Below are 57,190 nucleotides of genomic sequence, written 5' to 3'. Positions count from 1 at the left end.
ACCCGACTGATTCCAATAGCTGACATAGCCCACGGCGCGCGCCCGCTCGGCGAGGGCGCGCGGGATCGAGGCCTCTTCTGCACATTCCTTGATCAGATTGTCGTGCAAGCCGATGCCGGCGGGCTGTCCGCCCGCCACCGTATTGTCGAGCTGCCCCGGGAAGGTCGGCTTGGAATAGGAGCGTCGCGGCACCCAGACATGCAAACCGTCGCGCCGGCGCACATAGCCGGTAAGATGCGGGCCGAAGGCGCGAACGCCGAACCACGGCGCGGCGGCGCGTTCAATCTCCATCAGCGGCGGGCGGCCCCACTGCCAGGTGACGGGATAGGGCTCTTCGCGCCACAACCCCGTGAAATATCCGCGCCCGCGCAGCTCGAGAAGAAAGGCGCGGACGGCAGCAGTCCGCTTCGCGGCTGTGTCCAGCGCGGCCTCGAGATGCCATCCCCCTTCGCGATGCGCGAACAGATCGGGCCGCCGCGCCAGCTCGGGCGCGAAGTCGCGATGGATGAAGCCGGCACGCTCGCTGCCGATGAACCACGGTCCGAACTCGGCGAGACGGGCGTTGTTGCAGCGTTCGATGTGATCGAGGAAGGACATTGGACGCACGAGATAGCCCGGCGATGCTGTGCCTGTCATCCCGCCGGATGACTTGGCGCCGGCACTCTGCGACAGTCGCGGCAATGACCGAAGAAGAGCTGCAAAAGAGTCTCGACGATTTTCTCCCCGCATCGGAACGTCACGACGTGTACGTCGAGGAGTGCGACGGCCAGGATGTTCGCCTGCGCTTTTCGCTCGCGCCGGGCGATCGATGGACGAGCGTCGCCCTGCTGTCGCTGGTAGACACGTCGCTGCGCGCGGCGGCAGGCCTCGATCACGTGCTGTCCCATCTCACCGTTACGGTGCTGCGGCCGGCGCAGGATGCCGATGTGATCTCGCTGTCGCGCGTGATCCGGCGCGACGGCGCCGTCGTCCACGCCGAAACCTGGTTGTTCAGCCACGCCGTGGTCGAACCCATGATCCATGCGACCGCGAGCTTCGAAACCCCGTAGACAGCAGGGCATTTGCATATGGCAAGAAAACCCCGTCATCGCGACCGAAGCCGAGCGTAGCGAGGCATAGGGACCTCTCTTGCTGCGGCATCAACAAGAAAGGTCCTCGCTGTGCTCGGGATGACAGCTGTCCTGGAGCACTGGTTTCATGACAGGTCCCAAAGTGCCGCGCTCCGGCAAGAAGCGGCCTACGCCGCCTCTTTCCAGGCGCCGTCGACCACCGTCACGATGTCGCGCATGATCTGGGTCAGGTCGAAATCCTTGGGCGTGTAGACGCGGGTGACGCCGGCCCCGATCAGCGCCTCGGCGTCGGCCGGCGGGATGATGCCGCCGACCACGACCGGCACGTCGCCGATGCCGGCGCTGCGCATTCCCTCCAGCACCTCGCCGACCAGCGAGACGTGACCGCCCGAGAGGATCGACAGGCCGACGACGTGCACGCTTTCCTCGAGGGCAGCGTTGACGATTCGGTCGGGCGTCAGCCGGATGCCTTCGTAGACCACCTCGATGCCGCAGTCGCGGGCGCGTACGGCGATCTGCTCGGCGCCGTTGGAATGGCCGTCGAGGCCGGGCTTGCCGACCAGCATCTTGATGCGCCGGCCGAGGCGGCGGGAGACGGCTTCGACCTCGCGGCGCACCGTGTCCAGACGGCCGTCGCTCACGCCGGCGGCGCGGCCGACTCCGGTCGGCGCGCGATACTCGCCGAACACCGTGCGCAGCGTGTCGGTCCATTCGCCGGTGGTGATGCCGGCCTTGGCGCAGGCGATCGAGGCCGGCATGACGTTGCGGTCCTCGCGCGCGGCGGCCGCGAGCTCGGCCAGCGCCTTGGTCACGGCGGCGCCGTCGCGCGCGCCGCGCCACGCCTTCAGCCGCTCGACCTGCTCGCGCTCGACCGAAGCGTCGACCGTGAGGATCGCGCCTTCGCCGCTGGCCGACAGGGGAGAGGGCTCGGCCTCTGTGTAGGCATTGACGCCGACCACCGTCTGCTCGCCCACCTCGATGGCGGCGAGCCGCCGCAGGTTGGATTCGACCAGGCGCTGCTTCATGTAGGCGGCCTCGATGGCTTCGACCGCGCCGCCCATGTCGGCGATGCGCGCCATCTCGGCGCTCGCCTCGGCCTTGAGCTCGTCGACCTTGCGGGCGATCTCGCTGCTGCCGTCGAAGATGTCGCCATACTCCAGAAGGTCGGTTTCGAAGGCGACGATCTGCTGCAGCCTGAGCGACCATTGCTGGTCCCACGGCCGCGGCAGGCCGAGCGCCTCGTTCCACGCCGGCAGTTGAACCGAGCGGGCACGGGCGTTCTTGCTCATCACCACGGCCAGCATCTCAAGCAGGATGCGGTAGACGTTGTTCTCCGGCTGCTGCTCGGTGAGGCCGAGCGAGTTGACCTGCACGCCGTAGCGGAACAGCCGTTGCTTGGCGTCGGCGACGCCGTAGCGGGTGCGTGTCAGCTCGTCCCACAGCTCGGCGAACGCCCGCATCTTGCACATCTCGGTGACGAAGCGGATGCCGGCATTGACGAAGAACGAGATGCGGCCGACGACCTGCGGGAAGTCCGCCTCCGGCACCTGGCCGCGCGCCCGCACGGCGTCGAGCACGGCGATGGCGTTGGCGAGCGAGAAGGCGAGCTCCTGCACCGGCGTGGCACCGGCCTCCTGCAGATGATAGCTGCAGACGTTCATCGGGTTCCACTTGGGAACCTCGCGATAGGTGAAGCCGATCGTGTCGGCGGTGAGCCTCAGCGACGGTTCGGGCGGAAAGATATAAGTGCCGCGCGAAAGATATTCCTTGATGATGTCGTTCTGCGTCGTGCCCTGAAGCTTGACCCGCTCGACGCCCTGCGCTTCGGCGGTGGCGATGTAGAGCGACAGCAGCCACGCCGCCGGCGCGTTGATCGTCATCGACGTGTTCATGCGGTCGAGCGGGATTCCGTCGAACAGCGTGCGCATGTCGCCGAGATGGCTGATCGGTACGCCGACCTTGCCGACCTCGCCCTTGGCCAGCGGATGATCGGAGTCGTAGCCGGTCTGGGTCGGCAGATCGAAGGCGACCGACAGGCCGGTCTGGCCGCGCCCCAGGTTGGTGCGATAGAGCTCGTTCGACTTGGCGGCTGTCGAATGCCCGGCGTAGGTGCGGATGAGCCAGGGGCGATCGCGCTGGGATTTGGGAGAGGACTGGGCGGACATGGTGGCGGGCATGGGGTCGGGTGCGTAAACTTCCCTACATCAATCGATGCTGCATTGCAGCATCATTCATTTTGCAATGCAAATGGGTAGAATTCGCCGCCCGTGAACCATCCATCCCCTCCCTGGCACCAGCAGCCGGTCGCTGCGGCTGCGGCCCTGGCGCCGGCGGCGCCCGACCTGACCCCCAGCCGTCCCGTCTATGACGGCCGGCTGGGCGAGCTTTACGCTATCTACCTGCGCCACATCGTGCTGATGCTGCTGACGCTCGGTTGGTCGCGCTTCTGGGGCCGCACGCGCCTGCGTCGCTACCTGTGGAGCCATCTCGCCGTCCTGGGCGATCGCTTCGAGTATCGTGGGCACGGCCGCGAGCTCCTGATCGGCTTCCTGCTGGCGCTGCTCCTGATCGCCGCCTGGGCCGGGTTGATGTGGCTGGTGTGGATCCATGTGTTCCACGAGAGGCCGGTCGCGACATTCGGCGCTTTTGACATCTTCTCGCTGTCGGTCGCGCTGATCGGCTTTCCGCTGGCCTTTGTCGGCCACTATGCCGGCCTGCGCTACCGGCTGTCGCGAACGCGCTGGCGCGGCGTCCGCTGCTGGCTGGTCGGCTCGGCCTGGCGATACGGCGCATCGGCGACGTTCCTCACTTTCCTCAATGCCTGCACCGGCCAGCTGCTGACGCCGGTCGTCTCGGTCAATCTCGCCCGTCCGCGCATCGCCAACGTTCGTTTCGGCACCCTGCCGTTCACCTTCGCCGGCAGCGCCGGCGACATCTACGGCCGCTTCATCGGCTACTACTTCCTCAACATCTTCGCCTGGGCAGTTGCCCTGGTCATCGTGTTCGCCGCCATCGGCGGCACGGTGAGCGAGCTCGGCGTTTCCACCGACGACATCGGCGATCTGCTGGCTCATCCCGACGCGCGGACCGTCCTGATCATTCTCGCGATTGCGATCGGCGCCTATATCCTGTTCGGGCTCCTGATCCTGCCCCTGCGCTGCTGGTGGCAGGCCTATCTGTTCCGATACCTGGTTTCGCACTGCCGCGCCGGCAACGTCCTGTTTGCCACGGCGATCTCGACCCGGCAGATGTGGGGCTTCATGGTGCTGAACTACATGATCGTCCTGGTCACGCTGGGGCTGGGATGGCCGTGGGTCATGCACCGCACGCTGCGCCTGATCGCCAGGGAGCTGTGGATCTATGGCGCACCGGACGGTGCCGCCATCACCCAGCCGACCGATCGAGGTCCGGGCTACGGCGAAGGCCTGCTCGACATGTTCGACGTGGCTGGCGTGTGATGAGTGCGCCGCGCGCCCGCTTCTACGACGGCGTCACCGCCCAGGTGCATCTCGCCGACATTCGCGCCACGGCGAGCGAGCTGGTGATCTACCGGGCCGTCGACTCGGTCGTCCTGGCGCGCTGGCCGATCGCCGATGTCTTCGTGCTGGGCGACATCGAGCACGAAAGGGTGCCGGCGGCCGTCTGCAAGGGCAGCGACGCGCGCCTCGTTGCCGACGATCTCGAATTGCGCCGCCAGCTTGCCCAGCTGATCCCGCACCTGACCGGGCTGGTAGCGCCGCCGGCGCCGGCGGGCGGACGCATCGCGGCTTTCAGCACCGCGCTGGTGGCGCTGCTCGGCGTGTTCTGGTTCGCCGTCGATTACGGCAGCGAGTTCGCCGCCCCGCTGCTGCCCTCCAGCCTGCAGGCCAAGCTGGGCGAAAGCGTCTACGACGAGATCACGGCCGACAAGGAAGAATGCCACGGCAAGGCGGGATTGGCCGCGATCAACGGACTGGCCAATCGGCTCGCCCGGGCGGCGGGCTACGATCAGCCGATCACGGTGCATGTCATCGCCGGCGGGCCGGTCAACGCCTTCACCTTGCCCGGCGGGATCCTGGTGTTCTTTTCCGACCTGATCGACCAGGCCAAGGACAGTTCGCAGGTCGCCGGCGTGCTGGCGCATGAGATCGGCCACGCCGTGCACTATCATCCGACCAAGGGTCTGGTTCGCCAGTTCGGCATCGACCTGATGCTGAAGCTGGTGAGCGGCGGCTATTCCGACGTGGTCGGCACGCTGGGGACGGGTGGCAGCGTGCTGCTCGCCTTGCGCAACGGGCGTGCGTTCGAGCGCGAGGCCGACGCCACCGGCGTCTCGCTGCTCGAGAAGCTCGAGATCCGCGCTGACGGCATTGCGAGCTTCTTCGAGCAGATGATGGAAAAGGAGTCGACGGACATGGCGGCTGCGGCCGGCATCTGGTCGAGCCATCCGCCGACTGCCGAGCGCATCGCCGCGACCAAGCGCCTGCCGGTCGGCCGCCCGGCCTTCACCGAGGCCGAATGGCGGGCGCTGCGAAACGTCTGCAAGTGATGCCCACCCGAGATCGTGTCGATGAACGTGCTTGTGCTAAACTCTGGATTGTATTGTAGTGGGCCGTTTCGTCCCTGAGGGGCCAAGTGAGCGGGGGACACATGATCTTCGTGACAGTGATCGAGCCGCGTGGGCGCCTGATCTACGTCGATAGCGACTACGGCGAGGCCTACGGGCCAACCCCGACCCTGGTCACCCTCGATGCCGGGACGCACTGCATCCAGACGACCACCGGTTCGAGCGGCAAAGGGCTTGTCGACTTCGAGAATGAGATCTTCGACGTACCGGATTTCGATAGCGCTACGATCAACCTCGTGCCGGTCGTTCCGGCCAAGCCCAAGGGCAGTTGCGGAACGTGAGCGTCATGGGACGCTGGTTGCCGTCTCTTGCGCTGGCGTGGTTGACGCTTGGCGCAATCGGCTGTTCCTACCCCGTTCGCAACGAAGCCATCATGGCAGTCGACCAGCCCCGGTACGAGTGGAAGACGTTGCAGCAGAGCGACCTGCCGGACACGCTTGTCATCTTCACGGCTTCCGGTGGCGGCACGCGGGCCGCGGCGCTTGCCATGTCGGTGCTTTCGGCCATGGACAAGGTGAAGGTGCCGGCTCTCCCCTTGGACAAGACCCTCGTCGACAACATCGACATCATATCGTCGGTGTCCGGTGGCAGCGTGACCGCGGCCTATTTCGCGCTCAAGGGAAAGCACGGATTGCCTCGACTGGAGAGCGACTTCGTGCGCCGGGACGGCATATCCGCGCTGCTCGGCGCGGGCCTCAACCCCGTTGGGCTGGCGGCTCTGGCCACGCCGTCCAAGGAGAGGATCGATCTCCTGGTTGATTATCTCGATCGCCAGCTTTTTGCCGGCGAGACTTTCCAGGCGCTCATCGAGCGCAGGAAGCGGCCACTGCTGATCCTCAACGCCGCCGATATGGTCGAAAGCACGCCGTTTCCCTTCACCCAATACACGATGGATCTGTTGTGCAGCGATCTTGCCAGAATGCGGCTTTCGACGGCGGTCGCAGCTTCGGCGGCATTCCCGGTCGCTTTGTCGCCGGTGACGCTCAAGAACTATTCGAAGTGCGACGCCGTGCCGACGCCGGGTTGGATCCGCGAGTCACTCAAGACGCGATGGGACATCAACCCGCCACGCGTCGTATGGGGACGGACGGCGGAGGCCTATGCCTCCGGCAGCAAGAAATATATCCATCTGCTGGACGGTGGCATCGCCGACAATCTGGGCGTCAGCGAGCCGTATCGCCTGCTCACGACTACCGAGGTGCAGCCGAGATTCATGCAGCCGATCGCCGACGGCCATATCAAGAAGATCATCTTTGTCATGGTCAATGCCCGGTCATTTTCACCGTCCAAGCTCGACGACAGTCAGGCTACACCGGGCATGATCGACATGCTGCTGGCCTCCGTCGGCTCGGCAATCGACCGGGCGACCTTCGGCACGGCCGAGCGCATCCGCACCCTGCTTACGGCGCAGTTCCGCGCGGCGGCCGAGGCCGCCGAAGCTGCAGCGGCCAAACCTCCTCAGGCAGGTGAAGCGCCCGACGTTGTACGTCTGCGACGCGAGCTGCTTCTGCAGCAGGCAAGGAATTTCAGGGCCATCGCCGCGAATGCCGCCTTCATCGCCGTCGACTTCGATGCCATCGAGGACGAGCGCTGCCGCAAGGAATTCCACAACATCGCGACGACCTGGACCCTGCCGCAAGAGCAGATCGATGCCCTGAAGGCGATGGGCGAGGCGCTGTTTGCATACAATCGGGATTTTGGGAAGGCAATGCAGGCGCTGGGCGCACAGCCACCGCCCGGTACCTTCGCGACGGTCGACCGTGCCTGCGCGATGCTGGGCAGGCAACGGGGGTGAGAGGCCTCACCGTGGGCGCGCCCTGTTCATGCAGCTATGATGCCTTGAAGCGCTGACCACCCTTGCGGAAATCCTTGAGGATCTCCGGCCGGAAGGCGAGGCCGTGGCCCGGCCGCTCGGGCGGGCTCATGGTGCCGTCCTTGGCCGGCAGGATCGGCTCGATCCACAGATCGTCGTTCCAGTCCATGTATTCGAGGTAGTTGGCGTTGGGGATCGACGCCAGCACATGGACCATCGTCTCGTGGAACAGGTGCGGCGCGATGCGGATACCCCACGGTTCTGCCGCGGCAGCGATCTTGCGCAGCTCGGTGAAGCCGCCGCGCATCGGGTCGGGCTGCAGGATCGGCACGCATGGCGTCTCGAAGAACGGCCGGAGGTCGTTCCTGGTGAAATGGCTCTCGCCGCCCACGATCCTGGTCTTGAGGGCCGCGGCGATGCGGCGGTAACCGGCGAAATCCTCGGCGACCACCGGTTCCTCGAGCCAGTAGGGATCGAGGTCGTCGATGCGATGGCCGGCCTGGATGGCGGTGTCGGCGTCCCAGCCCATGTTGACGTCGATCATGATCTCGATGCCGTCGCCCATCTGTTCGCGCATGGCGCGCACATTCTGCACGTCCTCGCGCCACGGCCGGATGTGGGCGACCTGCATCTTGATCGCCTTCAGCCCCTGTGCGGTGAACTCCTTGGCGCGGGCGATCATGCCGTCGCGACCGAGCCCGCGGAAACAGCCCGAGCCGTAGGCCGGCACCGCTGTGCGCGCCGCGCCCCACAGGCGGAACAGCGGCAGGCCGGCGCGCTTGCCGACAATGTCCCACAGCGCCATGTCGACGGCGCTCTGGGCGAATACCGTCACGCCCATGCGACCCAGCCAGAAATTGCTGCGATAGAGCACCTGCCAGATCGCCTCGACCTCGGTGGCGTCGCGGCCGATCACGTGCGGGGCGATCAGCTCCTTCATGCAGGCATCGAGCGTGTCGAGGCCGCCGCGCAGCGGCATCAGGTAGCTCATGCCGACCAGCCCGCCCTGGGTCTCGATCTCCAGCACATAGAGGTCGCGCAGCGGCGGTCATGAACGGTATCTCCCGGAGCGTCGGCCCACTATGATGCGGCCCGCATGAGCCAGTCCAACCGCATCTATCTCTTCGACACCACCCTGCGAGACGGCGCCCAGACCCAGGGCGTGGATTTCACCGTGGCCGACAAGACCGCGATCGCCCGCGAGCTCGACCTGCTCGGCATTGACTACATCGAGGGCGGATGGCCGGGCGCCAATCCGACCGACGACCGCTTCTTCGCCGAGCCGCCGGCGTTCCAGAACGCCAGGTTTGTGGCTTTCGGCATGACGCGTCGCGCCGGACGTAGCGCCGCCAACGATCCCGGGCTGGCCGCCATCCTGCAGACCAAGGCGCGCAACGTCTGCATGGTCGGCAAGACCTGGGACTTCCATGTCGACGTGGCGCTCGAGGTCGACCGCGCCGAGTACCTCGAGATGATTTCGGATTCGCTCGCCTACGCGAAGGGCCGCATGGAAGAAGTGATGTTCGACGCCGAGCATTTTTTCGACGGCTACAAGGCCAACCCCGACTACGCCATGGCCTGCCTCGCCGCGGCGGAAAGGGCTGGCGCGCGCTGGCTGGTGCTGTGCGACACCAACGGCGGCACGCTGCCGCACGAGGTCGAGCGCATCGTCGGCGAGGTGACGAAGAAGATTCCCGGCGAGCGCATCGGCATTNGGTCATGAACGGTATCTCCCGGAGCGTCGGCCCACTATGATGCGGCCCGCATGAGCCAGTCCAACCGCATCTATCTCTTCGACACCACCCTGCGAGACGGCGCCCAGACCCAGGGCGTGGATTTCACCGTGGCCGACAAGGCCGCGATCGCGCGCGAGCTCGACCTTCTCGGCATTGACTACATCGAGGGCGGCTGGCCGGGCGCCAATCCACCGACGACCGCTTCTTCGCCGAGCCGGTGTTCCAGAACGCGAAGTTCGTGGTGTTCGGCATGATGCGCGCTGGGCGCAGCGCCAACGATCCCGGCTGGCCGCTGTCCTGCAGACCAAGGCGCGCAACGTCTGCATGGTCGGAAAGATCGACTTCCATGTCGACGTGGCGGCCGAGGTCGACCGCGCCGAATATCCCGAGATGACCACCGTTCGCCTATGCGAAGGGCCGCATGGAAGAAGTGATGTTCGACGCCGAGCATTTCTTCGACGGCTACAAGGCCAATCCCGACTACGCGATGGCCTGCCCTCGCCGCGGCGGGGAAAGTGGCTGGCGCGCGCTGGCTGGTGCTGTGCGACACCAACGGCGGCACGCTGCCGCACGAGGTCGAGCGCATCGTCGGCGAGGTGACGAAGAAGATTCCCGGCGAGCGCATCGGCATCCACACCCACAACGACACCGAGAACGCGGTCGCCAATACGCTGGCGGCGGTGCGGGCCGGCGCCCGCCAGGTGCAGGGCACGATCAACGGGCTTGGCGAACGCTGCGGCAACGCCAACATGATCGCCCTGATCCCGAACCTCGTGCTCAAGATGGGCTTCGACACCGGCCTGAAGCCCGATGCCATGCAGCGGCTCACCCACTTGTCGCGCCTGCTCGACGATCGGCTGAACGTCGTGCCCAACCGCAGCGCTGCCTATGTCGGCACCCGCGCCTTCGCCCACAAGGGCGGCCTGCACGTCTCGGCGGTCGAGAAGGACCCGCGGACCTACGAGCATGTCGACCCGGAGGTCGTCGGCAATCAGCGCATCATCGTGGTCAGCGACCAGGCCGGCCGCTCCAACATCATGGCCCGCTTTCGCCAGATCGGCCTCGAGGTCGATCCCAAGGACCCGGGCGTCGCCCGCCTGCTCGAGATCGTCAAGGAACGCGAGTCCGAGGGCTACGCCTACGATGGCGCCGATGCCTCCTTCGAGTTGCTGGCGCGCCACGAGCTGCACACCGTGCCGGATTATTTTGCCTTGCAGAGTTTCCGCGTGCTGGCCGAACGGCGGGTCAATGCCCGTGGCCAGCTGATCGCGCTCTCGGAAGCGACCGTGAAGCTCGACGTCGCCGGCCGGCGGGCGATGGAGGTCGGCGAGGGCAACGGCCCGGTCAACGCGCTCGATGCTGCGCTGCGAAAGGCGCTGATCCCGGTCTATCCCGAGCTCGAGGACATGCGGCTGGTCGACTTCAAGGTGCGCATCCTGGATTCGGCCGGCGGATCGGCCGCCACCACGCGCGTCATGATCGAAAGCTCCGACGGCAACAGCCGATGGTCGACCATCGGTGTATCGCCGAACATCGTCGATGCCTCGTACAACGCCCTGTACGACGCCATCACCTACAAGCTGTTCCGTGACGGCGCCACGCCGGCCGTGCCGGCGTAGGGAGCAAGCCGGCGCAGCCGGCCTCATGAGGACCGCGGGCGTCCCGCCCGCTCGAGTCTTCTTCCCCAGCTCGCTGCTGGAGGTGTCGGCAGCCTCGCCGACGGAGGGGTCGCGAGCCCAGTCCCGCTGCTCATGACCCCTCCGTCGCGTATGACGCGACACCTCCCCAGCGAAGCCTAGTTTCAGCACAGATGTTGCGCCGCACGAAGACGGGGGAGGTTGGGAGTGTGTGTTGAGGAGCACGCTTCTCCTATAATTTTGGAATCCAATACAACTGTCGAGAGCAACAATAGAATCTTCGAATCGCCCGGCGAATCACTTCGAAACCCCGTTGCAGCGAGCAGAGCCAATGTGATCTCTGACGATCCTCTTCAACCCAAAGAGGATCACCATGATCGGCGAGATCGGTTATTTCGGCGACGCCCGGCTGGCCCGCAATGGCGCCCTGCTGCTCGAGCGCATGCACCAACGACAGACTGTTCAGTATACGCAAGCTCACCGAGGGTCGGGCCGAACAGGTCAGGTTCTGCGCTTTCGTCGAACAAGGAGGTCACGGTGGAGGAAATGATCTCGCATCGCCCTCCCTGGCCGGCGTCGCTGCGGTCGGCTGCCACGTGCTGGCAATCCAGGACACCAGCGAGGTCAACTACCAGCACAACGCCGCCGCAAGCACTCGCTCGGCACGGTCGGCAATGGCACCGACGTCGGGCTGTTCATCCATCCGGTGCTCGCTGTCGACGCCGACAACGGCGAATGCCTGGGCCTGGTCGACGCACAGATCTGGCGCCGCACCACCGGCAAGGCCGCCAACTACAAAGAACTGCCGATCGAGTGCAAGGAGTCCAATCGATGGCTCAAGGGAGCCGACCGCGCCAAGGCCGTCCTGGCCGACGCCGCCCTGATCACCGTCGTCGATGACCGCGAGGCCGACATCTACGAGAAATGGGATCGCCTGCCCGACCAACACACCCACCTGCTGACCCGCGCCTGTCGCAATCGTAGCCTGGGCGACGGCCGCAAATTGTTCGAAACCTTGGCCAGCTTCGACGAGGTCCACCGCTTCGAGCTCGATCTGACCGCCCGACCAGGCAAGAAGCGCATCGCCCGAAAGGCCACGATCGCCGTCCGCTTCGGACCGCTCACCATTCGACGCCCTAAATCGTGCTCCGATCGCCAAGCCTCGCCCGAGATCGACCTGTTCGCCATCGAAGCCCGCGAGATCGACCCGCCGCCCGGCCAGACACCCATCATCTGGCGCCTCTTGACCACCCATCGCCTCGACAGCCTCGAAAAGGCCGTCACCGTGATCGGCTGGTACCGCAGGCGGTGGGACATCGAGCAGCTCTTTCGAACCCTCAAGCAACAGGGCCTGCGCCTCGAACAGAGCGTCCTCGAGGACGGCAACGCTCTCGAAAAGCTCGCCGCCATCGCTCTCATCACCGCTGCCATCACCATGCAGCTCGTCGCCGCTCGCTCCGCCGCCCAACAAGCCGCCCCGGCAAGCCGCGTCTTCTCATCTCAGCAGCTCATCGTCATCGCCGCCTTGCTCAGCACCAGACAAGGGCGCACCGCAAAACAGCGAAATCCCTTTCCTCCCAACAGTCTCGCTGCCGCTGCCTGGATCATCGCTCGACTCGGCGGATGGACCGGATACCAAAGTGACAAATCAAATGGCCCCATCACTATGCGCGACGGACTCGAACGCTTCTACGCTATCGCTGATGGTTACCATCTCGCAGCGCAACATCTGTGCTCAAGTTAGCCAGCGAAGCTGGGGAGGGACTCGAGCGGGCGGGACGCCCGCATTTCTCATGAGCGCTCTCGGCCTAGCAGCCATGTTGCGCCCGCCGGTTGACCGGCCGGGGCGCGGGGCAGACCATATGTAGGTGAGAGACGGAGAACAGCTGGACGCCCGCGTCCCGACGCAAGGGTCCGTGGTTGCGCCGGCGCCGGTTCCGGTCGTGCCGCGTCGGTCGCGGCTGGGCGGGCGTGCTGCGGCGCGCCTCGTCATGTGGTCGCTGCCACTGCTGGTGATCGTCGTGACCGCCCTGGTCTGGCTTGCCTCCGGCCGCTACGTCAGCACCGACAATGCCTACGTCAAGGGGGACCGCGCGCAGATCGCCACCGAGCTCTCCGGCATCATCGTCGAGGTGCCGGTGCAGGAGAACCAGCACGTCTCGCGCGGACAGCTGCTGTTCCGCCTCGATGATCAGTCCTATCGCCATGCGCTGACCAGGATCGAGGCCGAGATCGAGACGACGCGCGCCGACATTCGTGGCCTGCGCGCCCAATGGCGCACCAAGCGCGAGGAGATCAAGGCGGCCCTGAGCCAGATGACCTACGCCCAGGCCGAGTTCGACCGTCAGTCCGACCTCGCCGAAAAGAAGATCGCCTCGACCCAGAAGCTCGAGGAGACGCGTATGGGCCTGGAGGTGGCCCGCCAGCGGATATCGGCGGCGCAGGAGGATCTGCAGCGGATCGAAGCGGCGCTGGCCGGCGATCCCAAGATCCGCACCGACGATCATCCGCGGGTCAAGCAGATGATGGCCGCGCGGGAGGAAGCGCTGCTGCAGCTGCGGCGCACGACAGTCGAATCGCCGCTCGACGGCATCGTCTCCAAGCGGCCGGTGCCGGGCAGCTACGCCACCGCCGGCGTGCCGATCATGGTCGTGGTTGCCGACACCGATCTCTGGGTCGAGGCCAATTTCAAGGAAACCGAGCTCACCCTGGTGCGGCAGGGGCAGCCGGCGGTGATCAGGGTAGACACCTATCCCGACGCCGAGTGTACCGGCGCCGTCTCGAGCATCGCTCAGGCGACCGGCGCGGAGTTCGCCGTGTTGCCGCCGCAGAATGCCTCGGGCAACTGGGTCAAGGTCGTGCAGCGCATACCGGTGCGCGTCTCCGTGACCTGCCGCGAGGGCGATCCGCCGCTGCGCGTCGGCATGAGCACGACCGTCGAGATCGACACCGGCCACAGCCGCTCGTTCGGCAGCCTGATGGCAGGCCTCGCCAAGACCTTCGGCCTGTCGACTGCCTCGGCCTCCGCCAAGCCATGACGGTCGATCCGTCGGTCAGGCGCCGGCGCGACCTGATCACGCTGGTGGTCATGATGGCCACCATCATGCATGCGCTCGACGGCACCATCGCCAACGTGGCGCTGCCGTCGATCCAGGGCTCGCTGTCGGCCACCCAGGAGCAGGTCTCGTGGGTCGTCACCTCCTATATCGTGGCGTCGGCCATCCTGACGCCGTTCGCCGGCTTCTGCGCCACCCGCTTCGGGCTGCGCAGCACGCTGTCGACCTGCGTCGTCGGCTTCACCATCGTGTCGATGCTGTGCGGCGCCGCGCAAAGCCTCGACCAGCTCGTGCTGTTCCGCGCCCTGCAGGGCGGCTTCGGCGCCGCCCTGGTGCCGGTCTCCCAGGCCATCATGATGGACACCTACCCGCGCGAGGAGCAGGGCAAGGCGATGGCGATGTGGGGCGTCGGCACCATGATCGGCCCGATCGTCGGCCCCTCGCTCGGCGGCTGGCTGACCGACGAGTTCACCTGGCGCTGGGTGTTCTACGTCAACCTGCCGGTCGGGCTGTTGTGCGCCTTCGGCATCCTGATGCTGGTGCGCGACACCGCGCATGACCGGCGGCGGCCGTTCGACCTGCTGGGCTTCGCCTTCCTGGCCATCGCCATCGGCAGCTTCCAGCTCATGCTCGATCGCGGCCAGCAGCTCGACTGGTTCGATTCGATCGAGATTATCGGCGAGGGCCTGGTCGCCGGGGTGTCGTTCACGATGTTCCTCATCCACATGCTGACCGACCGGCAGCCGTTCCTGTCGCGCGACCTGTTCCGCGACCGCAACCTCACGGTTGGTCTGCTCCTGACCGCCATTACCGGCCTGGTGCTGATCGTGACGGCGACCCTTATGCCGCCGTTCCTGCAGCAGCTCAAAGGCTATCCTGTGTTCACCACCGGCATCGTGCTGGCGCCGCGCGGCGCCGGCATGATGATCTCGATGATGCTGGTGTCGCGCCTGATCGGCCGCTTCGACGCCCGCGTCATGATCGCCGTGGGCTTCGCCATGTGCGCGGTGTCGCTGTGGGAGATGACGACCTTCACGCTCGAGGTCAGCGAGAGCCAGATCATCTGGAACGGCGTCCTGCTGGGCTTTGCGCTCGGGCTTGTCTTCCCGCCGCTGACCACGCTCACTTTCGCCACCCTGCCGCCGCGCCTGCGTACCGAGGGCGCGGCGATCAATGCGCTGATGCGCAACATGGGGGCCTCGGTCGGCATCGCCGTGCTGGTGTCGCTGCTCGCGCGCAACACCCAGGAGAACCGCGCCGAGCTGGTCGGCCAGCTCACGCCCTACAGCGCTGGCTGGCCGTTCGGCCGGGTCATGCCGGGCGCCGATTCGCAAATGCTCGCGGTATGGGACGCCGAGATCAACCGCCAGGCGGCGATGATCGGCTACCTCAACGACTTCCGGGCGATGACGCTCTGCACCCTCCTGGTGATCCCGCTGCTGTTCTTCATGCGCAAGCAGGTGCTGGCAAGGTAGGAATGCCGGCACTGGCAAAGACTGCACGCCGCATCGATGTGCTTGCACGCCATCCGCGTTTCGGCTCGCCTCGCGTATCCGTCGTGTGTGCGCGCCCGCGGCCGTGAGGGCAATTCGACCGCGGGTGTGCCTCCATCAGCTTGACCGTCCAGAGGCACGCCGATCATAGTCGACACAACCTCGGCAAGAGGGCGTCTACATCAACGGGAGGAGACAGCATGCCTCGCACTTCATTTGCGGCGCTGGTCGGTGCCGCCATCCTGGCCGGCATTGCGGCGCTGAGCGCTCCCAGCCCGGCGCAGGCGCAAGTGGTCGGCGTGAGCTGGTCCAACTTCCAGGAGGAGCGCTGGAAGACCGACGAGGCCGCGATCAAGGCGGCGATCGCCGCGGCTGGCGGCACGTACATCTCGGCCGACGCGCAGAGCTCGGCCACCAAGCAGCTGGCCGACATCGAAAGCCTGCTGGCGCGCGGCGCCAAGGCGCTGATCGTGCTGGCGCAGGACGCCAATGCCATCCGGCCGGCCATCGAGAAGGCGCTCAACGAGGGCGTCCCGGTGATCGGCTACGACCGCCTGATCGAGATGAAGGACGTGCTCTACATCACCTTCGACAACAAGGAGGTCGGGCGCATCCAGGCACGCGAGGTCTTCAAGGTGAAGCCGGAGGGCAACTACGTCTTCATCAAGGGCTCGTCGTCCGATCCCAACGCCGACTTCCTTTACTCTGGGCAGATCGACGTCCTGGGCGACGCGATCAAGGCCGGCAAGATCAGGAAGGTCGGCGAGGCCTACACCGACGGCTGGCTGCCGGCCAACGCGCAACGCAACATGGAGCAGTTCCTTACCGCCAACAGCAACAAGGTCGACGCGGTCGTGGCGTCGAACGACGGCACGGCGGGCGGCGCCGTTGCGGCGCTGACGGCGCAGGGCTTGGCCGGCTCGGTGCCGGTGTCGGGCCAGGACGGCGACCAGGCGGCGCTGAACCGCGTCGCGCTCGGCACCCAGACGGTGAGCGTATGGAAGGACGCGCGCCTGCTCGGCCGGACGGCCGGGGAGCAGGCGATGACGCTGGCCAAGGGCACCAAGCTCGCGGCGCTGCAGGGCACCAAGAGCTGGGCCGACGGTCCGCGCAAGATGCCGATGACCTCGATCCTGCTGACGCCGGTGCCGATCACCAAGGACAACCTCGACGTCGTCATCCAGGCCAACTGGGTGCCGAAGGATGTGGTCTGCCGTGGCGTGAAGGCCGGCACGGTCAAGTCCTGCAATTGAATCGACTCATTGCCGGGACCGCGTCACTCCAGTGGCGCGTGTGGGATGTGTGATCGAGAGGAAGAGCGCCACTGGAGTGGCGCGGTCCCGGCAATGAAGCGAGTCCGGTGACCTCGCCGCTCTCCGGTGTGTCGCAAGGGGCTGCGGCGCCCGTGCGCAGAGACCTCGCGAGCCTGTTCCGAGCTACCGAGATCGATGCTCGCCTGGTCGGCATGGTGGGCGCTCTGGCGTTGATCTGGATCGGCGTCGACCTGATGTCCGGCGGCGCCTTCCTGACGCCGCGCAACCTGTGGAACCTCTCGGTGCAGACCGCCTCGGTCGCCGTCATGGCGTCCGGCATGGTGCTGGTGATCGTGGCGCGCCACATCGATCTGTCGGTCGGCTCGATCCTCGGTGTCGTCGGCATGATCATGGGTGTGACGCAGGCCGAGGTCCTGCCGCGCTATCTCGGCTACGAAAGCTCGCTCATCTGGATCGCTGCCCTTGCCGTCGGGCTGGTCGCCGGCGCAGCGATCGGGCTGCTGCAGGGCCTGATCGTCGCCTATCTGGGGGTACCGGCCTTCATCGTGACCTTGGGCGGCCTGCTGGTATGGCGCGGCGCCGCCTGGTGGATCACGTCCGGCCGCACGGTGGCGCCCATGGACGATGCCTTCCGCCGCATGGGCGGCGGTATCGAGGGAGCGATCGGATCGACCTGGACGTGGGCGGTCGCGCTGCTCGCCTTCGTCGCCATCGTCTGGCGCACGCTGCACGCCCGCCGGCGGCGCCGGAAGGTCGGGTTCGCGCTGCGGCCGGTGTGGGCGGAAGTGACCGTCGCCGGCCTCGCCTGCCTGGCGGTGCTGGCCGTCGTGCTGGTCGCCAACAGCTACAACCTGCCACCCCGCGTCGCCGAGCGGCTGGCCGCGGCGCGCAGCGTCGCCGTGCCGCCGGAGGGCCTGTCGATCGCGCACGGGCTGGCCGTGCCGGTGCTGATCGCCGTGGCGGTCGCCATCGTCGTCACTTTCCTCGCCCAGCGCACGCGCTTTGGCCGCTACGTGTTCGCGCTCGGTGGCAACCCCGAGGCGGCCGAGCTTTCGGGCGTCGACACCCGGCGGGTCACCGTCCTGGTCTTCGTGCTGATGGGAACGCTGTGCGCCGTTGCAGCCGCCATCTCGACGGCGCGCCTCAATGCCGCCACCAACGCGCAGGGCACGCTCGACGAGCTCTATGTCATCGCCGCCACGGTGATCGGCGGCACGTCCCTGGGCGGCGGGCTCGGCACCGTCGCCGGCGCAGTGCTGGGCGCGCTGATCATGCAGAGCCTGCAGTCGGGGATGGTGCTGATGGGGCTCGACACGCCCTTGCAGAATATCGTCGTCGGCGTGGTGCTGGTCGTGGCGGTGTGGCTCGACCGGCTCTATCGCGCCCGCGCCCTCAAGGGGAGTGTGGCGTGAGCGACGCAAGGCGCTATCCTGGGCCTCCGCTGGTCGAGCTGCGCGGCATGCGCATCAGCTTCGGCGGCGTGCAGGCGGTCGACGATGTGTCGCTCGACCTGAAGGGCGGCGAGGTCGTGGGCCTGCTTGGCCACAACGGCGCCGGCAAGTCGACCCTGATCAAGATGCTGTCGGGCGCCTATCGACCGGATTCGGGCGAGATCCGCATCGATGGCCGACCGGTGACGATCAACAGTCCGCGCGACGCGCGGAGTCACGGCATCGAGACGATCTATCAAACTCTGGCGCTGGCCGAGAACCTCGATGCCGCAGCCAACCTCTTCCTCGGCCGCGAGCTGCGCACGGCCTGGGGTACGCTCGACGACGTCGCCATGGAGGCCGAGACCCGCATCGTGATGGCGCGCCTCAATCCGCACTTCGCCAAGTTCAAGGAGCCGGTGCGGGCGCTCTCGGGGGGGCAGCGCCAGGCGGTCGCCATCGCCCGCGCGATCCACTTCAATGCCCGCGTGCTGATCATGGACGAGCCGACGGCGGCGCTCGGCCCGCAGGAAACCCGGCAGGTCGCCGATCTCATCCTCCAGCTCAAGAAGGAAGGCATCGGCATCTTCCTGATCAGCCACGACATCCACGACGTGTTCGATCTCGCCGATCGCGTGGCGGTGGTGAAGAACGGCCGGCTGGTCGGCACGGCGCCGACCCGCGCGGTGACCAAGGACGAGGTGCTCGGCATGATCATCCTCGGCACCTGTCCGGCCGGGGCCACGCCCGGACCGGGCGCGACAGCCGCCAGCAGCGCATGAGTGGCAGTGCTGCGACCTGTTCGGACCGCCTAAGGCTTCTCGAGAGCCGTCCTATATAGAGATTGTCGATTCAAGAGGACGTCACGCGCTACGCCGCGCTGCGCGCGGCTCCGGTCGGGATGACGGGATTTTTTCCGTATGCGAACGCCCTGCCCGCAGATGCGCCGACCGCAGAGCTCGCGGAGGCCCGTCTCAAGGCGCCCGTCGTCATGGAAGCTTCAGCCCAGGAGCGTCCGCCTCGGCGTCTTCGTAAGGGACAATCTGCGTGAGCTTCGGCTACAAGGGCCGCGGCATGGGACGACCCTCGAAAGGCCGCGCCACCGTCTCGGACACGCCGTTCGTCATCCTGGTGCGCCCTCAGCTCGGTGAGAATATCGGCATGGCGGCGCGCGCCATGCTGAATTGCGGCCTGTCGCGCCTGCGCCTGGTCGCGCCGCGTGACGGCTGGCCCAACGAGAAGGCGCAGCGCGCCGCATCGGGTGCCGACATCGTTCTGGAGGAAACGGTGGTGTTCGACAGCGTGGCCGAGGCGGTCGCCGACCTGGAGCACGTCGTCGGAACCAGTGCGCGCAATCGCGAGCTCAGCCAGCGCATCATTACGGCGCGCCGTGCCGGCGAGGAGATGCACGGCTGGATCGATCGCGGCGAGACGGTCGGCATCCTGTTCGGGCCGGAGCGCACCGGCCTCACCAACGATGATATGGTGCTGGCCGATACCGCACTCTCGATCCCGCTCAATCCGCAATTCTCCTCGCTCAACATCGCGCAGGCCGTCCTGCTGGTCGCCTACGAATGGGCAATGGCGGCCGACTCGACGCAGGCCGAGCGCCTGTCGGATTACGCGGTCCGTCCGGCAACCAAGGAAGAGATGCAGAACCTGTTCGACCACCTCGAGCGCGCCCTCGACCAGTCGGGCTTCCTGCGCAACAAGGCGGCCAAGCCGGCGATGGTGCAGAACCTGCGCGCCTTCCTGCAACGGGCGGCCATGACCGAGCAGGAGGTGCGGACCTTCCACGGCATCATAAAGTATCTCGGCAAAGGCAAGCACAGCGAGGAGTGAGCATGTCCACCACCGCCAAGATCTCCTGGGTCGACGGTGCCCTGTTCGTCGCCGAAGGCGGCAGCGGCCATACCCTCACGATGGATGGCGCGCCCGGCGATGGCGGACGCAATCTTGCCTCGCGGCCGATGGAGGTCGTCCTGATGGGGATGGGCGGCTGCACCGCCATCGATGTCGTGTCGATGCTGAAGAAGCAGCGCCAGGACATCGAAGGGGTCGAAGTCTCGCTGGTCGCCGAGCGGGCCGACCAGCCGCCCAAGGTCTTCACCTCGGTCAAGGTCGTGTACACCGTGCGCGGCCGCAAGCTCAGCCGGGCGCTGATCGAGCGTGCGGTGAGCCTGTCGGAGGACAAGTACTGCTCGGCCACCGCCATGATCCGGAAATCGGCCTCCGTCAGTCACGAGGTCGTGCTGGTCGAGGTCTAAGTCTCTGATCGAACAGCAGGAATCGCTGCTTGACAGACCCGCTTTCGAAAGTATCTTCCGGCCTCTTCCGGAGAACGTGGTCGTGATGCCCTGTCGGGCGCCGCGTCCCGCCCCGATCCTGCGCTGCAGGCAGCGCGCCATCGGACCCAGGCCTATCCGGACAACGGCGTCGCCAAAGGCGATGCACAACGAAGGAGCTGTCGCGTGAGCAAGCGCGAGAATTCGAAGTACAAGATCGACCGCCGTCTCAGGGTCAACCTGTGGGGCCGGCCGAAGAGCCCGATCAACAAGCGCGAGTACGGACCCGGCCAGCACGGCCAGGGCCGCCAGAAGCCGACCGACTATCGGCTGCAGCTGATGGCCAAGCAGAGGCTCAAGGGCTATTACGGCTCGGTCTCGGAGCGCCAGCTGCGCCGCTACTATCTCGAGGCGGTGCGCCGCAAGGGCGATACCGGCGAAAATCTGGTCGAGCTGCTGGAGCGCCGGCTGGACGCCGTCATCTACCGCATGAAGTTCGCCATCACCGTGTTCGCCAGCCGCCAGCTGGTGAGCCATGGTCACGTGAAAGTGAACGGCCGTCGCGTCAACATCGCGTCCTATCTCGTGAAGGACAATGACGTGATCGAGCTGACGGCCAAGGCCAAGGAGATGGCGCTGGTGCTGGAAGCCACCCAGACGGCCGAGCGCGACGTGCCCGAGTACGTGACGGTCGACCACAAGGACATGAAGGGCACTTACGTGCGCGGCCCCAAGCTCTCCGATGTGCCTTATCCGGTGCAGATGGAGCCCTCGCTGGTGGTCGAGTACTACAGCCGCTGAGGCGAGGTCCTAGTAGCGAATGTGACGAAAACCCGCCCATTGTGGCGGGTTTTTTGCTTTGGAGTTGGGGATTGGGGCTGCTTACGACTGTCCGGGCAGGCGTTGACGGCCTATATTGACCTCAGGGGTTGGGGTTCTGGAGAGTCTGGGATGCGGATGGTCCGTCTCGCTTTCATGGGGGCGCTTGCCGTAGCAGTTTGCGGAGCGGGCTACTATTACCGCGACGAGGTCGCGCAGCGGCTCGGGCTCGGGGCTGCCGCGAGCTCGGCCGAGAAGGGGGGCGCCAGTCCGGCCGCGGCGGCTCAGCCGCAGGGCCGGCGCGGTCGCGCAAATCCCGGCGGCCCGGTTCCGGTCGTCGTCACCAAAGTCGACAAGAAGGCGATGCCGATCGTCATCGAAGCGGTCGGCACGGTGCAGGCGATTGCCTCGATCGCGATCAAGGCGCGCCTCGACAGCCAGATCATGAAGGTCAATGTCGAGGAGGGCGCGCTGGTCAAGGAAGGCGACCTGCTGTTCGAACTCGATTCACGCACGCTGAAAGCGCAGCTCGGCCAGATCGAGGCGCAGATCCGCAAAGACCAGGCGCAGGTGATGCAGGCCAAGCGCGACCTGCAGCGTTACGAGGATCTGCTGGCCAAGAATGCCGGCACCGTGGTCAGCCGTGACACCGCCTTCACTGCCCTGAAGGCCGCCGAGGCGCAGCTCGAGGCTGACGAGGCGGCGAGGGCGAGCGTGCAGACCTCGCTCACCTATACCGAGATTCGTGCCCCGGTGTCGGGCCGCATCGGCTCGATCTCGAGCAAGGCTGGAACCGTCGTGCGCATCGGCGACAACACCGCGACCGCCGCCCTCGCCACCATCAATCAGATCAATCCGATCTATGTCGCCTTCGCCATGCCGCAGGTATACCTGCCGGACATTCGCGCGGCGATGGCGAAGGGCGACGTCAAGGTCATCGCCATCGTCGACGACAATCGCAGGCAGTCCGGCATCATCGCCTTCGTCGAGAATGCGGTCGATCCCAACACCGGTACGGTGACCGCCAAGGCGCGCATCGACAATGCCAACGAGGGCCTGTGGCCCGGCCAGTTCGTCAAGGTCGAGGTCGTTCTCGGGGTCGAGCCCGACGCCATCGCCGTGCCAGCACCGGCCATCCAGCTCGGGCCGCAGGGGCCCTACCTGTTCGTGGTCAAGGACGGCGTGGCCGAGCTTCGGCAGGTGGTGGTCAAGCGCACGCAGAACGGCGAATCGGTGATCGGCAAGGGTCTTGCCGACGGCGAGCAGGCTGTCGTCGACGGCCACCTCCGGCTGGTCAACGGCGCCAACGTGGCAGTACGGCCGGCGACGCCGGCGCCCGCCACGGCGGCGCCTGCGCAGGCGCCTCCGCCACGGCCCGCGACACTGCCGCAGCCGCGCGGCTAGCCGAGGGGGCACGGTATGCTTTCGGCTCTGTGCATCCGCCGCCCGGTGATGACCATCCTGCTGATGGCCATGATCGTCATCGCCGGCGTCTTCGGCTACAAGCAGCTTCCCGTCGCCGCGGTTCCGCGCGTCGACTTTCCGACCATCCAGGTCACGGCGCAGCTTCCCGGCGCCAGCCCGGAGACGATGGCCGCCTCGGTCGCTTCCATTCTCGAACGCCAGTTCTCGACCATCGCCGGCGTCACGACGATGACCTCGACGTCGTCGCTCGGCAACACCTCGATCGTGCTGCAGTTCGATCTCAACCGGTCGATCGACGGCGCCGCGCTCGACGTGCAGTCGGCGATCTCCTCGGCGATGCGCCGGTTGCCGGCCGAGCTGCCGACGCCGCCCAGCTTCCGCAAGGTCAATCCGGCTGATTTCCCAGTGCTGTTCTTGGCCTTGAAATCGTCGCAGGTGCGGCTGTCGGACGTCGACGCCTTCTCCAACCGGGCGATTCTGCCGCGCATCTCGACTCTGCCGGGCGTTGCCCAGGTGCTGATCTTCGGGTCGCAGAAATATGCTGTGCGCGTGCGCGCCAATCTCGACCAGCTCGCGGTGCGCGGCCTGACCCTGCAGGAGCTGCAGAATTCCATCGTCGCCGCCAATTCCAGCAAGCCGGTGGGCGCCATCGCCGACCAGCGGCAAAGCTCGATCCTCGACGCCACCGGGCCGATCACCAAGGCGGCCGATTATATGCCGGTGATCGTGACCTGGCAGAACGGCGCGCCCGTCCGCATCTCCGACGTGGCGACGGCGATCGACAGCGTCGAGAACGACAAGGTGGCGAGCTGGCTCGACGGCACGCGCGCCATCGTGCTCGCCGTCTATCGCCAGCCCGATGCCAACACCGTCGAGGTCGTCGACCGGGTGAGGGCGATGCTGCCGGCCATCCAGGCCGAGCTGCCGACCGGCGTCGAGGTCCAGGTCCTGGCCGACCGCTCGGTGCCGATCCGCCACGCCATCGAGGATGTCGAGTTCACGCTGGTCCTGGCGGCGATCCTGGTCATCATCGCCATCTACTTCTTCCTGCGCAGCTTCCGCGCCACGCTGATCCCGGCGATCGCCCTGCCGATCTCGGTCATCGGCACCTTCGCCGGCATGTATGCCTGCGGCCATTCGATTGACAACATCTCGCTGCTGGCGCTGACGCTCGCGGTCGGCTTCGTCGTCGACGACGCCATCGTCATGCTGGAGAACATCGTGCGCCACATCGAGGCGGGCGAGAAGCCGCTGGACGCCGCCTTCAAGGGCTCCAAGGAGGTCGGCTTCACCATCATCTCGATGACCCTGTCGCTGGTCGCGGTGTTCATCCCCGTGCTGTTCATGGGCGGCGTGGTCGGCCGCATGTTCAACGAGTTCGGCCTGGTCATCACCTTCGCCATCCTGATCTCCGGCATCGTCTCGCTCACCCTGACACCGATGCTGTGCTCGCGGCTCCTGAAGCCGATCGATCATCATGAGAAGCACAACTTCCTGCTGCGGTCCTTCGAATGGACCTTCGACAGGGTGAGCGACGGCTATGCCTGGGCGCTCAAGCACACCGTGGCGATGCCTCGCCTGGTGCTGCTGTTCACCCTCGGCACCTTCGTTCTGACGGCGGTGCTGTTCCAGACCATCCCCAAGGGCTTCTTCCCGTCGGAGGATATCGGTCAGATCACCGGCGCGACGGTCGGTCCCGACGACGCGTCGTTCGATGCCATGGTGGCGCGCCAGTCGGCGCTGGCCGAGATCATCAAACGCGATCCCGACGTGCTGTCCGTGGTCTCGACGGTGGGCGGCGGCAATGCCGCGGCGACCGTCAATTCGGGCCGTGTCTTCATCATGTTGCGCGACAAGCCGGAGCGCACAGACAGCGCCCTGCAGGTGATCGCCCGCCTGCGCCGCGCCACTGCCACCGTGCCTGGCATCAACGTCTTTTTCCAGCCTGTGCAGTCGATCAACATCGGCACCACCCAGACGCGCGCCCAGTACCAGTTCGGCATGCGCTCCAGCGACCTCGCCGCCTTGCGTGACTATGCGCCCAGGATGGAGGAGCGCATGCGCCGCATCCCGACCATCATGGACGTCAACTCCGACCTCCAGGTGCGCGCCCGCTCGACCGTGATCGACGTCGATCGCGACACGGCTTCGCGGCTTGGCCTGTCGGTCGATCAGATCCGCCTGCTGCTTTACTCGGCTTTCGGCTCGCGCCAGGTGTCGACGATCTACGCGTCGGACGACACCTACCAGGTGATCCTCGAGGCCGATCCCAAATATGCCGACACCAACGAGGTGCTGCGCCGCATCATGGTGCGTACGCCGACCGGTGCGCTGGTGCCGCTCGACACGGTCGCCAAGCGCAACGACAAGCCGACGTCGCTCACGGTCAACCACATCGCCCAGCTTCCCTCGGTGATCGTGTCCTTCAACTTGGCACCGGGCGTGGCGCTCGGCGAGGCGGTGCGCGACATCCAGGCGGCGGCGGCCGAGGTCGGCCTTCCGGCCTTCATCGCCACCAGTTTCGAGGGCAGCGCCCAGGTCTTCCAGCAGGCCGTTGCCAACCAGGGGCTGTTGCTGTTCGCCGCGGTGCTGGTGATCTACATCATCCTGGGCATCCTCTACGAAAGCTTCATCCATCCGCTGACCATCCTCTCCGGGCTGCCCTCGGCCGGCATCGGCGCGCTCGCCACCCTGATGCTGTTCGGCATGGATCTCAGCGTCATCGCCCTGATCGGCGTCGTCATGCTGATCGGCATTGTCAAGAAGAACGCCATCATGATGGTCGACTTCGCTATCGAGCGGCGCGGCCAGGGGGCGTCGGCCGAGCAGGCGATCATCGAGGCGGCGCGGCTGCGGTTCCGGCCGATCATGATGACCACGGCCTGCGCGCTGCTGGGCGCCCTGCCGATCGCCGTCGGCGCCGGCGCCGGCGCCGAGCTGCGTCAGCCTCTGGGCATCTCGGTGGTCGGCGGCCTTATGGTGTCGCAGCTTCTGACGCTCTTCATCACCCCGGTGGTCTATGTCTGGTTCGACAAGCTGACAGGCCTGAAGCTGGGCTGGAGCAAGCGCGTGCGCGCGGGCACGCCGGCCGAATAGCGGACACAGCGCATGGACGATCCTGTCAGCGCTTTCGTGCCTGGCTCGCGCGTGCGCATCGAGGGCCGCGCCGGAGGGCCGCTTGCCGGCCTTACCTTCGCCGCCAAGGATCTATTCGATGTCGCCGGCGTGCCGACCGGCGGCGGCAATCATGATTGGCCGACCGGCCGTCCGGTGCCGGCGCGTCACGCCTGGGCGGTGCAGACCCTGCTCGATGCCGGCGCCACGCTGATCGGCAAGACCATCACCGATGAGGTCTCGCTCGGCATCCTGGGCGAAAATGCCTTCGACGGCACGCCAGTCAACACGCGCGCGCCCAACCGGGTGCCGGGCGGTTCGTCGTCGGGCTCGGCGGCCGCCGTCGCGGCCGGGATTTGCGACACCGCTCTCGGCACCGACACCGGCGGGTCGGTGCGCGTACCGGCGAGCTTCTGCGGCCTGTACGGCATCCGCCCGACCCATGGCCGCATCGACGTCACCGGCATGCTGCCCCAGGCGCCGACCTCCGACACCACGGGCTGGTTCGCCCGCGATGCCGCGACCTTCACGCGCGTGTCCGCGGTGATCCTCGGCGAGGCGATACCCGCCGCGCTGCCCGGCCGGCTGGTCGTCGCGGTGGACACTTTCGGCTTCGCCGACACCGGCGTCGCCGCCGCTCTGCAGCCCATGGTGAAGAAGCTCGCGAGGCTGATCGGCTCGAGCTGCGAAGAGGTGATGGCGCCGCAAGGCCTGTCGGTATGGGCGCGCGCGCAGCGCACCCTGCAGCCCGTCGAAGCCCTCGCGACCTTCAGGAACTGGCTCGACGAGCGCAATCCGCGCATGGCCTTCTCGGTCGCCCGCGGCCTGGTGATGGCCGCGGCAACTCCTGAAAGCGAGCGCGGCTGGGCCAACCTGATGCGCCAGGAGGCGAGAGGCCGCATGGCCCACCTGCTGCCGCCCGGCACCATCCTCTGCCTGCCGACGACGCCGTTCCCGGCGCCGCTGCGCGGCCAGAAACTGTCGGTCCTTGACCCGCTGCGCGATCGCATCACCTGCCTCTGTGCCCAGGGCGGGCTCGCCGGGCATCCCCAGGTCAGCCTGCCCGGCGCCACCGTCGACGGCCTGCCGATCGGCCTCTCGATCATCGGCCCGCGCGGCAGCGACGCCACCTTGGTTGCGGTAGCGCAGGCGATGGCGGGGTGAGCCGCCCGCTTCTTCCATTTAGGGCCTGTGACGAAATAATCGAATCGATTCGGGTTGTATAAAGCAGTAATAGAATCCGGATTTCGAGCATGATCAGGTGAGAAACGCTATATATTGATGAAGTGGTCGACTGGGACGCCATTCGTATGCGCTATGAGGCAGTCGCGCCTCACTTGGATGAGCGAGGGCTTCGTTTGTTCGCCGCCAGCGAGGCTCGCGCTGCGGGCCGCGGCGGCATCGCGATGGTGTCGCATCTCACAGGCATAGCCCATCTTTCTCAACTGGACCTCGGAATCATCGATTTCGAGGGTGATGAGAAGCAAAAAAGTGAGCGATTTCAATGACCGCGCGTTGGCAATCATGTGTAGTGGAGACCTAGTCTCTTTCGTGTACTAATTGTGTGGGGTAGTATCCCTACCCATCATGTTCTTACGCGCCAACCGACGCTTCAAAGATGGCAAAGAGCATCGCTATTGGAGCATCGTCGAGAACAAGCGCTGCGCCGGCGGCAAGGTGGTGCAGCGGCCGGTGCTGTACCTCGGCGAGATCAACGACTGTCAGCGTGAAGCCTGGTGTCGGGTGGTCGATGCGTTCGACGAAGACGCTCGGCGGCACACGCAGCTGGCGCTGTTCCCGGCCGATCGCGGTGTCCCCGAGCACGCCCGTGGTCATGGTGTGCAGGTCCGCCTCGATGCGATGGAGCTTCATAGGCCGCGGCAATGGGGTGCGTGCTGGTTGGCCTGCCATCTCTACGAGGAGCTCGAGCTGGATCGCTTCTGGGCCGATCGCCTGGAAGACTCGCGCGAGGGCACGAGCTGGTGTGACATCGTGCAGACGTTGGTGTGCTATCGGCTGATCGATCCTGGCAGCGAGTGGCGGCTGCATCGACAGTGGTTCAGCCAGAGCGCGATGGGCGATCTGCTGGGCGCCGACTATTCGCTGGTCGAGAAGAATGCGCTGTATCGTTGTCTGGACAAGCTGCTCGAGCATAAGCAGGGCCTGTTCAGCCATCTGCGGCAACGCTGGCAGGACTTGTTCGGGGCGCAGTTCGAGGTCCTGCTGTACGACCTGACGAGCACCTATTTCGAGTCGGCGCCGCCGCACAACGAGACCGACAAGCGGCGCTACGGCTACAGCCGCGACAAGCGCGGTGATTGCGTGCAGGTGGTGATCGCGCTGGTGGTCACGCCGGAAGGCTTCCCGCTGGCCTACGAGGTGCTGGCCGGCAACACTGCCGACAGCACGACGCTGCGCGACTTTCTGGCCAAGATCGAGGCGCAGCACGGCAAGGCGCAGCGCATCTGGGTGATGGATCGCGGCATCCCCAGCGAGGCCGTCCTGGCCGAGATGCGGCAAGCCGATCCGCCGGTCCACTACCTGGTCGGCACACCGAAGGGCCGGCTCAGCAAGCTCGAGAAAGCCCTGCTCGACAAGCCGTGGCAGAGCGTGCGCCAGGGCGTCGACGTCAAGCTGCTGGCCGACGAGCCGGAACTCTACGTGCTCGCCCGCAGTGAGCAGCGCGTGCACAAGGAGCGCGCCATGCGCCGGCGCAAGCTCAAAGGGCTGTGGGCTCGCCTCACGGAACTGTCGGCGATGAAGAAGATCAAGCGCCAGGACTTGCTCATGAAGCTCGGCGGCGCGCGCGCCAAGGCACCCGCCGCCTGGCGCCTGATCGATGTCGAGGTGGCACCGCGTGGCGCCTCATTCAGCTACGCCCTCAACCGCAGCAAGCTGCGGCGCGTCCGACAGCGTGAAGGCCGATATCTTCTGCGCAGCAATCTCGGCGATCGCCAACCGGCCGAGCTCTGGCAGTTCTACATCCAGCTCACCGAGATCGAGGCCGCCTTCAAGAACCTCAAGCACGATCTCCAGCTGCGGCCCATCTTCCATCAGCTCGAACAGCGCATCGAGGCACACATCTTCGTTGCCTTCATCGCTTACTGCCTGCACGTCACCCTGCGCGCCCGCCTGCGCACTCTCGCCGGCGGCCTCACCCCGCGCGCCGTCCTCGACAAGTTCACCGACATCAAGATGCTCGACGTTCACTTCCCTACCACCGACGGACGCACCCTCGTCATCACCCGGCACACCGAGCCAAACGCCGATCAAAAGATCCTGCTCCACCAGCTCAAGCTCGAGCTCCCACCTCAGCCGCCGCCCAAGATCTCTGCCCCTCCCACTTCCGCGGCCTAACCTGGGACCCCACTCTGTAGTGGAGACCTTCAAGCTCCACCCTTTGATTCTAAAGGGTTTTTCCCTCAACAATGGCTCCAGTTGAGAAAGATGGGATAGCGCGCAGCACGATCGGGCGCGGCCTGAAGGAGCTCGACGAGGAAGCGGCCGAATGGCCATACGGCCGCGTCCGCCGCAGCGGCGGTGGTCGCAAGGCGGCGACCCTCAAGCAGCCCGGCTTGCGCAAGGCCTTGCTCGATCTGGTTGCCTCGGCCACCCGAGGCGATCCGCAGGCCGACCTGCTGTGGGTGAGTCGCAGTCAGCGCCATCTCGCCGCCGCGTTGGCCGATCAGGGCTACCGGGTCAGCGCCAATCTGGTCGGCCGCCTGCTCAAGGACCTCGGCTTCAGCCTGCAAGCCAACGCCAAGACCCGCGAGGGCAAGCAGCACCCTGACCGCGATGCACAGTTCCAGCACATCAACGATCGGGTCCAGCGTTTCCGGCGGTGCCGACAACCGGCCATCTCCGTCGACACCAAGAAGAAGGAGCTGGTCGGCGATTTCAGGACTGCCGGCCGAGAGCTGCGGCGCAAAGGCCGACCCCAGCCCGTGCGCGTGCACGACTTCGTCATCCCGGGAAAGGGTCGAGCGGTCCCCTACGGCGTCTACGACATTGCCGCCAATGAAGGCTGGGTCAGTGTCGGCATCAACCATGACACCGCAACCTTCGCCGTCGAGAGCATTCGTCGCTGGTGGCGGCGCATGGGGCGCAAGCGCTATCCCAAGGCCACGCGCCTGCTGATCACTGCCGATTGCGGTGGCAGCAATGGCGCTCGGGTCCGCCTCTGGAAAGTCGAGTTGCAGAACTTCGCCAACCAGACCGGCCTCGCCATCACCGTCACCCATCACCCGCCTGGCACCAGCAAGTGGAACCGCATCGAGCATCGCATGTTCGCCTTCATTACCCAGAACTGGCGCGCCAAACCTTTGCTCTCCCACAAGGTCATCGTGCAGCTCATCGCCGCCACCACGACAACCTCCGGACTGACCATCGCCTGCGACATTGACGCCACGAGCTATCCCAAGGGCGCCAAGGTCTCTGATCAACAGATCAGTCAGCTCAATATCCGCTACGACCGCTTCCATCCAGACTGGAACTACACCTTCGTTCCAAAGCCCAACCGGACAGACGCTTGACATTCGAAGCGTTTATTTCGTCACAAGCCCTTAGACTGATGAAGCAAAGATCCCTCGCTGCGCTCGGGATGACAAAGGGGCTGTCATCCCGAGCGCAGCGAGGGATCTTTCTCTTTCATGACCGCCCAACGCGCGAGGAGCGAACGATGGACCTGACACCCAATATCCCGGAGATCGTCGACGAGGTCCGCGCGCGCTTCGAGCGCTACGAGCAGGCGCTGATCGACAAGAATGTAGACGTACTCGATGCCACGTTCTGGCGGAGCCCGCACACCATCCGCTATGCCATGCACGAAAACGGCTACGGCTTCGACGAGATTCACGCCCATCGCGTCGCTCGCCCGCCAGGCCCCGGCATCAAGGAGCGGCGCATCCGCCTGGAAATCCTCACCCTGGGTCGCGACATCGCTACGGTGAATCTCGAATTCAAGATCCGCGGCAAGGACCTGGTCGGCCGCCAGAGCCAGACCTGGGTCCGCTTTTCCGGCGACGGCTGGAAGGTGATCGCCGCCCATGTGTCGACCATGGACAGCAAGCCTTTGTGGTGAAGAGGCAAGCGCCGCGTCTGTTCTGCACGCGTGATCAAAGGCCCCTCGCTCGCGGCGTTTGCGGCGCCAAGCGCCTTTCTCGGGATGACATCACTGTTGTCATCCCGAGCGCAGCGAGACACCCTTCTGCGATGTCCGGTCAAATAGGCATTCGCTCACCCGGAGGAAACAATGAGCACCCCGACACAACCTGCGCTCGGCAACGTCATCGCCGTCGATTCCGCCTGGGTCGCCAAGGTCTCTGAGGAGGCGCTGGAGCCCGCGTTGCCGATCGTCGATCCGCACCATCATCTGTGGCAGCGTGCCGACAATGACTACATGTTCCACGACCTGCTGGCCGATACGCGGACCGGGCACAACATCGTCGCGACGGTGTTCGTCGATTGCCATTCGATGTACCGCAAGGAGGGTCCCGCAGAGCTGCGCTGCATCGGCGAAACGGAGTTCGCCAACGGCGTGGCGGCGATGAGCGCGAGCGGCATCTACGGCAACCTGCGCGCCTGCGCAAAGATCGTGAGCCATGTCGATCTGCGTCTTGGAGCGAGAGCGGGAGCGGTGTTCGATGCTCAGATCGCCGCCGGCAACGGGCGCTTCATCGGCATCCGCTACCAGACCGGCCTCGACAAGGATCCGGGGATCCGGGCGACCCGCACCAACCCGACGCCCGGCCTGATGGCCGACGCGACTTGGCGCGACGGTTTTCGCGAGCTGGCGCGCCGCGATCTCACTTTCGATGCCTGGGCCTACCATCCGCAGCTTGCCGAGGTCGGCGACCTCGCCGCGGCGTTTCCCAACACCCAGGTCATCCTCGATCACATCGGCGGCCCGCTCGGCTACGCTTCCTATGCCAGCCGACATGCCGAGGTGTTCGCGACCTGGAAGAGGTCGATGGCCGAGCTGGCGCGCCGAGCCAACGTCAGCGTCAAGGTCGGCGGACTCGGCATGGCGATGGGCTGGTTCGATTTCTACCAGCGGCCGACACCGCCCTCGTCGCAGATGTTGGCCGATGCCTTCAAGCCGTGGGTCGAGACCTGCATCGAGCTGTTCGGCGCCGAACGCTGCATGTTCGAAAGCAACTTCCCGGTCGACAAGATCACCTCGGGCTATGGCGTGCTGTGGAATGCCTTCAAGCGGCTGGCTGCCAAGGCCTCGGCGTCGGAGAAGACGGCCCTGTTTTCGGGCACCGCCGCGCGAGTCTACAGAATTGCCCTGCCGTAGCCGCTGAGGAGGCCGTAGGCTCAGACCCTCCGTGTCGGCAAGCTTTGGAAGTCAATATGGAGTGTCTTCCTCTCGCCTTGGCAAGCGGGCTCGCGATCCGAAGAAATTGAGGGCACGACATCACAGAATCGCGCCCCCGGCTCTGAGCTTCTCACGCAGGGTCGCCGGGTCAATCGCGGCCGCTGGCTGATTGGACCCGGCGGTGAGGGCGGCGGCGGTGCCGATGGCATGCGCCACCGCCATGGCGGTCGGCATGACCCGGATGGCGCCATGCGCCTCGTGCGTGGCCGACAGGCCGCGTCCCGCCACCAGTGCATTGTCGAGCCCCTGCGGCACGGCGATGCGATAGGGCAGGGCATAGACGTGGTCAGCGCCCAGCTCCTCGAACGTGATCGCGGCGCCGCCGGCATGGTGCACATCGATCGGATAGGCGCCGAGCGCCATCGTGTCGATGAACTCCGCACCGTTGCGCAGGTCGTCCGATGTGAGCGTGGCGAGGCCAGCGATGCGGCGCGTCTCGCGAATGCCGAGCTGCGGAGCGAAGGCGACCAGCCGCGCCCGATCGCAGCCCGGTACGTTGGTGGCGATGAAGCGCGCCGCCGCCAGCGCCTGGCGCCTGCCTTCGCGCTCGCCGTCGGACAGCGCGAACGGATCGCTGGCGTCGATCGCGATCCGCGTGACGTTGAACCAGCCATGGTCGCTGCCCGGCACGCGACTGCAATGCAGGGCCGCCCTCGGCAGGGCTTTCTCGGCGACGCCACGCGCCGAGAGGGCGGCCTTGGTCTCGAGGCTCATGCCGTCGAACTGGGCGAAGTCGATCGGACCCAGGCGGAACATCATCGTTGCCGGCTGCAGGCTTTCGCCGGCTTCGAGCGCGAGGAAGGGGGCACCGGCACGCGCCATCAGGTCGAGATCACCCGAGGTGTCGATGAATACGCGGGCGCGCACGTCGAGCAGGCCGCCCTTGGTGAGCAGGGTGGCCGAGCCGAGCGTCCGGCCGTGCCGACTCACCTGGGCGAGCTGGCTGTGCAGCAGCACGCGCACGCCGGCTTCGTGGGCAATCTCGTCGAGCACGACCTTGAGTATCTCCGTGTCGTACTCGACCCGGTCCATGCGATGGCCGGTCGACATGACGAAATGGCCGTGGCCTCCACTGCCGCCGATCTTCTGCAGTCGCTCGACGATCTCTTCGCCGATGCCGGCGATGACCCGCCTTCCGGCGCGCGTCTCCCAGCCGACGAACTGACCGACCGCGCCCGCCGTGGCGGCGCCGCCCAGGAAACCATGCCGCTCGAACAGCACGGTGCGTGCACCTTGGCGGGCGGCGGCGACGGCGGCCACGGTGCCCGCCATGCCGCCGCCGCTGGCCAGGACGTCGCATTCGATGGGATTCATGGTGCAAACCGACCATACTCCGGCTCAGGGAAGAACGGGAGGATTCGGTGCTTGGCCATTCTTTGACCCGCCGCGCAACGCTGGGCGGGCTTCTGGCGCTGTCTGCCGCATCGAGGTCGCGGGCGCAGGACCTGACCAAGGCGTCCATCGCCCTGCTCAGGCTGTCCTCGTCGGGGCCGATTTTCATCGCCCAGGAGAAGGGATGGTTCAAGGAGGCCGGCCTCGACCTCACGATGAAGGACTTCCAGGCAGCAGCTCAGGTGCCGCTCGCCGTCGTGTCGGGCGACGCCGATCTCGGCGTCACCGCTTTCACCGCAGGCTTCTACAATCTTGCGGCCAAGGGCGGCCTGGTCGTGGTTGCCGCGCAAAGCGCCGAGCGTCCGGGCTACCAGCTCAATGTCATCGCGGTCACCAATGCCGCATGGGATGCCGGCGTGCGCAGCGTCAAGGACCTCACCGGCAAGCGCGTCGCCGTCACCACGGTCGGCTCCTCGGTCCACTATTCGCTGGAGGTCGTGGCGCGCAAGCACGGCGTCGACACCAAGTCGCTCACCGTCGTGGCGCTGCAGACGATCCCCAACATGGTGGCGGCCTTCAAGGGTGGCCAAGTCGACGCCGCCGTGTTCCCGATCACCACCTTCCGGCAGGTCGAGGCGGAGGGAAGCGGCAAGCCAATCGCCTATGTCGGCGACGAGGTGCCATGGCAGCTCGGCGCGGTATTCACCTCCCCCAAGACGATCGCCGACCGCCGGCCGCTGGTCGAGAAGTTTCTCGTCGGCTACCGCCGCGGCGCCGCAGCCTACCACGACGCGTTCGGCAAGCGCGAGAACGGCAAGCTGGTGCCCGGTCCCAACTACGAGGAGATGATCGGCATCCTGTCGACCGTGCTGAAGCAGCCGCCGGCCCTGGTCGCCGCCGGCCTGCCCTATATCGACCCGGAAGGCCGGCTCGACGTCGGCGATATCTACAAGCAGGTCGCTTTCTGGCAATCTACCGGCCAGGTCGCGCGCGACGCCGATCCGAAGTCGTTCATCGATTTGAGCTTCGTCAACGGCCACTTCAACGTACCGGGGAAGTGAGGACTCATCGCTGGGACCGCACCATTCCAGTGGCGCTCATATTGCTGGTTCAAAGCCCATTGTTGGTTCAAAGCCCCTGAGCGCCACTGGAATGGCGCGGTCCCAGCAAATGATCTTGGCGCGATCACTCTGCCGCCTTCAGCTCCGTCGCCCGGGCGGCGCGCAGGGCAGCGTCCTCTTCACCCCAGCGCGTACCGATCTCGGCAAGCTTGCCCATCACCTCGTCGAGCTCGTGGCCGCGATGCGTCAGTGAATAGGTGACCTTGGGCGGGATGGTTGCCTCGTAGTGGCGCCGCACCAAGCCCGCGCCCTCGAGCGTGCGAAGGCGTTCGGTCAGCATCTTGGCCGAGATGCCCGACACGCGGCGTTTGAGCTGGCCAAAGCGCTGAGGGCCGTGGGTCTTGAGGTTGTACAGAATGTATGTCGTCCACGGCCCCATCAGCATGCGCAGGATGAAGTCCATGGGGCAGGATGCGCTTTCCTTGCCGTGGGCTCCGGCGGCGATCATCGAATTACCTCTCAAGTTACGATTCGGTACCTGCTTGAAGTTATATAGTACAGGTCTCGAATAGTTCCAGTCACTTTGAGTAATTGACTTGGCTGGAGCAACGGGACGGCCGCTTGCGCCGCCAGCGGCGTCCGTGCCGCGGCGGCGCATCGCAGGCGGGTGGCCGAAGCGGCGGTGCGCTGGCAGGAGCAGCCGCTCGCCGAGGCGGCGTAGGGTTGCAGCACGCATCGCCGGATGCGGACCACCGGGTGGCGTCCATGAAAACGGCACGGAGTGCCGCGCTTCCGGCGTGCCTGCCGGATGGTTTCTCTACTTCTTGGTGATGTTCCACCACACCGGCACCGGGCCGGCCAACCAGCCCGAGATGCGATCCTTGCGGTAGGCGCCGAACGCCTTGTACTGCCCGAGCACGATGTAGCTCGCCTGCTCCATGACGCGGTCGGAGACGGCGAGCGCGATCTGCTTGCGCTTCTCCGGATCGCCTTCGCGGGCGTAGCTGGAACGCAGCTTCTCCATCTCCGGATCGCACGGCCAGCCGAACCACGCCTTGTCGCAGCCGCCGCTGGTGAAGGAATTGCCGGCCGGGTTGTCGGCGTCGACTGTGACGGTGGTGGTGTAGAAGATGTTCCAGCCGCCCTTGTCGGGTGCGTCCTTCTTGGCGCGACGCGACACCACGGTCTGCCAGTCCATCGCCTGCAGGTCGACCTTGAAGCCGACCTTCTCCAGCGCCTGCTTGCCGACCGGCGGCAGCTGGTTCGACGACTGCAGGTCGGTCGCCTGCATCATGACGATCGGCGTGCCGTCGTAGCCGCTTTCCTTCAGGAGCTGGCGGGCCTTCTCGAGGTCGGGCTTGATCAGCACGTTGCCGTAGCTCTTCTCGTAGGGCGAGCCGCAGACCAGCGGCGAATTGCACACGCGATAGATCTCCGGGTCGCCGACCTGGGCGCGCAGGAAATCCTCCTGGGCGATGGCGTACATAGCCGCCTGGCGCGCCTTCACGTTGTTGAACGGCGGATGCAGGTGGTTGAAGCGCATGATGATCTGGCTGCCGAGCGCGTTCCAGCCGAACAGCGAGATGTTCTTGTCGGCCTTCAGCATCGGGAAGAGGTCAGGCACCGGCACCTCGATCAGGTCGATCTCGCCCTGCTGCAAGGCGTTGACCGCAGTCAGGGGATCGGTGATGGCGATCCATTCTACGCGGTCGATCTTCACCACCTTGCCGCCGGCCAGCATCGACGGCGGCTCGGGGCGCGGCTTGTACTTGGGATTCTTGACGTAGACGATCTTCTCGCCGGGCTTCCATTCATCCTTCTTGAAGATGAACGGGCCCGAACCGGTGTAGTCGTCGATCTGCTTGAAAGGGTCGGTTTCCGCCACTCGCTTGGGCATCATGAAGGGCACGTTGGACGACGGCTTGCCGAGCGCGTCGAGCACCAGGCCGAACGGCTCCTTGAGCACGATCTGGAAGGTCTTGGCAGCGACCGCCTTCATCTCGCTGGTCGAGGCCATCAGCTGCTGGCCGAGCGCGTCGCGCGCACCCCATCGCTTGAGCGAGGCGACGCAGTCCTCCGCGGTGACCGGCGTACCGTCGTGCCATTCCAGGCCGTCGCGCAGGGTGAACGTCCAGGTGAGCTTGTCGGCCGAGACCTCGTACTTGTCGACCATTTGCGGCTGGATGCGCAGTTGCTCGTCCTTGGCAAACAGCACGTCGTAGACCATGTAGCCGTGGTTGCGCGTGATGAAGGCCGTGGTCCAGATGGGGTCGAGCACCTTGAGGTCGGAGTGAGCGACCAGCTTCAGCGTCTGGGCGCCTGCCGGCGCGGCAGCGATCGGCAAAGCCATGAGGCAGGCGGCCGCGGCCGCGACCACCCGTCTGCGCAGGATATTCAGCATGTCAGCACACCCTTGTCTTCAAACCGGATTGCACACAGGCTGCCACGAGCCGCGTGAGGAATAAAGCGATGTCCATGCCAACGATCTTCGTGTCGCACGGCTCTCCGACGCTGATCCTGAACGACGTTCCGGCACGGGGCTTCCTGGCGTCTCTGGGCAAGGAATTGCCCAAGCCGACAGCCATCGTCGCGGTATCGGCACACTGGAATACAGACGTGCCGGCGGTGTCGCTGGCGCGCCGGCCGGGCACCATCCATGATTTCTATGGTTTCCCGGATGCGCTCTATCAATTGCGCTATGACGCGCCCGGCGCGCCGGTGTTGGCCGAGCGGGTGGCCAGGCTGACCGGCGCCGCGCACGATCCGCATCGCGGGCTGGATCACGGCGCCTGGGTGCCGGCGTTGCTGGGCTGGCCCGAGGCCGATATCCCGATCTTCCAGCTGTCCGTTCAGCCGGACGAGAGTCCGGCCCATCACATCGCGCTTGGGCGCAAGCTCGCGCCGCTGCGCGATGAGGGCGTGCTGGTGATGGGCTCGGGCAGCGCCACCCACAATCTGCGCGCCCTGGTGCGCAGTGGCGCCGCCTCCGAGCCCGAGCCGTGGGCGCAGGCCTTCGACGACTGGCTGGCCGATGCGGTGGCGCGCGGCGACGAGGCGGCGCTGGCTGGCTATCGCAGCCAAGCGCCCTATGCCGAGGCGAACCATCCCTCCGACGAGCACCTGCTGCCGCTGCACGTCGCCTACGGAGCCGCCGGCGAGGGCGCCCGTGGCCGCCCGCTGCACCGGAGCTTCACGCTCGGCAATCTTTCGATGGCGGCCTACGCGTTCGGTTAGAGCCGACCCTTCGAGACTCGGCCCGCAGCCGCTGCTTCAGGGTGGGGATTCCGCTTGGACCAATCACACGCTCCAGGGCAAAAGCAAAGGTCCCTCGCCGCGCTCGGGATGACAACATTGCTGTCATCCCGAGCGCAGCGAGGGACCTTTCTCTTCTGTTCGGGCAGTCCGCTCAGGCCGCGTGGGCCAAGGTCACGCCCTTTTCCTTGAGGAGCTGCTCGAGCTCGCCGTTCTCGAACATCTCGCGCACGATGTCGCAGCCGCCGACGAACTCACCCTTGACGTAGAGCTGGGGGATGGTCGGCCACTGGCTGAATTCCTTGATGCCCTGGCGCAGCTCGGCATCGACCAGGATGTTCACGCCGTGGAACTTCACGCCGAGCTCGCTCAGCACGTCGACGACGGCAGCCGAGAAGCCGCATTGCGGGAACACCGGCGTGCCCTTCATGAACAGCAGCACGTCGTTCTTGGAAATCTCGTCGCGGATACGCTCGAACACCTGGGGTTCGCTCATGTCGGTCTCCTGTGAGCGCCCAACGGGCGCAGAACTAGTATCAATATAGGGCCGTTACGGCTTGGGCGCCATGGTGGTCAATTTGAGGGCGTGCAAGACGCCACCCATCCGGCCGCCCAGCGCGTTGTAGACCATCTGGTGCTGCTGCACCTTGGATTTGCCGGCAAAGGCCGCGGCGACGACCGTCGCGGCGTAGTGGTCGCCGTCCCCGGCGAGGTCCTCGATCTCGACCCGGGCGCCGGGAATGCCTTCCTGGATCAGGCGGACGATGTCTTGGGCGGCCATCGGCATGGCTGGATTTTCCTGGGTTATTCGGTTGCGTTCATGTAGGCGGGCAACCACGCTTCGTGGGCCGACCGCAGCTCGCTCAGGGTCAGCGAGAGCAGGCCCTTGACGATCAGCGAGGCGCCGCCGGAGTAGCCCAGCACCGTCGCCGGCACGCCGGCTGCCTGGGCGGCCTGCATCATCTCCTCACCAGAATCGCAGGCGATGAGATAGCGGGCTTGATCCTCGCCATACAAAAACGCGTGCGAAGGCACGCCGTTGCCGGCTGGCAGGCTGATGTCGACACCGGTGCCGCCGGCCAGGCACATCTCGGCCAGCGCCACCAGGAGGCCGCCGTCGCTGAGATCATGACACGCGACAACCCGGCGGTTGGCGATCTGGGTGCGCACGAAATCGCCGTTGCGCCGTTCGACCGCCAGGTCGACGGGCGGTGGCGCGCCGTCCTCGCGGCCGCACGCCTCGCGCAGATAGAGCGACTGGCCCAACCAGCCCGTCGTGTCGCCGATCAGCACGATCGCGAGACCGTCCGACCTGATGCGTGATCCGACGGCGCAGGAGATGTCGTCGATGACGCCGACCGCGCCAATGGTCGGCGTGGGCAGGATCGGCTTGCCCTCGGTCTCATTGTAGAGCGAGACGTTGCCCGACACGACGGGGAAGTCGAGCGCTCGGCAGGCCTCGGCCATCCCCATGATGGCCCCGGCGAACTGGCCCATGATCTCGGGTTTCTGTGGATTGCCGAAATTCATGTTGTCGGTGACGGCGAGCGGCCGGGCGCCGACGGCGGTGATGTTGCGCCATGCCTCGGCGACGGCCTGCCGGCCGCCGGTCTCGGGATGGGCCTGCACGTAGCGCGGCGTGCAGTCCGACGTCATGGCGAGGCCCTTGTAGCCGACCCCATGGGCGCTGGGCGGGACGCGGACCAGCGCGGCATCGCCGTCCTGCGGCCGGATCGCCGTGTTGCCCATGATCAGGTGATCGTACTGGTGCCAGATCCATGCCTTGCTGGCGAGATCGGGACAGCTCATCAATGCGATCAACGAAGCGTTCCAGTCCGTGGGCATCGGCACGTCGGACGCGGCCAGCGCCGGCGGCAGGGGCGTCAACGTCCACGGACGCTCGTAGACCGGCGCTTCGGTGACCAGCGGCGGGATCGGAATGTTGCCGACGATGTCGCCGTGCCAGGAGAGCACCATACGTTCGGTGTCCGTGAGGTGACCGATCACCGCGAAGTCGAGCTCCCATTTCTCGAAGATGCTGCGTGCCAGCGCCTCCTGGCCGGGCTTGAGCACGATCAGCATGCGCTCCTGGCTCTCCGAGAGCATGAGCTCGTACGGGTTCATGCCGGTCTCGCGCATCGGCACCTTGTCGAGCTCGACGATCACGCCCAGCCCGCCCTTGGCCGCCATCTCGAACGAGGAGGAGGTGAGGCCTGCCGCGCCCATGTCCTGGATCGCAACGATGGCGTCGGTCGCCATCAGCTCGAGGCAGGCCTCGAGCAACAGCTTCTCGACGAATGGATCGCCGACCTGCACCGTCGGCCGCTTCTCCTCGCTGTCCTCGGAAAACTCCGTCGAGGCCATGGTGGCCCCATGGATGCCGTCGCGCCCGGTCTTGGAGCCGACATAGACCAGCGGATTGCCGATGCCGGCAGCCGCAGCATAGAAGATGCGGTTGGTCGGCGCGATGCCCACGGTCATGGCGTTGACCAGGATGTTGCCGTTGTAGGCAGCATGGAAGTTGGTCTCGCCGCCAACCGTCGGGATGCCCATGCAGTTGCCGTAGCCGCCGATGCCCGCAACCACGCCCGACACGAGATGCCGCGTCTTGGGATGCGCAGGATCGCCGAAGCGCAAGGCGTTCAGGTTGGCGACAGGCCTGGCGCCCATGGTGAAGACGTCGCGCAGGATGCCGCCGACGCCGGTCGCTGCGCCCTGGTAAGGCTCGATGTAGGAGGGGTGGTTGTGGCTCTCCATCTTGAAGATGGCCGCCTGGCCGTCGCCGATGTCGATCACGCCGGCATTCTCGCCTGGCCCCTGGATCACCCAGGGCGCCTTGGTCGGCAGCTTCTTGAGCCATACCTTGGAGGATTTGTAGGAGCAGTGCTCGCTCCACATCGCTGAGAAGATCCCCAGCTCCACCATGGTCGGTGTGCGGCCCATGATGGCGAGCACGCGCTGGTACTCGTCGGGCGACAGACCGTGCTCGGCAACGACCTGCGGTGTGATCACGGGCTCGTTGGGCAGCTTGACGGGAGGGGGCGCCTGTCGATCAGAATTCATTTCCGAAGCTCAACAAAGACATATGAGCAAGGTCCCTCGCTGTGCTCGGGATGACACCAATACTGTCATCCCGAGCACAGCGAGGGACCTTTTGGCGGCGCTCGATCCAGTTAGAGAGGTCGATGCACAGGCAGTTGACCGTCCTCATGACAGGGCGTCGACCATGCCTTCGAACAGGGCGCGGCCGTCGCAGCCGCCGAACATCGGCTCGACCGCGTTTTCCGGATGCGGCATCAACCCCATCACCGTCTTGGTCTCGTTGAACACGCCGGCGATGTTGCGGATCGAGCCGTTGGGGTTGCCGTCGGGGTCGACCGTGCCGTCGGGCGCGCAGTAGCGGAACGCCACCTGGCCGCGATCCTCGAGCCGATTCAGCGTGTTCTCGCTGGCGAAGTAGTTGCCTTCGGCATGGGCTACCGGCACGCGGATCACTTGGCCCGCGTGGTAGCGGTTGGTGAACAGGCTCTGGCTGGTCTCGACCTTGAGATGCACGTCGCGGCAGACGAACTTCAGATGGGCGTTGCGCATCAGCGTGCCGGGCAGGAGGCCGGCCTCGGTGACGATCTGGAAGCCGTTGCAGATCGCCAGCACCGGTACGCCCTGCGCGGCACGGCGCTTGACCTCGGCCATCACCGGGGATTGCGCCGCCATGGCGCCGCAGCGCAGGTAGTCGCCGTAAGAGAAGCCGCCGGGCACGACGATCAGGTCGGTCTTCTCGAAGTTGCCGTCGCCGTGCCACACCATCTGCGGCTTGCGGCCGGTGACCAGCTCGATCGCCTGGGCGACGTCGACCTCGCGGTTGGAGCCTGGGAAAACGAGGACTGCCGATTTCATCCCTGCACGCCCTTCAATTCGAGAGACGAGGAAAGGTCCCTCGCTGCGCTCGGGATGACAGTATTGTCGTCATCCCGAGCGAGACGCTTGCGAAGCAAGCGTCGTAAGCGAGGGACCTTTGCTTCCAAGGATGCTCGCGCGGTCACTCTCATCACCCCACCAGCTCGATCGAGTAGTTCTCGATCACGGTGTTGGCGAGGAGCTTGCGGCACATCTCGTCGAGCCGCGCCTTGGCGCGTGCCGTGTCGGTCTCGGTCAACTCCAGCTCGATGAACTTGCCCTGCCGGACATCGCCCACCTCGGCGAAGCCCAGCCGGTTGAGGGAATGGCCGATCGCCTTGCCCTGGGGATCGAGCACCCCGTTCTTCAGGGTCACGTGAACTCTGGCTTTCATGTCGCCTCTTTAGCTGCTCGCCTGTCTGCTGCGAGATCGCCCCTATTGCATTGTCGTCGGGCCGCGGACGTCGCCCGGCCCCTGGTCGATCAGGATGCCGAGCCGCCGGGCCACTTCCTGGTAGGCCTCCTCGACCTTGCCGAGGTCGCGGCGGAACCGGTCCTTGTCCATCTTCTCGTTGGTCCTGAGGTCCCATAGCCGGCACGAGTCAGGGCTGATCTCGTCGGCCAGCACGATCCGCACCATGTCGTCCTCATATAGGCGGCCGAACTCGACCTTGAAGTCGATCAGCTTGATGCCGCAGCCGAGAAACAGGCCGAACAGGAAGTCGTTGACGCGCAGCGTCAGGGCGACGATGTCGTCGAGGTCCTGCGGCGTCGCCCAGCCGAAGGCGGTGATGTGCTCCTCGGTCACCATGGGGTCGCCGAGGGCGTCGTTCTTGTAGAAGAACTCCATGATCGAGCGCGGTAGCTGGGTGCCCTCCTCGACGCCGAAGCGCTTGGCGAAGGAGCCTGCGGCGACATTGCGCACCACGATCTCGAGCGGGATGATCTCGACCTGACGGATGAGCTGCTCGCGCATGTTGAGCCGGCGGATGAAATGGGTCGGCACGCCGATCTCGCCGAGCTTGGTCATCAGGAACTCGGAGATCCGGTTGTTGATCACGCCCTTGCCGGTGATCGTGCCCTTCTTCTGGTTGTTGAACGCGGTGGCATCGTCCTTGAAGTACTGGACGATCGTCCCGGGCTCAGGCCCTTCGAACAAGGTCTTGGCCTTGCCCTCGTATATGCGACGGCGGCGGGACATGTCTTACTCCTTGGCGGGCCGCAACGAACCCGCTCCATTGGGGCCCCCGCCGATGGGCCGGACTATGGCGGAAATCCCTTGCGCCGCGGCGGGGGAAAAATCCATTGAAAAAGATGACACAGTCGTCATATTTGCCGGTTTGTAGGAGTCTCCACATGGCCCAGCAAATCACCTACGACAAGGCCTATGATGCCGTCGGACCCGAGGATTTCTCGGCGATGATCGAGGTGCCCCGCTATGGCCGGCGCAGCGACGCCTTCGACGCCATCATCTCGGCCACCCACGACCATTTCTGGGACCCGCTGGACAAGACCTACCTCGATTTCGACGCCCCGTTCGACATGGCGACGACGCCGATCCTGCCGCTCGACATGGTGCTCGAGCTGCGCAGCGCCGTCCGCGACCGGCTCGACGAAGGCCAGCAGGTCCAGCTGGCCAACGACGTCACCCACTGGTCCGTTTCGAACCTGCTGCATGGCGAGCAGGGGGCGCTCTCGCTGTCGGCCAGCCTGTGCCACATCCTGCTCGATCCGGGCGCCCAGGAGTATGCCGCCAACCAGGCGCGCGAGGAGGCGCGCCACGTCGCCGGCTTCACCCGCTATATCGCCAAGCGCTGGGGCGATCCCTTGCCGGTCGGCGCGACGATCGCCACGGTGCTGTCCGACCTCGTCGGCACGCCCGAGGTCTACAAGAAGATCGTCGGCATGCAGATGCTGATCGAAGGCTTGGCGATGGGCTCCTTTGCCACGATCAATGCCAAGACAAGCGACCCGGTGCTGCGCCGCCTGGTCCAGCTGGTGATGAGCGACGAGGCCTTCCACCATCGCTTCGGCCGCATCTGGGCCAACAAGACCATCCGCCATCTCAACGAGGACGAGCACCGGAAGGTCGAGGACTGGGCGGCCCAGCTCTTCCAGATGCTGCTGTTCAACCTGATCAATGCCGAGCAGAAGCAGGTCATCTACGTCAAGTACGGGCTCGATTGGCAGTGGGTGCGCGACGCCGTCAAGGAGACGTTTGGCGACGAGGAGCGCCGCGCCCAGCTCAAGGACAGCACCAACATCTTCCGCGTGCTGATCAAGACCCTTCTGCATGCCGGCATCATCACCAGCCGGACGGCACCGCTCTACGCCGTGTGGGTCGACATGAAGGAGCTCGAGGCCGAAGGCGATGGCATCCCCGGAGACGTCGTCGCCGAGGAGATGCTGGTGGTCCTGCGCGAGATCAACGCCAGGCGCAAGCGCATTGCCAGCAAGGACGTGGCGGCAACGGCTGCGTGACGGCCGCGGGATCGTTGGCGACTCTTTAGGACGGGGCGCCCTGCTGAGTCAGGATGGCAGTTGCTCCATCGGCTCGAAGTCGATCAGGTCGATCGATACGATCTCGTCCGGCTTGCCGCTGCAACAGTGAATATAGAGGGTGAGATCGCAGGAGATGCCGCCATGAACGGCTCCTGGCGCGTTGAACATGAAGGTTCCTGGCCCAGCAAGAATGCGGCCGCGCGAGTCGTAGTAGGCCCCCGCCATGATGTAGACCTCCTCGCCAAGCGATGAAGCTCGACCGACGATCTTCCACGCCTTGCCTGGCGGTGCGGTGTAGCGCGAGATCACAGTAAGGCCGTGTCGATGTTGCCTGAGCACTCGTCGCCAGCGGCCATACTCGCGGCCGTCTTGCCATTTGACATTGTAGCTTGCAGGCTCCCATTCGCCCTCGTCAGGGTTTACCCGGAAGGTTTTCCAGATATCGTCCACGGCATGCTCCTGGGTGCGGGACAGGATGCGCGCAGCTTATGCCGCCCTCGACGGCACGAGGTTTCGGCGGAAGACGAAGTATCAGATGGTGCGCGACCCTCGTGGAGCGAGGGCGACACTCGTCGGCTTCCAAGATCCTGAACCGGCACTGGAGCGTGATTTTCTTGGATTGAAGTGCAAAAGAATGACCTCACCCTGAGGAGCCACGCCGAGCGTGGCGTCTCGAAGGGTGGGCAACGGGCTTGCCTTGGCCCACCCTTCGAGACGCGGCCTGACGGCCGCTCCTCAGGGTGAGGATTTCCTTGGTGCTTCAACCCAACAGGATCACGCTCTATCGTCCGCGGAAGCTGGGCTTGCGGCGCTGTCGCCAAGCTTCGTGCGCCTCGGCCTTGTCCTCGCTCATCTCGAGCACCATGAAGCGGTAGGAATCGACCAGCGAGGAGTCGGCGATGTTGGGGATGTCGAGCCCGCGATTCATCGATTCCTTGACCATGCGCGTGGCGAGCGGCGGCAGGCCGGCGATGTGGTCGGCCACGGCCATCGCCTGCTCCATCAGCCGGGCGTGCGGCACCAGCCACTGGGCGAGGCCGATACGATAGGCTTCGTCGGCCTCGATCGGGAAACCCAGCGCTACCCGCATGGCCAGCCCCTTGCCGACGATCCGGGCAAGTCGCGTCGCCCCGCCGTAATTTGGAAGAATGCCGAGGGCGACCTGCGGGAGCCGCCATTCGGCCCGCTCCGACGCGACGATCAGATCGCAACAGAAGGTGATGATGCAGCCAATGCCGATGGCGTAGCCGTTGACCGCGCCGATCACCGGCTTGGGAAAGTCGCTGACCAGGTTCGAGGGAAAGTTGCGCGCGCGGCCCATCCGCTTGATGAACGCCTCGGCGGACCTCGTATTGTGGGTGTTGGGATCGCGGAGATTGGCGCCGGCGGAGAAGGCGCCGCCCGCCTCGTCGCCGGTCAGGATGACGGAGCGCACGTCGTCGTCGTCGGCTGCTTCGTCGAGATGGCGCAACAGGCCGTCGGCATAATCCTGGCCCCAGCAGTTGCGCGCCTCCGGGCGGCTCAGCGTCAAAATGCCCGTGTGACCCTGCTTTCGGTAGAGAAGTGGCATGGCGGTCCTCCTTGGCGGAGGTTACGGCCAGCTAGGGTTTTCTGGCCAGCACGAAGGCAGACAGGCCGGCCAGCCGGTTGATCGGGAATACCGGCAACTCGGCCGCGCAGGCGGCGCAGAGCAGGCCGTTGGTGAGGGCGCCATGCCGCTTCAGGCTCGTCCGAGGGTCGCTCGCATTGCGCGAGGCCAGCCGGACGACGACAGCCAGCGGGAAGACAAAGCCGAAATAATACGAGCCGCACACGATCTCGAGGCCGGCGGCGCGCAGGACGGCCTCGATCTCGCCCAGCCGATAGCGTCGCTTGTGCTCGAGGAAGACGTCGTGGCCGCTCCACAGGAAGCTGAAGGCGGGAACGGTCACCAGGAAGTGAGCGCTTGGCGGCACCCTGTCGGCATAGTGGCGGACCAGGCCACGGTCGTCGTCGACATGTTCCAGCACGTCCATCATCAGCACGAGGTCGCAGTCGACGTGGCCGATCGTCCGTCGGAAGCGCACCGGCTTGCCGTTGCTGCTGTCATCGCGGTCGGCGGCATAGCCGGTGTCGACACATAGCGCTGCCTGTGCGTCGGTCTTCTCCAGCAGATGGCGCGAAAAGAACCCCGATCCGGCGCCGACGTCGAGGATATGCCGCGGCTCCAGCGATGCTACGGCGCGGCTGAGGGCGGCGGCCTTCGCCCGGTAGTACCAGTGCCGGCAGATGTCGGCGCCTAAGATGTCCTCTTCCTTGAGGTCCATGCGCTCAGGGCTTGGCGGCTTGCGGCGTGCCGTCCGCGTAAACGCCCTCGACGACGTAGATCGGCCGGCTCTTGACCTCGAGGAACAGGCGGCCGAGATACTCCCCGATGATGCCGAGGGAGAGCAGCTGGATGGCGCCCATCAGCAGCACGGCGATCAGCAGCGAGGCGTAGCCCGGCGTGTCGATCCCGAAAATCAGCACCCGGGTGATGATGAACAGGGCATAGAGCATGGCGATGCTCGCCATCACGACGCCGACGTAGAACCAGGCCCGCAAGGGTGCGGTCGAGAAGCTCACCACGCCGTCGAGCGCAAAATTCCACAGCCGCCAGAAGTTGAACTTGGTCGAGCCGGCGGCCCGTTGCGGCCGCTCGTAGGGCACGCCCACGGCATTGAAGCCGACCCAGGCGAACAGGCCCTTCATGAAGCGATTGCGCTCGGGCAACTGCCTCAGCACCTCGACCGCACGACGGTCGACCAGGCGGAAGTCCCCGACATTCTCGGGAATGCGGACCGGCGACATCGAATTGAACACCCGATAGAACCAGCTGGCCGAGAGCCGCTTGGCGGCGCTGTCGGAGGTGCGCAGGGTGCGCACGCCATAAACGATGTCGTAGCCCTCGCGCCAACGGCTCATGAAGGGCTCGATCAGCTCGGGCGGATCCTGCAAGTCGATGTCCATCGGCACGATGACGTCACCGCGGGCATGGTCGATGCCGGCGGTGAGGGCGGCTTCCTTGCCGAAATTGCGCGACAGGTTGACGATCCGCAGCCGACGATCGGCGGCGCTGCGGTCGAGCAGGTGGACCAGCGTGTTGTCGCGCGAGCCGTCGTTCACGAAGACGATCTCGAAGCGGAAGCCGTCGCGCTCCATCAGGCGCGTCACCGCGCCAAGGAAGATGTCGATCGACTCCTCCTCGTTGAAGACCGGGACCACCAGCGAGAGCAGCGGGTCGGCAGGCCTGCGGTCGCGCTGAAGCGCGAGCTGCCGGCTGAGCGTGCTGCCTTGCGCGCCGTTCTGGACTGGCGGGGGAGGAATGGCCGATTCGGGCACGAAGGAGGTTTCCGTCAGACGGCTCTATACTCCTTCGCTCCCTGATGTTCGAGAGTTCTGGAGATCAGCTCACCACTTCGACCACGCCATCGAGCGACATGATGCCGATGTCGACGGCGAGCTCCGGATGTCGCTTGTTGATTTCGGCCTTGAGGGTCTTCAGGGCTTCCGTTTGCTTGGCGGTTTCCAGCGCTTTGTCGGTACGAAGGGCGTCACCGTAGGCAACAAAGGCAGCACCGCAGTCGCGATGCGTGAGGCCGACGACGCGCCTGATCTTGTGCAGCTGGATCGTGATGGCGAGGTTCTCCCAATAGGCTTTGTGCCAATGCTCGAAGGCCGGGGCCACCGCTCCGATGGGGCCGCCAGCGATGACGAATTGGCTGTATCGGTCCATGAAACCGCGGCTCACCATGTAGGCGAGCGACGTCGTCGTCACCCGGGGATCGATGCAATTGAACAGCATTGCCTCGGTGGGCTTTGACTGAGCCAGGGCGGGAAACGCCGCCATCATGGCGCCACCGAACCCGAGGCCGAGAGCGCCACGGCGTGTCAGGGCGGGCATGCAGCCGCAGCTGGCGTGGTGAATGTGTCGAGTCATTGGAACGTCGCTTTCCCCAGTTGAGCCAAGCCGCCATTGCTGTCGGCGATCCAGGTCGTCACCGAGCCATCGGGCTCCTGTCGAGCTTGGACGGAGAAGGCCGGCCCGGCATAGACAGGTGCGAGAGCGCGGAATTCAAACCTCCGCGGAATTCTACCGGGGTTCGATCGGCGCGCCAATTCCATTTGTACCAGACCCATCAATGGGCCGTGAACGATCAACCCAGGGTAGCCTTCGACCGCGGTGACATACGGCTGATCGTAGTGGATCCGATGGCCATTGAAGGTGAGGGCGGAGAAGCGGAACAGCAGCACGGGATCGGCCACGATCTTCCTGGACCAGGTGGCGTCGACCGGGGCGGGCTTTGGTTCGCGCTGGCGTTCGCTGGGCTTGGGCGCCTCGCGATAGACAATGTCGTGATCCTCGACGAAAGCCGTGCCACGAGAGCCGGCGACTGTATGCTCGACGGTGACGAAGACCATCGACCCGGTCGAGCCGGTCTTGGGCCCGACCGATTTGATGCGCGAGGTGCGGCGGGCGGTCTCGCCGATGCGCAGCGGCTCGCCAGTGAAGGCGAATCGGCTGCCTGCCCACATGCGGCGCGGCAAGGGCACGGGCGGCAGGAAGTCGCCGCGCTCGGCATGGCCGTCGGAGCCGACCTTGGAGAGCCGCGCTGCCTCGAGAAAGAACAGCCAGTGCCAGAGCGGCGGCAGTGCGTCGCCGGCAACGGGATCAGGATCGGGCTCATCCAGGGTGGCGGACAGGGCGCGCACCGGGAAGGGGGTGACGAGATCTTCGACGGCACGCGTGCGGCCGACCCATTCACGCAGCTTTTCCAATGACATACCGTCTCCTCACCCGGATTGGCCGTCGAGTCTGCCATTGCCGCAGTGGGGTGGAAAGAGCAGGGCCGCACCGCTATATAGCCACTCACCAAGCCCAGCGGAGCGGCAATGACGACGTTCGACGATCGCGAGAAATCCTTCGAAAAGAAGTTCCAGCACGATCAGGAGATTCAATTCAAGGTCAATGCGCGCAAGAACAAGCTGCTCGGTCTGTGGGCCGCCGGCTTGCTCGGCAAGGCCGGGGCCGACGCTGAGGCTTATGCCAAGGACGTCGTCATGGCGGATTTCGAGAAGCCGGGGGATTCCGACGTCATCCACAAGCTGATGAAGGACCTCGCCGCTGCCGGCAAGCCGATGGAGGACCATTCCATCCGCAAGCAGGGCGAACGGCTGATGGAGGAAGCCAAGAAGCAGGTTATGGCGGAGCAAAAGTAGGCGGCAGTCGCGCAAGCGAGCGCGGCCAGGCAAGCTCGCGGCCGGGAGCGCGCCGATCCCGGCGATCGGGAACAGGGTCAGCCGAAAACGCGCTTGAAGATCGTGTCGACGTGCTTGGTGTGGTAGCGCATGTCGAACAATGCCGTGAGCTCGTCGTCGGACAGGAACTGGCCGATCTCCTTGTCGGCGCGGCTGAGCGCCAGGAACGAGGCGTTGCCGCGCCAGGCTTCCATGGCGTTGCGCTGAACGGCGGCATAGGCGTCCTCGCGGCTCATGCCCTTCTGCGTGAGCGCGAGCATGACGCGCTGCGAGAAGACCAGCCCGCCGAGGGCGGCGAGATTGCCCTGCATGCGTTCCGGATAGACTACGAGCTGCTCGACCACTGAAGTCGCACGGCCCAGGGCAAAGTCGAGCGTCACAGTCGCATCCGGCGCGATGTAGCGCTCGACCGAGGAATGCGAGATGTCGCGTTCGTGCCACAGAGTCACGTTCTCGAGCGCTGGCGTGACGGCGCTCCGCACCACGCGGGCGAGCCCGGTCAGGTTCTCGGTCAGCACGGGATTGCGCTTGTGCGGCATCGCCGAGCTGCCCTTCTGGCCCTCGGAGAAGAACTCTTCGGCTTCGCGCAGCTCGGTGCGCTGCAAATGGCGGATCTCGGTGGCGAGATTCTCGAGCGACGCCGCGACCACGGCCAGCACCGAGAAGAACATGGCGTGCCGGTCGCGCGGGATCACCTGCGTGGAGACCGGCTCGACGCTGAGCCCGAGCTTCTGGGCGACATGGGCCTCGATGCGCGGATCGACATTCGCGAACGTGCCGACGGCGCCGGAGATGGCACAGGTCGCGATCTCGGCGCGCGCCATCACCAGCCGCGCTCGATTGCGCGCGAAGGCGGCGTAGTGGCCGGCGAGCTTGACGCCGAACGTCGTTGGCTCGGCGTGGATGCCGTGGCTTCGCCCGATGGTCGGCGTGTTCTTGTGCTCCTGGGCGCGTTTGCGAAGCGCTGTCATCAGCCTGTCGATATCGGCGATCAGGAGATCGGCCGCTTGGCTGAGCTGGACGGCGAAGCTGGTGTCGAGCACGTCGGACGACGTCATGCCCTGGTGCACGAAACGCGCCTCGGGCCCGATGAACTCGCCGAGCCAGGTCAGGAAGGCGATGACGTCGTGCTTGGTCACGCGCTCGATGGCGTCGATTTTGCCGACGTTGCCTGCTGGGTCGGCCGCCAGCGCCGCCATCGCAGCCTTGCCGCCGTTCCAGATCGCCTCGGCCGCCGCCTTGGGGATGATGCCGAGCCCCGCCATGGCCTCGCAGGCGTGCGCCTCGATCTCGAACCAGATGCGGAAGCGGTTCTCGGGTGCCCAGATTGCCGCCATCTGCGGCCGGGAATAGCGCGGAATCATGGCCGGGCTTTTAGTCCCGATGGGGCTGCGACGCCATGCTAGAAACCGCGCACCATGACCCCGTCTTTACCCTGCCGCTTGCCGATGACGCCCCTGTCCGAGTGCCCGCGCGAGCTCCTGGCCAATGTTGCCGGCGTCCTTACCGACATCGATGAAACCATCTCGACCCACGGCCGGCTCACCGCCGACGCCTACCAGGCGATTGCAGCGCTTCATGCCGCCGGACTGCGCATCATCCCCGTCACCGGCCGGCCGGCGGGCTGGTGCGACCATATCGCCCGCTTCTGGCCGGTCGATGCCGTGGTGGGCGAGAACGGCGCCTTCTGGATGTGGCAGGACCGGACGGCCGGAAAGCTCAGGACCCGCTTCATCCAGAGCGCCAGCGAGCGCGCCGAAGGGCGGCGCCGGCTCAAGGCGGTGCGCCAGCAGGTCATGAACGAGGTGCCGGGCGCCGGCATCGCCTCCGACCAGCCCTATCGCGTGGCTGATCTCGCCGTCGATTTCTGCGAGGACGTGCCGCCGCTCAGTCCTGCCGAGGTGCGGCGGATCCTGGAGATCTTCCGCCATCACGGGGCGCACGCCAAGGCAAGCTCGATCCACGTCAACGGCTGGTTCGGCGACTACGATAAGCTCGCCACCAGCCGCGTGATGATGCCGGAGCTGTTCGGCATCGACCTCGAAGCCGAGCGCGCCCGCTGGGTCTTTTGCGGCGACTCGCCCAACGACGCGCCGATGTTCGGCTACTTCCCGAACGCCGTCGGCGTCGCCAACGTGCGCGATTTCGCGGGCGACATGGATCACCTGCCGCGCTGGATCACCTCCGCCCGCTCCGGCGCCGGCTTCGTCGAGCTGGTCGAAACCCTGCTGGCGGCACGCGGCTAGCATGACGCTGCCGAAACCCGCGATGGCCGTCATCTTCGACATGGACGGCCTGCGCTTCGACAGCGAACGGCTCTACGCCGAACTGCACTACCGTGCGCCGGCACGGGGCGCGTCCGGCGTTGCTGATGACCTGGGCTTATGCTGATCGGCCGGAAATGACAGACCGGCTCGCCGACGCCTACAGGCTGCCGGCGAAGCGAACAACGCGGCGGTCGTGCCGGCCGGGCTGGCGGTCGCCACGGCCCGTGCCGAGCATCCGGGCCTGGCGTTGCATCTGGAGGACAATTCCCATCCGAGCCTGCTCGGAACCTATCTGGCGGCCTGTATGCCGCCTTGTTTGGACGCGGCCGGGAAGGGCTCGATGGCACGGTCGGGCTCGACGAGCCGAAAGCACATCTTCTGCACTCGATCGCCGTCGACACCGTGGCGCGATACTGCACTGCCTGGCCTGAGCCGTCCGGCTACCGGGGCTGCGGCGGGCTGAGCAGCAGGGAGCCGAAATGGGTGACGCTGTCGGCCTGGGTGATGACCCCCATTGCGCCGGCCTGGGGCAGGCTGCGGTCGGTGACCTCGAACATCGGCTTGCCGTCGAGCGTCACCTCGAAATTGTCGTTCGCCGCGACGACGCGCAGGGAATGCCATTTGCCGGTCTCGATCGGGGCGTCCTTGCGGGCGAGCTGGTTGCGCTTGCCCTTTTCCATCCGGTAGAGCCGGACCGTCTTGTCGAGCGCATTGGCCTGCACGAAGTAGTAGTCGTTGGCGCTCTGGGCGCGGAAGATCAGCCCGGCGACCTGGGCCCGGGTGCCCGATACCGGCTTGAAGCGCAGGGTGGCATCGAGGTCGCGGCCGACCGCCCCTTCGGCAATACACAAGGGAAAGCGCGAATCCGTTGGATCGCCCGCCGTCTCGGCCAAGGCCCAGCCATTGGGTCCGTCGGGGTCGGCCACGGCGCGCCATTCGGAGGTCTGGCCGATGCCGGTCTTGCCCTGGACGCAGGCGACCCGGCCGTCGGCCGTGGCGAGCGGCACGACCAGCTGGGCAGAAGCCGGTGCGGCGAGAGCGAGGCTGAGGAGGAAAATCAGGACACGCATGATGCCAGTCTAACGCGGCGATCGTGACAAAGCGCGCCTCGAGCGCGCTGCGCTTGACCGCATGTGCGGCAAGAGGGAGTTTACGCACCGGCCGATTTTTCCAAACATGGGGGGACCAGAATGCGTCTGTGCACAATCATGAGCGGCGGCAAGCCGGTGGTCGGGGTCAAGCCGGGCAACGGCAAGATCATCGACCTGTCGAAGCAGATGCCGCGGGGGCCGAAGACCGTGGTCGAGATCCTGGCCGGCGGCAAGAAGGTCCAGGCCGAGGTCGCCAAGGCCTGTACCAAGCCCAAGCCGGCCGCCCTCGTGTCGGACAAGTCGGCCAAGTACCTGCCGCCGATTCCCAATCCGGGCAAGATCCTGTGCATCGGCCTGAACTACCGCAAGCATGCCGAGGAAACGAAAAGCCCGATCCCGTCCTACCCCGTGGTGTTCTGCCGTTTCGATAACACGCTAGTGGCGCATAATGGCAAGATGCCGCGGCCTACGGCCTCGGACCAGCTCGACTGGGAAGCCGAGCTCACCATCGTGATCGGCAAGAAGTGCCGCAATGTGCCGAAGGAGAAGGCGCTGGGCGTGATCGCGGGCTACGCCTGCTTCAACGACGGCTCGGTGCGCGACTGGCAGCGCAAGTCGGGCGGCCAGTTCACCCTGGGCAAGAACTTCGACGGCACTGGGGGCTTCGGTCCCGATATCGTGACCTCGGACGAGCTGCCGCCGGGCGCCGCGCCGTTGCGCATCATGACCCGCGTCAACGGCGAGGTCATGCAGGACAGCAACACCGACGACCTGATCTTCGACGTGCCGACCCTGGTGCACGAGCTCAGCAAGGTCATGACGCTCGATCCGGGCGACATCATCATCACCGGCACGCCGTCGGGCGTCGCCATGGCGCGCACGCCGCAGCCCTGGCTGAAGCCGGGCGACGTCTGCGAGGTCGAGATCGAGAAGATTGGTACCCTGCGGAACCCGATCGTGCAGGGCGCCTGACGAGCCACTCTCATTTTCCTCCCCAACTCTGTTGGGGAGGTGTCGCCGTCTTCGGCGGCGGAGGGGTCATGAGGAGTGCGATTGGGGCTCATGACCCCTCCGCCCCGTTTGACGGGGCACCTCCCCAGCGAAGCTGGGGAGGAGAGTGAAAGGTGGCCTCTCTGCGAATGCCCTGCGATTACGGGGGAGGGACGGTCCTCCGCGCTCAGGCCTTGCGCGGCAAGCCGTCGAGGCCGCCCATCATCAGGCGAGTGGCGAATTCGACGGCGGCGACCGGGTCGACGGGGTCGCGCGCGACCATGATTACCGAGACCTCGAAGGCGATGCCGCCCATCGCCGCGGCCAGATAGGATACATCGACCTTGGGCAGCAGGCCGGAGGCGATCGCGGCGCGGATGTCGTCGTTCAGCGAGAGGGCGAGGGCGCGAACGTCGGGCTTGTCGAGCAGGGTGCGGATGGCGGTGAAGTTCTTGCGGGCCATCGCCAGCAGCTCGGCATCCTCGACGATGAAATCGAAATAGACCGCGTAATGGCGCCGGAAGAACTCTTCAGTCGTGGTGGCGCGGGCGCGGCCGGCCCGGTGGCGCTTCAGAAGCTCGCCGGTCAGCTCGCCGACCACCGCCTCGAAGATCTCGTCCTTGTCCTTGAAATAGTTGTAGAACGTGCCGGAGGCCAAGTCGGTACGCCGGACGATGTCTCGCACGCTCGCCGCGCCAAAGCCCATCTCCGCGAACACCGCGCGTGCTGCCTTGAGAAGGGCGGTGCGATTCTCCGCCTTGTTCTGCTCGCGCCGGCCGCTGCGCGGCTCCGCCGTAATGCCCGTGTTGTCGCCCATGCTCAACGGCCCAATTGTGCCAGCTCGTGGCGCAGGCCCGCCACCATATCGTCCATCGCCCGTGCCGCCGCTTGCAGCGCCCCGCGCATGCCGGCAAAGCCATGGATCAGCGAATCGAACTCGCGATGGATGGTCTTCACCCCGGCCGCCGAGAGCCGCTCTGCGTAGGCCTGACCTTCGTCGCGCAGCGGATCGAAGCCCGCTGTGTAGACGAGGGCCGGCGGCGAGCCGTCGAGGTCGGGGGCCTTCAGCGGCGAGGCGCGTGGATCGTCGATCTCGGCTAGATTGTTGAGGTAGTGGCCGCGCACCCATTCCATGCCGGTGCGGGTCAGCAGAAAGCCCTCGCCGCAGCTGGTGTAGGAGGGGCTGTTGCAGGCCAGGTCGGTCGCCGGATAGATCAGCCATTGCAGACAGGGTGGCCTGGCTTCTCCGCGCAGGAGCCGGGAAATCACCGTCGCCAGGGTCGCCCCGGCCGAATCGCCTGCCACCACGATTCTCGCCGGGTCGACACCGATCACGGTCGCCTCGGCCGCCAGCCAGCGAAAAGCGGCGACGGCGTCATCGACCGCAGCCGGGAATTTGTGCTCGGGCGCCAGGCGATAGTCCACGGCGACCACCGCGCAGCCGCTGCGCGCGCAGAGATAACGGCAGACCAGGTCATACCCTTCGAGGCTGCCGATCACCCAGCCGCCGCCGTGGAAATAGAGGATGGCCGGCAGCAGACGGGCGACCGTGCCAGCCGGCCGATAGAGCCTGATCCGCATCCGGCCGGCCGGACCCGCGATCGTGCGGTCGACAATCTCGCCGACCGGCGCCGGCCGGCCGCCGAGCAGGGGCAGCACGATGTCGAACTCGGCCCGCGCCTCCCGGACTGTCATCTGGTGCATCGCGGGCTGACCGCTGCGCGCCAGAAGCTGCAGGAACCATTGCGTGCGACCGTCGAGCGTGCGGCCATCGACCCCGACCGGCGGGCCGGCCAGGATGTTGACCCAGGAGATCGGCATGCGCAGTGCCAGGTTGGCGGCCCTGCCAACCACGTCGCGTGCAATCTCCTTCATCGCCATCCGGCGTTCCTAGCATTCCGACCGGTCGCGGACCACTCGGCGTTGTGAAGTCGATGCCGGCTGGCTAGGTTGGCCCGCGATGGCGGAGGGGACGTCCGACAATTTCGCAAGCGCGCTGCGTCGCGAGATCATGCGCAGCGAAGTCCAGCGCATGCAGGTCCTTGCCATCGTGCTGACTGTGTTGCTCGCCGCGACCCTGGGTGCGCTCAATCTTGCGCCCGAGTTCGCCGAGCGCTTGTTCCGCAAGACCATCGAACCGTGGACGCCCCTGGCCGGCGTCGGGCCGTTCGTCGTCTACGAATGGGGTGCGCTGAGGGTGCTGCGCTGGCGGATGGCCAGGGACCTCGATTTTCCGCGCGTCGCCCGCTTTGCCAACGCCCTGATCGAGACCAGCCTGCCGAGCGTCGTCATCTTCGAGCTCAGCCTCCACATGGAGCCAGCCACCGTGCTGGGGTTCTGGCCGCCGATGCTCTATTTCCTGTTCATCGTTCTGTCGACGCTGCGGCTCGATTTCTGGCTGTCGATGTGGACCGGGGCCGTGGCGGCGGCCCAGCAGTTTGCGCTGGCCGCCTACCTGATGCCGATCCAACTGTTCTCCGACTTGCCCGAACACTCGCTGGTCTATCACCTGAGCCGCAGCATCGTGCTGCTCGGAGCGGGCGTGATCGCCGGCATCGTGGCCGGCAGCCTGCGCCGCCAGTTCGCGGCCTCGGTGGCGGCGTCGGCGGCGCACGATCGCGTCACCAACCTGTTCGGCCAGCACGTCTCGCCCGCCGTGGTCGAGCGGCTGCTGGCGCAGCAGAGCGACCCGCCGAGCGAGATGCGCCGCGTCTGCGTGCTGTTCCTCGACATCAGGGGCTTCACCGCCATGACGCGGGTACGGGCGGCCGACGAGACAGTGGCCCTGCTGAACGATTTCTTCGCCGGCATGATCGAGATCGTCGACCGCCATCACGGCATCATCAACAAATTCCTGGGGGACGGATTCCTCGCTTTGTTCGGGGCGCCGCTCGAGGATCCGCGGGCGGCCGCCAACGCCCTGGCGGCGGCGCGCGGCATGCTGAAGGCGGTCGATGCCTGGAATGGCGCTCGCCCCCGCCAGCCGCTGCGCATCGGCATCGGCATCCACATCGGCGATGCGGTGACCGGCACCGTGGGCTCGCCCCAGCGCAAGGAGTACACGGTGATCGGCGACACGGTGAACCTCGCCGCCCGCCTCGAGCAGCTCACCAAGGAGACCGGCTCGCAGCTGCTGATTTCGGGCTCCGTGTATGCCGACACCGCCGGCGCCGACGGCGCGACCGACCTCGGGCCGCTGCCGATCCGCGGCTATGGCGAGCCGGTCCAGGTGTGGCGCGTGGCATGAGCTGGTACTTCGCCTACGGCTCGAACATGGATGCGGCGCGCCTGTTCGGCGAGCGGTTGGCGCCCGCCGGCGTGGCCGCGGGCGAACGGATCGCCGGCCGGCTCGACGGCTGGCGGCTCGCCTTCAACAAGAGCGCC

The 57,190-nt window shown here is 66.1% G+C and carries 52 protein-coding genes and 3 pseudogenes (2 of these 55 only partly in view); 33 read left to right on the top strand and 22 right to left on the bottom strand.

Going from position 1 to position 57,190, the window contains the following annotated elements:
- Positions 1-636, bottom strand: partial view of a DUF4743 domain-containing protein gene (locus tag ACILR9_RS05530; RefSeq protein ID WP_395708897.1) — the 5' portion only. Its footprint begins 270 nt before the window's first position; only the first 636 of its 906 coding nucleotides appear in the window; its start codon is at positions 634-636; its stop codon lies beyond the left edge, outside the window.
- Positions 637-680: 44 nt separating this feature from the next.
- Here ACILR9_RS05530 and ACILR9_RS05525 point away from each other — a divergent pair, with 44 nt between their 5' ends.
- The gene (locus ACILR9_RS05525; protein WP_395708896.1) at positions 681-1,049 is read left to right on the top strand and encodes a hypothetical protein; all 369 of its coding nucleotides are present in this window, start codon (positions 681-683) and stop codon (positions 1,047-1,049) included.
- A gap of 188 nt (positions 1,050-1,237) precedes the next feature.
- On the opposite strand, the gene ACILR9_RS05520 is transcribed toward ACILR9_RS05525, so the two are convergent.
- Entirely contained in the window at positions 1,238-3,235 is a 1,998-nt protein-coding gene (locus ACILR9_RS05520) for a methylmalonyl-CoA mutase family protein (protein ID WP_395708895.1), read from the bottom strand.
- A gap of 102 nt (positions 3,236-3,337) precedes the next feature.
- Between ACILR9_RS05520 and ACILR9_RS05515 the strand changes: the two genes are divergently transcribed.
- The 4 genes from ACILR9_RS05515 to ACILR9_RS05500 all read left to right on the top strand — a co-directional run bounded on the left by ACILR9_RS05515 (position 3,338) and on the right by ACILR9_RS05500 (position 7,471).
- Entirely contained in the window at positions 3,338-4,528 is a 1,191-nt protein-coding gene (locus ACILR9_RS05515) for a YjgN family protein (RefSeq protein ID WP_395708894.1), read from the top strand.
- A complete protein-coding gene (locus ACILR9_RS05510) occupies positions 4,528-5,598 on the top strand; it encodes a M48 family metallopeptidase (protein ID WP_395708893.1) in 1,071 nt (356 codons plus the stop codon). The genes ACILR9_RS05515 and ACILR9_RS05510 overlap by 1 nt, the downstream gene beginning before the upstream one ends.
- Before the next feature lie 101 nt (positions 5,599-5,699).
- Positions 5,700-5,957 carry a hypothetical protein gene (locus ACILR9_RS05505; protein ID WP_395708892.1) on the top strand — a complete coding sequence of 86 codons (258 nt, stop codon included), beginning with the start codon at positions 5,700-5,702 and terminating at the stop codon, positions 5,955-5,957.
- 92 nt (positions 5,958-6,049) lie between these two features.
- A complete protein-coding gene (locus tag ACILR9_RS05500; RefSeq protein WP_395708891.1) occupies positions 6,050-7,471 on the top strand; it encodes a patatin-like phospholipase family protein in 1,422 nt (473 codons plus the stop codon).
- 34 nt (positions 7,472-7,505) lie between these two features.
- On the opposite strand, the gene ACILR9_RS05495 is transcribed toward ACILR9_RS05500, so the two are convergent.
- Positions 7,506-8,516, bottom strand: a complete 1,011-nt coding sequence (locus ACILR9_RS05495; RefSeq protein WP_395708890.1) for a mandelate racemase/muconate lactonizing enzyme family protein — start codon at positions 8,514-8,516, stop codon at positions 7,506-7,508.
- Between the two features lie 69 nt (positions 8,517-8,585).
- On the opposite strand from ACILR9_RS05495, the pseudogene ACILR9_RS05490 reads away from it, so the two are divergent.
- The 19 genes and pseudogenes from ACILR9_RS05490 to ACILR9_RS05400 all read left to right on the top strand — a co-directional run.
- Positions 8,586-9,203, top strand: a pseudogene (locus tag ACILR9_RS05490) (citramalate synthase); the annotation flags it as partial.
- 51 nt (positions 9,204-9,254) lie between these two features.
- Positions 9,255-10,844: pseudogene (gene cimA, locus ACILR9_RS05485) on the top strand (citramalate synthase).
- Between the two features lie 574 nt (positions 10,845-11,418).
- Positions 11,419-12,606, top strand: coding sequence for an IS4 family transposase (locus ACILR9_RS05480; RefSeq protein ID WP_395709047.1), 1,188 nt, complete (start codon positions 11,419-11,421; stop codon positions 12,604-12,606).
- 172 nt (positions 12,607-12,778) lie between these two features.
- Positions 12,779-13,900, top strand: a complete 1,122-nt coding sequence (locus ACILR9_RS05475; protein ID WP_395708889.1) for an HlyD family secretion protein — start codon at positions 12,779-12,781, stop codon at positions 13,898-13,900.
- A complete protein-coding gene (locus ACILR9_RS05470) occupies positions 13,897-15,393 on the top strand; it encodes a DHA2 family efflux MFS transporter permease subunit (RefSeq protein WP_395708888.1) in 1,497 nt (498 codons plus the stop codon). Before ACILR9_RS05475 ends, ACILR9_RS05470 begins: the two co-directional genes overlap by 4 nt.
- Positions 15,394-15,611: 218 nt before the next feature.
- Positions 15,612-16,664, top strand: coding sequence for a D-xylose ABC transporter substrate-binding protein (gene xylF, locus ACILR9_RS05465; protein WP_395708887.1), 1,053 nt, complete (start codon positions 15,612-15,614; stop codon positions 16,662-16,664).
- Positions 16,665-16,816: 152 nt separating this feature from the next.
- Positions 16,817-18,097 (top strand): sugar ABC transporter permease, encoded by a 1,281-nt coding sequence (locus ACILR9_RS05460; protein ID WP_395708886.1) that lies wholly within the window; start codon positions 16,817-16,819, stop codon positions 18,095-18,097.
- Positions 18,098-18,144: 47 nt separating this feature from the next.
- On the top strand, positions 18,145-18,897 hold the full coding sequence (locus tag ACILR9_RS05455; RefSeq protein ID WP_395709046.1) for an ATP-binding cassette domain-containing protein: 753 nt from the start codon (positions 18,145-18,147) through the stop codon (positions 18,895-18,897).
- A 265-nt stretch (positions 18,898-19,162) separates the two neighbouring features.
- A complete protein-coding gene (locus ACILR9_RS05450) occupies positions 19,163-19,957 on the top strand; it encodes an RNA methyltransferase (RefSeq protein WP_395708885.1) in 795 nt (264 codons plus the stop codon).
- Between the two features lie 2 nt (positions 19,958-19,959).
- The gene (locus tag ACILR9_RS05445) at positions 19,960-20,382 is read left to right on the top strand and encodes an OsmC family protein (protein ID WP_395708884.1); all 423 of its coding nucleotides are present in this window, start codon (positions 19,960-19,962) and stop codon (positions 20,380-20,382) included.
- Between the two features lie 204 nt (positions 20,383-20,586).
- A complete protein-coding gene (gene rpsD, locus ACILR9_RS05440; RefSeq protein WP_395708883.1) occupies positions 20,587-21,201 on the top strand; it encodes a 30S ribosomal protein S4 in 615 nt (204 codons plus the stop codon).
- A 150-nt stretch (positions 21,202-21,351) separates the two neighbouring features.
- Positions 21,352-22,623, top strand: coding sequence for an efflux RND transporter periplasmic adaptor subunit (locus ACILR9_RS05435; RefSeq protein ID WP_395708882.1), 1,272 nt, complete (start codon positions 21,352-21,354; stop codon positions 22,621-22,623).
- Between the two features lie 15 nt (positions 22,624-22,638).
- Positions 22,639-25,740 (top strand): efflux RND transporter permease subunit, encoded by a 3,102-nt coding sequence (locus ACILR9_RS05430; RefSeq protein WP_395708881.1) that lies wholly within the window; start codon positions 22,639-22,641, stop codon positions 25,738-25,740.
- Between the two features lie 12 nt (positions 25,741-25,752).
- Positions 25,753-26,922, top strand: a complete 1,170-nt coding sequence (locus tag ACILR9_RS05425; protein WP_395708880.1) for an amidase — start codon at positions 25,753-25,755, stop codon at positions 26,920-26,922.
- A gap of 122 nt (positions 26,923-27,044) precedes the next feature.
- The gene (locus ACILR9_RS05420) at positions 27,045-27,266 is read left to right on the top strand and encodes a hypothetical protein (protein WP_395708879.1); all 222 of its coding nucleotides are present in this window, start codon (positions 27,045-27,047) and stop codon (positions 27,264-27,266) included.
- A gap of 79 nt (positions 27,267-27,345) precedes the next feature.
- Positions 27,346-29,115 carry an IS1634 family transposase gene (locus ACILR9_RS05415; RefSeq protein ID WP_395708878.1) on the top strand — a complete coding sequence of 590 codons (1,770 nt, stop codon included), beginning with the start codon at positions 27,346-27,348 and terminating at the stop codon, positions 29,113-29,115.
- Positions 29,116-29,186: 71 nt separating this feature from the next.
- Positions 29,187-30,290: pseudogene (locus tag ACILR9_RS05410) on the top strand (ISAzo13 family transposase); the annotation flags it as partial.
- A gap of 146 nt (positions 30,291-30,436) precedes the next feature.
- Complete coding sequence (gene hpxZ / locus ACILR9_RS05405) at positions 30,437-30,838, top strand: oxalurate catabolism protein HpxZ (protein ID WP_395708877.1); 402 nt, start codon at positions 30,437-30,439, stop codon at positions 30,836-30,838.
- 171 nt (positions 30,839-31,009) lie between these two features.
- The gene (locus tag ACILR9_RS05400; RefSeq protein WP_395708876.1) at positions 31,010-32,056 is read left to right on the top strand and encodes an amidohydrolase family protein; all 1,047 of its coding nucleotides are present in this window, start codon (positions 31,010-31,012) and stop codon (positions 32,054-32,056) included.
- A 120-nt stretch (positions 32,057-32,176) separates the two neighbouring features.
- Here the strand turns inward: ACILR9_RS05400 and ACILR9_RS05395 are convergent, their stop codons facing one another.
- Positions 32,177-33,451, bottom strand: a complete 1,275-nt coding sequence (locus tag ACILR9_RS05395) for an FAD-dependent oxidoreductase (protein WP_395708875.1) — start codon at positions 33,449-33,451, stop codon at positions 32,177-32,179.
- Positions 33,452-33,498: 47 nt separating this feature from the next.
- Between ACILR9_RS05395 and ACILR9_RS05390 the strand changes: the two genes are divergently transcribed.
- Positions 33,499-34,530 (top strand): ABC transporter substrate-binding protein, encoded by a 1,032-nt coding sequence (locus ACILR9_RS05390; protein ID WP_395708874.1) that lies wholly within the window; start codon positions 33,499-33,501, stop codon positions 34,528-34,530.
- 124 nt (positions 34,531-34,654) lie between these two features.
- Here the strand turns inward: ACILR9_RS05390 and ACILR9_RS05385 are convergent, their stop codons facing one another.
- Both ACILR9_RS05385 and ACILR9_RS05380 read right to left on the bottom strand, forming a co-directional pair.
- Complete coding sequence (locus ACILR9_RS05385) at positions 34,655-35,038, bottom strand: winged helix-turn-helix transcriptional regulator (RefSeq protein ID WP_395708873.1); 384 nt, start codon at positions 35,036-35,038, stop codon at positions 34,655-34,657.
- Between the two features lie 309 nt (positions 35,039-35,347).
- Positions 35,348-36,931, bottom strand: coding sequence for an ABC transporter substrate-binding protein (locus ACILR9_RS05380; RefSeq protein ID WP_395708872.1), 1,584 nt, complete (start codon positions 36,929-36,931; stop codon positions 35,348-35,350).
- A gap of 68 nt (positions 36,932-36,999) precedes the next feature.
- Between ACILR9_RS05380 and ACILR9_RS05375 the strand changes: the two genes are divergently transcribed.
- A complete protein-coding gene (locus tag ACILR9_RS05375) occupies positions 37,000-37,764 on the top strand; it encodes a DODA-type extradiol aromatic ring-opening family dioxygenase (protein ID WP_395708871.1) in 765 nt (254 codons plus the stop codon).
- A 172-nt stretch (positions 37,765-37,936) separates the two neighbouring features.
- On the opposite strand, the gene grxD is transcribed toward ACILR9_RS05375, so the two are convergent.
- The 6 genes from grxD to purC all read right to left on the bottom strand — a co-directional run bounded on the left by grxD (position 37,937) and on the right by purC (position 42,880).
- Positions 37,937-38,278 carry a Grx4 family monothiol glutaredoxin gene (grxD, locus tag ACILR9_RS05370; protein ID WP_395708870.1) on the bottom strand — a complete coding sequence of 114 codons (342 nt, stop codon included), beginning with the start codon at positions 38,276-38,278 and terminating at the stop codon, positions 37,937-37,939.
- A gap of 54 nt (positions 38,279-38,332) precedes the next feature.
- A complete protein-coding gene (locus ACILR9_RS05365; protein ID WP_395708869.1) occupies positions 38,333-38,569 on the bottom strand; it encodes a BolA/IbaG family iron-sulfur metabolism protein in 237 nt (78 codons plus the stop codon).
- A gap of 17 nt (positions 38,570-38,586) precedes the next feature.
- Positions 38,587-40,845 carry a phosphoribosylformylglycinamidine synthase subunit PurL gene (gene purL, locus ACILR9_RS05360; RefSeq protein ID WP_395708868.1) on the bottom strand — a complete coding sequence of 753 codons (2,259 nt, stop codon included), beginning with the start codon at positions 40,843-40,845 and terminating at the stop codon, positions 38,587-38,589.
- A gap of 144 nt (positions 40,846-40,989) precedes the next feature.
- Positions 40,990-41,679, bottom strand: coding sequence for a phosphoribosylformylglycinamidine synthase subunit PurQ (purQ, locus tag ACILR9_RS05355; RefSeq protein WP_395708867.1), 690 nt, complete (start codon positions 41,677-41,679; stop codon positions 40,990-40,992).
- A gap of 151 nt (positions 41,680-41,830) precedes the next feature.
- On the bottom strand, positions 41,831-42,073 hold the full coding sequence (purS, locus tag ACILR9_RS05350) for a phosphoribosylformylglycinamidine synthase subunit PurS (protein ID WP_395708866.1): 243 nt from the start codon (positions 42,071-42,073) through the stop codon (positions 41,831-41,833).
- A 42-nt stretch (positions 42,074-42,115) separates the two neighbouring features.
- Positions 42,116-42,880: a phosphoribosylaminoimidazolesuccinocarboxamide synthase gene (gene purC / locus ACILR9_RS05345; RefSeq protein ID WP_395708865.1), complete on the bottom strand. Its 765-nt coding sequence runs from the start codon at positions 42,878-42,880 to the stop codon at positions 42,116-42,118.
- A 155-nt stretch (positions 42,881-43,035) separates the two neighbouring features.
- Between purC and ACILR9_RS05340 the strand changes: the two genes are divergently transcribed.
- Positions 43,036-44,160 carry a ferritin-like domain-containing protein gene (locus ACILR9_RS05340; RefSeq protein ID WP_395708864.1) on the top strand — a complete coding sequence of 375 codons (1,125 nt, stop codon included), beginning with the start codon at positions 43,036-43,038 and terminating at the stop codon, positions 44,158-44,160.
- A 48-nt stretch (positions 44,161-44,208) separates the two neighbouring features.
- On the opposite strand, the gene ACILR9_RS05335 is transcribed toward ACILR9_RS05340, so the two are convergent.
- From ACILR9_RS05335 to ACILR9_RS05310, 6 genes are all read right to left on the bottom strand, one after another.
- The gene (locus ACILR9_RS05335) at positions 44,209-44,631 is read right to left on the bottom strand and encodes a cupin domain-containing protein (RefSeq protein WP_395708863.1); all 423 of its coding nucleotides are present in this window, start codon (positions 44,629-44,631) and stop codon (positions 44,209-44,211) included.
- A 331-nt stretch (positions 44,632-44,962) separates the two neighbouring features.
- The gene (locus ACILR9_RS05330) at positions 44,963-45,751 is read right to left on the bottom strand and encodes an enoyl-CoA hydratase/isomerase family protein (RefSeq protein ID WP_395708862.1); all 789 of its coding nucleotides are present in this window, start codon (positions 45,749-45,751) and stop codon (positions 44,963-44,965) included.
- A 31-nt stretch (positions 45,752-45,782) separates the two neighbouring features.
- Entirely contained in the window at positions 45,783-46,487 is a 705-nt protein-coding gene (locus tag ACILR9_RS05325) for a class I SAM-dependent methyltransferase (RefSeq protein ID WP_395708861.1), read from the bottom strand.
- Between the two features lie 4 nt (positions 46,488-46,491).
- Positions 46,492-47,541: a glycosyltransferase family 2 protein gene (locus ACILR9_RS05320; RefSeq protein ID WP_395708860.1), complete on the bottom strand. Its 1,050-nt coding sequence runs from the start codon at positions 47,539-47,541 to the stop codon at positions 46,492-46,494.
- A 64-nt stretch (positions 47,542-47,605) separates the two neighbouring features.
- The gene (locus tag ACILR9_RS05315) at positions 47,606-48,052 is read right to left on the bottom strand and encodes a hypothetical protein (protein ID WP_395708859.1); all 447 of its coding nucleotides are present in this window, start codon (positions 48,050-48,052) and stop codon (positions 47,606-47,608) included.
- Positions 48,053-48,135: 83 nt separating this feature from the next.
- Positions 48,136-48,984, bottom strand: a complete 849-nt coding sequence (locus tag ACILR9_RS05310; RefSeq protein ID WP_395708858.1) for a MaoC family dehydratase N-terminal domain-containing protein — start codon at positions 48,982-48,984, stop codon at positions 48,136-48,138.
- A gap of 108 nt (positions 48,985-49,092) precedes the next feature.
- Here ACILR9_RS05310 and ACILR9_RS05305 point away from each other — a divergent pair, with 108 nt between their 5' ends.
- Entirely contained in the window at positions 49,093-49,419 is a 327-nt protein-coding gene (locus ACILR9_RS05305) for a DUF1476 domain-containing protein (protein ID WP_395708857.1), read from the top strand.
- Positions 49,420-49,496: 77 nt separating this feature from the next.
- On the opposite strand, the gene purB is transcribed toward ACILR9_RS05305, so the two are convergent.
- Entirely contained in the window at positions 49,497-50,822 is a 1,326-nt protein-coding gene (purB, locus tag ACILR9_RS05300) for an adenylosuccinate lyase (protein ID WP_395708856.1), read from the bottom strand.
- Positions 50,823-50,876: 54 nt separating this feature from the next.
- On the opposite strand from purB, the gene ACILR9_RS05295 reads away from it, so the two are divergent.
- Positions 50,877-51,704, top strand: coding sequence for an HAD-IIB family hydrolase (locus ACILR9_RS05295; RefSeq protein ID WP_395708855.1), 828 nt, complete (start codon positions 50,877-50,879; stop codon positions 51,702-51,704).
- Position 51,705: 1 nt separating this feature from the next.
- Entirely contained in the window at positions 51,706-51,849 is a 144-nt protein-coding gene (locus tag ACILR9_RS05290) for a hypothetical protein (RefSeq protein ID WP_395708854.1), read from the top strand.
- A gap of 316 nt (positions 51,850-52,165) precedes the next feature.
- Here the strand turns inward: ACILR9_RS05290 and ACILR9_RS05285 are convergent, their stop codons facing one another.
- The gene (locus tag ACILR9_RS05285) at positions 52,166-52,795 is read right to left on the bottom strand and encodes a family 16 glycoside hydrolase (protein ID WP_395708853.1); all 630 of its coding nucleotides are present in this window, start codon (positions 52,793-52,795) and stop codon (positions 52,166-52,168) included.
- Between the two features lie 120 nt (positions 52,796-52,915).
- On the opposite strand from ACILR9_RS05285, the gene ACILR9_RS05280 reads away from it, so the two are divergent.
- Positions 52,916-53,788 (top strand): fumarylacetoacetate hydrolase family protein, encoded by an 873-nt coding sequence (locus ACILR9_RS05280; protein ID WP_395708852.1) that lies wholly within the window; start codon positions 52,916-52,918, stop codon positions 53,786-53,788.
- Positions 53,789-53,993: 205 nt separating this feature from the next.
- On the opposite strand, the gene ACILR9_RS05275 is transcribed toward ACILR9_RS05280, so the two are convergent.
- Together ACILR9_RS05275 and ACILR9_RS05270 are read right to left on the bottom strand one after the other, a co-directional pair.
- A complete protein-coding gene (locus tag ACILR9_RS05275) occupies positions 53,994-54,623 on the bottom strand; it encodes a TetR/AcrR family transcriptional regulator (protein WP_395708851.1) in 630 nt (209 codons plus the stop codon).
- A gap of 2 nt (positions 54,624-54,625) precedes the next feature.
- Positions 54,626-55,687 carry an alpha/beta hydrolase gene (locus ACILR9_RS05270; RefSeq protein WP_395708850.1) on the bottom strand — a complete coding sequence of 354 codons (1,062 nt, stop codon included), beginning with the start codon at positions 55,685-55,687 and terminating at the stop codon, positions 54,626-54,628.
- Between the two features lie 79 nt (positions 55,688-55,766).
- Here ACILR9_RS05270 and ACILR9_RS05265 point away from each other — a divergent pair, with 79 nt between their 5' ends.
- On the top strand, positions 55,767-57,053 hold the full coding sequence (locus ACILR9_RS05265; protein ID WP_395708849.1) for an adenylate/guanylate cyclase domain-containing protein: 1,287 nt from the start codon (positions 55,767-55,769) through the stop codon (positions 57,051-57,053).
- Positions 57,050-57,190, top strand: partial view of a gamma-glutamylcyclotransferase gene (locus tag ACILR9_RS05260; protein WP_395708848.1) — the 5' end (the start) only. Its footprint extends 324 nt past the window's final position; only the first 141 of its 465 coding nucleotides appear in the window; it begins with the start codon at positions 57,050-57,052; the stop codon falls past the right edge of the window. The genes ACILR9_RS05265 and ACILR9_RS05260 overlap by 4 nt, the downstream gene beginning before the upstream one ends.

Source organism: Reyranella sp. (assembly GCF_044224635.1).
GTDB lineage: Bacteria > Pseudomonadota > Alphaproteobacteria > Reyranellales > Reyranellaceae > Reyranella.
This window is presented reverse-complemented; position numbering and strand designations above follow the sequence as displayed.

Coding starts and splice junctions, on each gene's coding strand:
- ACILR9_RS05525 (WP_395708896.1), top strand. CDS start 681: ATGACCGAAGAAGAGCTGCAAAAGAGTCTCGACGATTTTCTCCCCGCA.
- ACILR9_RS05520 (WP_395708895.1), bottom strand. CDS start 3,235: ATGTCCGCCCAGTCCTCTCCCAAATCCCAGCGCGATCGCCCCTGGCTC.
- ACILR9_RS05510 (WP_395708893.1), top strand. CDS start 4,528: ATGAGTGCGCCGCGCGCCCGCTTCTACGACGGCGTCACCGCCCAGGTG.
- ACILR9_RS05505 (WP_395708892.1), top strand. CDS start 5,700: ATGATCTTCGTGACAGTGATCGAGCCGCGTGGGCGCCTGATCTACGTC.
- ACILR9_RS05500 (WP_395708891.1), top strand. CDS start 6,050: ATGGCAGTCGACCAGCCCCGGTACGAGTGGAAGACGTTGCAGCAGAGC.
- ACILR9_RS05470 (WP_395708888.1), top strand. CDS start 13,897: ATGACGGTCGATCCGTCGGTCAGGCGCCGGCGCGACCTGATCACGCTG.
- xylF (WP_395708887.1), top strand. CDS start 15,612: ATGCCTCGCACTTCATTTGCGGCGCTGGTCGGTGCCGCCATCCTGGCC.
- ACILR9_RS05455 (WP_395709046.1), top strand. CDS start 18,145: ATGCGCATCAGCTTCGGCGGCGTGCAGGCGGTCGACGATGTGTCGCTC.
- ACILR9_RS05445 (WP_395708884.1), top strand. CDS start 19,960: ATGTCCACCACCGCCAAGATCTCCTGGGTCGACGGTGCCCTGTTCGTC.
- ACILR9_RS05435 (WP_395708882.1), top strand. CDS start 21,352: ATGCGGATGGTCCGTCTCGCTTTCATGGGGGCGCTTGCCGTAGCAGTT.
- ACILR9_RS05430 (WP_395708881.1), top strand. CDS start 22,639: ATGCTTTCGGCTCTGTGCATCCGCCGCCCGGTGATGACCATCCTGCTG.
- ACILR9_RS05425 (WP_395708880.1), top strand. CDS start 25,753: ATGGACGATCCTGTCAGCGCTTTCGTGCCTGGCTCGCGCGTGCGCATC.
- ACILR9_RS05415 (WP_395708878.1), top strand. CDS start 27,346: ATGTTCTTACGCGCCAACCGACGCTTCAAAGATGGCAAAGAGCATCGC.
- hpxZ (WP_395708877.1), top strand. CDS start 30,437: ATGGACCTGACACCCAATATCCCGGAGATCGTCGACGAGGTCCGCGCG.
- ACILR9_RS05400 (WP_395708876.1), top strand. CDS start 31,010: ATGAGCACCCCGACACAACCTGCGCTCGGCAACGTCATCGCCGTCGAT.
- ACILR9_RS05395 (WP_395708875.1), bottom strand. CDS start 33,451: ATGAATCCCATCGAATGCGACGTCCTGGCCAGCGGCGGCGGCATGGCG.
- ACILR9_RS05385 (WP_395708873.1), bottom strand. CDS start 35,038: ATGATCGCCGCCGGAGCCCACGGCAAGGAAAGCGCATCCTGCCCCATG.
- ACILR9_RS05380 (WP_395708872.1), bottom strand. CDS start 36,931: ATGCTGAATATCCTGCGCAGACGGGTGGTCGCGGCCGCGGCCGCCTGC.
- ACILR9_RS05375 (WP_395708871.1), top strand. CDS start 37,000: ATGTCCATGCCAACGATCTTCGTGTCGCACGGCTCTCCGACGCTGATC.
- grxD (WP_395708870.1), bottom strand. CDS start 38,278: ATGAGCGAACCCCAGGTGTTCGAGCGTATCCGCGACGAGATTTCCAAG.
- ACILR9_RS05365 (WP_395708869.1), bottom strand. CDS start 38,569: ATGCCGATGGCCGCCCAAGACATCGTCCGCCTGATCCAGGAAGGCATT.
- purL (WP_395708868.1), bottom strand. CDS start 40,845: ATGAATTCTGATCGACAGGCGCCCCCTCCCGTCAAGCTGCCCAACGAG.
- purQ (WP_395708867.1), bottom strand. CDS start 41,679: ATGAAATCGGCAGTCCTCGTTTTCCCAGGCTCCAACCGCGAGGTCGAC.
- purS (WP_395708866.1), bottom strand. CDS start 42,073: ATGAAAGCCAGAGTTCACGTGACCCTGAAGAACGGGGTGCTCGATCCC.
- purC (WP_395708865.1), bottom strand. CDS start 42,880: ATGTCCCGCCGCCGTCGCATATACGAGGGCAAGGCCAAGACCTTGTTC.
- ACILR9_RS05340 (WP_395708864.1), top strand. CDS start 43,036: ATGGCCCAGCAAATCACCTACGACAAGGCCTATGATGCCGTCGGACCC.
- ACILR9_RS05330 (WP_395708862.1), bottom strand. CDS start 45,751: ATGCCACTTCTCTACCGAAAGCAGGGTCACACGGGCATTTTGACGCTG.
- ACILR9_RS05325 (WP_395708861.1), bottom strand. CDS start 46,487: ATGGACCTCAAGGAAGAGGACATCTTAGGCGCCGACATCTGCCGGCAC.
- ACILR9_RS05315 (WP_395708859.1), bottom strand. CDS start 48,052: ATGATGGCGGCGTTTCCCGCCCTGGCTCAGTCAAAGCCCACCGAGGCA.
- ACILR9_RS05310 (WP_395708858.1), bottom strand. CDS start 48,984: ATGTCATTGGAAAAGCTGCGTGAATGGGTCGGCCGCACGCGTGCCGTC.
- ACILR9_RS05305 (WP_395708857.1), top strand. CDS start 49,093: ATGACGACGTTCGACGATCGCGAGAAATCCTTCGAAAAGAAGTTCCAG.
- purB (WP_395708856.1), bottom strand. CDS start 50,822: ATGATTCCGCGCTATTCCCGGCCGCAGATGGCGGCAATCTGGGCACCC.
- ACILR9_RS05295 (WP_395708855.1), top strand. CDS start 50,877: ATGACCCCGTCTTTACCCTGCCGCTTGCCGATGACGCCCCTGTCCGAG.
- ACILR9_RS05290 (WP_395708854.1), top strand. CDS start 51,706: ATGACGCTGCCGAAACCCGCGATGGCCGTCATCTTCGACATGGACGGC.
- ACILR9_RS05285 (WP_395708853.1), bottom strand. CDS start 52,795: ATGCGTGTCCTGATTTTCCTCCTCAGCCTCGCTCTCGCCGCACCGGCT.
- ACILR9_RS05280 (WP_395708852.1), top strand. CDS start 52,916: ATGCGTCTGTGCACAATCATGAGCGGCGGCAAGCCGGTGGTCGGGGTC.
- ACILR9_RS05275 (WP_395708851.1), bottom strand. CDS start 54,623: ATGGGCGACAACACGGGCATTACGGCGGAGCCGCGCAGCGGCCGGCGC.
- ACILR9_RS05270 (WP_395708850.1), bottom strand. CDS start 55,687: ATGGCGATGAAGGAGATTGCACGCGACGTGGTTGGCAGGGCCGCCAAC.
- ACILR9_RS05265 (WP_395708849.1), top strand. CDS start 55,767: ATGGCGGAGGGGACGTCCGACAATTTCGCAAGCGCGCTGCGTCGCGAG.